This is a genomic window from Aurantiacibacter gilvus, assembly GCF_038289935.1.
GTDB lineage: Bacteria > Pseudomonadota > Alphaproteobacteria > Sphingomonadales > Sphingomonadaceae > Alteraurantiacibacter > Alteraurantiacibacter gilvus.
In genome coordinates this window covers 1-57078 of record NZ_JBBYHV010000002.1, presented here as the reverse complement: position 1 = coordinate 57078, position 57078 = coordinate 1, and the positions used below count along the sequence as shown (strand labels likewise).

The following is a 57078-nucleotide window of genomic DNA, read 5'->3' as shown; positions in this document are numbered from 1 at the left end:
ACCCAATTGTCATCGATGTAGTCGGTATCGGCGTGATACTCGGCCTCGCCCGCTTTCCCGGGAATGTCGCAATAATAGTATATCGCGCTGGTAGCACGGTGGCGCGAGATTCCGCCGGAGGAGTTCATGCTCTGGTTCACCCAGCCCCTGTCGGCCATGATGTTGGCGCCCAGCATCACCTCGTCGATGTCGTCGCAGCCGAAGGCTACGTGCATGAACTTGAAGTGGTCGGGTGCGATCGGCAGGTCGCAATTGACCCAGAAGATCGAGTGGTGCTCGTTCGTGCCGTCGGCGCGGGCAAAGATGCCGGTGCCTTTCGAGTGGTCGGTATAGCGGAACCCCAAGTGGCGTTCGTAGAACTCGAAGATGCTGACATAGTCGGGCGTGAAGAAGACCACGTGGTTGATCGTCTTGGGGATCGCCTTGTGGCGCCAGATGCGGTGCTGGTTGAAGCGCGGATAGCTGCTGAGCGAGTTGACCGGGCTGATTTCGCTGACGGCGCGCTTCTTGTTCCACAGGCGCAAGGCGATGGGCTGGCCGTCCGGGCAGGTGCAGCGCACGGTGCCGTCGTCGCTGGTGGTCACCTCGACTTCGGTGGCGAGGCTGGCGGCATAGCGGTCGAGCGCGGCCTGTTCGTCCACACCCCAGACGGTTTCCTTGATTCCGTCCCCGGGGAAGGGGTCGGGCGAAGGCAGGCGCGCATCGCCGTGCTTGCAGACCACCACACGGCTGCCGGTAGCGAGGCGGAACACCGCTTCGGTATCGTCGGCATGCTCGAGCGGCAGGCCGAAATCGGTCCAGAAGCGGGTGTGTTCGGCGAGGTCTGCAACCCCGAAAACAACGGATTCGATGCCCAGAATGCTCAATGTTCGCTCCCACGATCTCGCCGGACATATGCCGCGCGAGGCACCCTTGCGGAAATGGATAGTTCCGCAGGCTGGCTATCGAAGCGAACGAATTGCCGTCAGCCGCGTGCGAGCAGGAGCCTTTGCGGGCTGCGGAAATTCGAGGATGGGACCCAGGGAAAGGTGTCCTCTGCCAGGGCGAAATCGGGGACGGCAAGCAGCAGTTCCTCGACCGAGACCTTGCAGGCCAGCCGCGCCAGCGCCGAACCGAGGCAGGCGTGGACACCGCCGCCGAAGCCGAGGTGGCCCTTGGGCCTCCGGTTGATGTCGTAAACGTCCGGGTTCTCGAACTTTCGATGGTCCCGATTGGCGGAGCCGTAACACAGCATCACGAAGTCACCCGGCTTCATCACCTTTCCGTGCAGTTCGGTTTCCTGCTGCACGCAGCGGCGGAACCGCTGGGCCGAAGTGTTGAATCGCAGGCTTTCCTCGATGGCATCGGGGATCAGAGATGGATCAGCCACGAGCGAACGGCGGGCATCGGGGAATTGCGCCAGGTTGAGGCCCAGCATGGCGAGGAAGCCTGACAGGCTTTCGATCCCCGCCATGATCAGCGTGGTCACGGTCAGCCGCACTTCGTCGTCGCGCAATTTCTCGCCGTCGATCTCGGCAGTGATGAAGTTGGACAACAGGTCTTCGCCTGGCGCTTTCTTGCGTTCCCGCACCAAGCGTTCGGCATGGTCCGTCATCCAACGGTAGGCGGCCAGGTGCTCCTCGCCCTTGGCGCGCTTCTCGGGGTCGGTCTGGGTCATCAGCACGGCCTTTTCCCGCACCTCGTCGCGGCCTTCGGCGGGCAGGTCGAACAGGGCGAAGATCAGGTCGAGCGTCACTCGGCTGGAGAATTCGCTGACATAGTCGAAGCTGTCCTTGTCGCGCACCGCTGCAAGAAGTCCGCGTGCTGCCAGCCGGAGCGGTTCGATCGTGTGCTCGAGCGCAGACTTGAGCATGGCCTTCTGGATCAGCCCGCGCAGGCGATCGTGCCGGGGCGGGTCGGTCGAGCCGAGCGTGGCCCCGGCGCAGCCGGGCAGTTCGTCGACGAGGTTGCCCTTTGCCGAGGAATAAGTGCGCCAGTCCTGCAGGGCAGCCAGGATATCGTGGTAGCGTGACAGCACCCACATCCCCGCCTCCTCGCATCAGAACAGCGGATAGTCCTTGCGCAGCCTTTCGTAGGCAGGGAAGGGGTCCGCATCGTTCAGCGGCGAATAGGGGTCGAAGCGGAACTCTGCCGGGGCCAGTGTCCACATCAGACCGGCTCCGCCAGCGTGCGACGGATACGTTCGGTGACTTCGACCGGGTCGCCAGCCGTTCCCGGGTGCATTTCCCATTCGCCCAGCATAATCGAGCTGGTGCCGACCAGCTTGGCACGCTCGAACCGACGATCCATGAAAGCGCGCAATGCGGCGTCGATCGGCTGGTCTTCGCCCAGTTCCTCGGCAAGGACCACCGCGTCCTCCACCGCCATGGCCGCGCCTTGGCCGAGGTGGGGTGTGGCGCTGTGCGCGGCATCGCCGATCAGCACGACGCGGCCCTGGTACCACGGATCGGGCATGATGCAGGCTTCCAACGGGCGGTAGACCACCAGTGCAGGATCGATCACGGCCTTGGCTGCTTCACCCAGCATGCCGCCGTATCCGGCGAGGCGTTTGGACATCTCGTCGGCCAGCGTTGCGGGGTCGAAGCGGGGATTTCCCGGCTCCTCGGTGACGACGAAGATGTACATTTCCTCAGGCGTCAACGGGCAGTAGCCAGCCTTGCCTTTGTAGCCGTTCTGCACCCCGATGTAGAGATCGCTCCATTCGAGGTCCGCCGGGCGCGGAACGTTGTAGCGCCACACGCCCTGGCCCGTGAATGCAGGCTTGGCATCGGGCCAGAGCACCTTGCGCACCGCCGAGTAGTTGCCGTCCGCCGCTATCAGCAGGTCGTAGGTGCCGCTGCTGCCGTCGGTGAACTCGACGTCGACCGCATCGCCGCGATCCTCGAAGCTTTCGAAGGTGACGCCCAGCTTTACCGGGATGCCCAGTTCCTTCACCTTGCCTGTCAGGACTTCGTGCAGGGCAGGGCGCGTCAGGCCCAGGTCACCAGGCAGGCCGTCGACCTGGCTTTCGCCCGGCAATTCGGCAAGCACTTCGCCAGCCGGGGTCATGAAGCGTGCGCCCCTGTAGGGATATCCCGCATTGACCGCTGCCTTGCCAAGGCCCAGCTGCTCGAGCGCGCGGATGAAGTTCGCCTGCACGATGATGCCGACGTGGTAGACCTTCCAGTCCTTGTCGCGTTCGACCACTTCGACATCGATACCCTGCTGGTGCAGGCCGATTGCGACCGCGAGGCCAGCCACGCCGCCGCCAATGACACAGACTTTCTTGCTCATGTTCGTGGTCCTTCCTTACTCGGCCGCTTCGGCCAGCGGATCGCTGTCCGCGCGGTGGTAGTGGAGCTGGTCTTCGCGGGCGTAGGTGACGTCCCAGTTGGGCTCTTCCTTCATGAAATCGGGCAGGTTGGTCATGAAGATCGCCGTGCCGAAGGCGCCGTCCCAAATGCGCGGTTTCCAGCTGTCGTCCACGCAGTCGCAGTCGGAGCCGTATTCGGCATCGCCGCCAGCGGGGCAGGGGACATAGAGGAAGGCGGCGCTGGTCAGCCTGTGGCGGCCCATGCCCCAGTTCCAGTCGCCGAATTCGTAGCCGCGGCGGTCGAGGTGGTTCTTCGCCACCATCATCTCGTCGATGTCTTCGACTTCCCAGTTGGCGTGGTGGAACTTCAGCGTGCCGTTGAAGCCGGGCATCGGCGCATGGGCGTCAGCAAGGAAGATCGAGTGGTGCTCGTAAGCTCCGTCGGCCCGCATGTAGACGCCGAACCCCTTCTGCATGTCGGTAATGCGGAAGCCGAGGCGATCACGGTAGTATTCGACTGCCTGCTGCACATCGGGAAAGGTCCATACGCAGTGGTGCGTACGCTTGGGCAGCGCGCGGGCGATCCACTTGCGCGGCTGGTTCAGCCGCTCGATCCGGCCTACGGTGTTGAGCGGGGTCGGCGCGCCAAAGACGGGACGAGGCTGCCATGCCTCGAGGGCGATGGCCTGACCGAACGGGGTGACAAAGCGGACCGTGCCATCGGGGCGGTATTCGATCTCGTGATCAGGCTCGAGCGAGGTTACGAGGCGTTTCAGCGCAACGTCGCTGTCCACCGCCCAGCAGCATTCGAAAACGCCCTTGCCGGTCTGTGCCGTAACCTGCGGCAGGTCCGCATGGCCGCGCAGCAGCAGGCGGACTTCACTGCCATCGGGCAGGACGAAGCGGGCGGCATCGTCCGCTTGCTCGACCAGCGGCAGGCCGAAGTCGGAAAAGAAGCGCGTGCACTCGCCCACGTCCTCGACGAGGTAGGTCAGCCGCCGGATACCGGTAATTGCCATGATCGTGTCTCCGTAAAAACGTGACACGATCATCGCGCTCGCAAGCCTTTGCAGGTTTGATCATGCGCAAAAGCTCCATCGATTGATCCGGTGGACAGCTATCCGCCCCATCGATTTGTCGGGAGGGCAGTCCTTGCGGAACAGCAGCGAGACGATGAAGGCCATCGCCTTGCGGTCGAGCGGCTTCAGCGCCGGGCGAATGTCCCGGCTCGGCGCAACGGACTAGACACCCGAAGCTCCACCCCGTTCCTTGCGGAATTGGAAGGCGATGGTGTCGTCGACCGGGGCGCTGGTGAGCTTGCCAGGCACTTCGGTCTGGGCCACCTGCTTGAGCTGTCCGACCACCCACCGCAACGCGGAATCGTTGCTGTTGGCAATGTCCCACTGCGCCAGTTCGCGCACTGGCGGGATTTCGAAGGGCACCTCGGCAAAGGCGAGCGGGTAGCGTTCGAGAAGCTTCTCCGCGAGGCGGCGGTGCATGGTGCCGATGCGATTGGTGCCGATAATCAGGCTGGGCATGGTGACGAAGCTGGCGGTTACGACCTCGACCCGTCGCTGTTGCTTCTTGCGCCGCATGTACCAGTCGTCGAAGGCGGGGATGCGGTGTTTGCCGAAGCGTACCGTGACATGCGGCAGCGAGAGGTAAAGCTCGCTGGTCATTTCCTGGTCGAAAGCGGGATTGCCCTTGTCGCCCACCACCACGTAGTCGTCCTCGAACATCAGCTCGCTGGGATGGTCGGACGACGTGGCGAAATCGACGGTCACCAGCAGATCGACGAAACCTCGCTCGAGGGACTCTACCGGTGCGTTGCTCATATGCTGGATTTCGAAGCGCATCTCTGGCGCTAGGTCGACAATGCGTTCAAAGGCCGGGGCCAGCAGTACTTCGGTGATGTAGTCCGACGCCATGAAACGGACCATCCGGTCACTTGTCGCGGGATCGAACTCGGGTGAGACGGCGATCGTTAAGCGAATCTGTTCCAGCACGGCGCGTGTCGGCTCGATCAGCTCTTCGGCCCGGGTTGTCAGCACCATCTGCCGGCCTTTCAGCACCAGCAGGTCATCGTCGAAATATTCGCGCAGGCGGCCGAGCGCGCTGGAGGTTGCCGACTGCGACAGGCACAGCCGGTCAGCCGCTAGCGAGACGCTCTGCTCGGTGAGCAGCGCGTCCAGTGCGACAAGCAGGTTAAGATCGAGTCGCTGGAATCTCATGATGGTGCTCTGGGCTCTCCGGAGGAATTACTCGAGCGTCTCTAGCGCGCTCGTCACCAGACTAGCCAATGTTCCGTCATCTGCAAAACCCGCAGCTTCGGCAGCCGGGGTCGAAATCGGCGGATAGGCGCCGAAAGCGGCTTCCAGGGGCGGATCGGGCTGCCAGGTGACAAGGTCTGCGCTGGTGCCGCACTGGCGGGCGATTTCTGCCGCAAGTTCGCCCATGCCGATGTGCTGCGCAGGCAGGGTGACTGCGCGCGTCGGCGGCATCTTCGATGAATCGCAGTCGATGGCGTGAACAAAGTTGCGCGCGCACTGCGAAACGGACTGTGCCCAGATCATCGCCTGCGGACGCGTCGGGCAAGTGAAGGCGTTACCTGCCTTCAGGGCGTGGAACAGGTCGCTCATGAAGGCCGATTTCATGCCAGAGGCCCCCTTGGGCCGGGCGAGGATACCGGGCAGGCGGATTGTTACGCCGTCGATGGCCTTGCGGTTGGACAGCATGGCAACCACGACTTCCATCATGGCCTTGTGCCCGCCGTAGATCAGTTCGGGCGAGAGCGGCGTCTGGTCGTCCACGCCGCTTGCTGGCAGCGGATGGCCGAGCACTGCAATAGAGCTGGCGTAGACCACGCGCGGACATTCGCCCGCCTTGGCCGCGCCTTCCAGCAGGTCGTACATCCCGTCGATATTGACGCGGCGCGATGCAGCGGGATCGGCTTCCGCCGCTCCCCCCGGCACAGTGGCGAGGTGGACCAGCGCATCGCAGCCGCCCGCCAGGGCACTCTCTTGCAAGTCGCCTTCGGCGATGTCGCCTGCCAGAGCAGTCGCGCCCTCGGGGATGCCAGCCGCCACTGTGTCGATCCCGACGACTTCGTCTCCGCGTGCCAGCAACAGTTCGACCAGGTGCCGTCCGACAAAGCCGCCCGCGCCGGTAACAACAACTTTCATAGCTTGCTTCTTCCCCTTGCAGCGGCCATTCCTGCCGCATGGTAATCGAAATCGCCTACATCACCATCGACCCGGCCAAGGCCGAGGAATTCGAAGCTGCTGTCCGGCAGGCTGCTCCCCATTTTGCCGCGGCCGAGGGCTGCCATGGCATGCGGCTGGAGCGGGTTCACGAAGACCCCGCGCAGTATCGCCTCAGCGTTGATTGGGAGACCGTCGACCATCACATGGTCACTTTCCGCGAATCGGAAGGCTTCCAGCAATGGCGCGCGCTGGCCGGACCGTTCTTCGTCGAGCCGCCGCGTGTCGAACACTGGCACCGGGCCGGAGACCACTTCGCGGCTCCCCACTAGGTCGATCGCAATCACGCACATGCTATACGGTTAGCTGATACGGCTGGCCGGATCGCACGCATTTGGTGGATGGCTATCCATCAATGCTTCCGATTTGCCTCTTTTTTCCGGTCCGCTAATTCCGTTGCATGGCAGAGGATCATATTGATAGCATTGCGACCACACTGGTCGTTGGCGGGGGCATTGGCGGGATGGCGGCAGCCATCAGCCTGGCGAAGCGGGGCGTTGAGGTCGAACTCATCGACCTTGATCCCGACTGGCGCGTCTATGGCGCAGGCATCACCATCACCGGCGTCACGCTGCGTGCCTATCGCCATCTCGACATGTGGGAAGACATTGCCGAGCACGGCGCGATCACCAACGGCTCCAGCGTATTTCTGTTCAACGGGCAGCACCTGCGCGAACTCGACGAGCCTGCCGTCGATGGCGAGGAACCCGCTACCGGTGGCATCATGCGCCCTGTCCTGCACGAACTGATGCAGGATCGCGTTCGCGCGCTCGATATCCCTGTGCGTCTTGGTCTGACGGTCGCCAGCCTCACCAACCGTGATGGCGGAGTAGACGCAGTCTTTTCCGACGGTAGTGAAGGTCGCTATGATCTGGTAATCGGATCGGACAGTGTACACTCGGGCGTCCGCAAGCTCGCCTTCCCGCACATGTCGGAGCCGGAGCGTACCGGGCAGGGCTGCTGGCGTATCTCGATCGAGAAGCCGCCCATGTTGGAAAAGGGCGAGATGTACTTCGGCCACAAGTACACCGTCGGCATCACCCGTTGCGGCGAGAACATGGTCTACCTGTGGATGCTGACCCCGCATGAACGGCGCAAGAAGCACTTCGATGAAGAAGAGCTGTATAATCACATGAAGGGCAACCTCGAAGGGTTCGGCGGTTCGGCGGGGTGGATCCGTGACAACATGACGCGCGATCACTGGATCAACTATCGCCCGCTGGCGGCGAAGCTGCAGCCGGGACCTTGGTCAAACGGGCGGATCGTGCTGCTGGGTGATGCCGTCCACGCAACGACGCCGCACCTCGCGTCCGGCGCCGGCATGGCTGTTGAAAGCGCTATTGTATTGGCGGAGGAGCTGGCGAAGACTGGTGACGCCGAGGCCGCGTTGAAGGCTTATGAAGAGCGCCGCTTTGATCGATGCCGCGACATCGTCGAGAGCAGCATCGCCATCGGTTCCGCGCAGTTGGATGGTGCTCCGCCAGACCAGATTGGCGGCATGATCGGCGGCGCGCTTCACCGCCTCGCAGCACCTTTCTGAGCCCATGTGCCAGTCGTCTGAGACCTTTGTAGTAGGTCCCGCGTTACTTGGTGAAGGCGGAGACGAGTTAGCGTAAGACTGACAGCACCGCCACCTAGTCTGGAACTTTCCTGAGAACCAAGAATTGGCCTCGCAGAACCGCGCAGTTCTGCGGCATTTAGGCGGTCAAACCGTACCTCAGAGAACGGTGTGGGGAGAGAATTCGCTGCACATTGCCCGGTTTTCTCTGTGGGGCGCTGTCAGAGTAAATGCACCAGCTAGTGGAATATGCCTGATCAGCTAGGGTAGGGCCATGCCTCGCCCTAGAAGACCAGCCAGCCCGTTTCGCTATTTCAACTCGTCACCAGAGATCATCCGCCTGGTGGTGATGATGTATGTCCGGTTCCCACTGAGCCTGCGGAACGTGGAAGACCTGCTGTCCGAGCGCGGGATCGATATCTGCCACGAGACTGTGCGGCACTGGTGGAACAGGTTCGGCCCGATGTTCGCTGCTGATGTCAGGCGCCAGCGGGTCAGCCGGATGAGAGGCTTCCGCCAGTGGAAGTGGCACCTCGACGAGGTCTGCGTGAAGATCAACGGCGAGATGCATTATCTCTGGCGCGCGGTCGACCAGGAAGGCGAGATCCTCGAGAGCTACGTCACAAAGGCGCGTGACAAGAAGGCTGCGCTCAAATTCATGAAGAAGGCGCTGAAGCGGCACAGCTCGCCAGCGGAGATTACCACCGACGGCCTGCGCTCGTATAAGGCGGCAATGGCTGAACTGGGTAACCAGGAGAAACAGGAGGTGGGCCGTTGGGCCAACAACCGGGTGGAGAACAGCCACCTGCCATTCCGAAGACGAGAGCGGGACATGCTCAGGTTCCGACAGATGAAGAGCTTACAGAAGTTCGCCTCCGTACACGCCAACGTCCACAACCACTTTAGCCTCGACCGCCACCTCACAGACCGCAAGACTTACAAAGCGAACCGCTCGGCCGCACTGGCCGAGTGGCAGAACCTTATGGCCTGAGTTCAAGCTGGGTAGGGGATTGCTGCGTCGATCGGAGACAAGTTGCGATTAGACTGACAGCACCCTCCGTCGGGTTAGCGAGACAGGCCGGCTGGTCGGTAAAACGACGATAGCTCGTTGCTGCCTACGCCCCCTATTCTAGGGCTGCGATCCGCGAGCCTATGCCTCGAACTTGACCGGATAGGGTTTCAGTTCGCCCGAGGCATAGCGCTGCTCCAGCCCCGGCGTGCCGTTCTCCATCACCATCAGCATCGATCGCTTTGGGGCAAAACCCTGGTGCCGGATATCGGCCGGCATGGCGCAGACGTCACCTGCCTTCATCACCACCCGGCCGCGCGGAGCGCCCGAGTTCTTGTCGGCGATGTTCCAGTGGATCTCGTCGGTCAGCTGGATGAACCACTCGTTGCGGTCATTGCCGTGGATCACCGGCAACATGTGTTCCTCGGATGTGACGCAGCAGATGTTGGCGCGCGTGATCGCGCTGATCGACGGGTTCCATGTAATGTCGGAGCGGGCAATGTGGTCGAACAGGTTGATCGCATGCAGCTGCCCCTCGAAGCCTGGTTCGCACTCGATGTCGGGTTGGTCGAACTCCATGTCGGCGAAAGCGCGATTGATGCCGAAGCCGTCCTCCTCGGTCCGCACCGACTTGTCGCCCGGCAGGCCGAGCATGCGGTCTGCCGCGATGAAACTGCGCAGCAGCGGGTCGGTGCGTTCCTTGCCCTTGGGGCCTATGGGAGAGCCGGTTTCCAGCGGTGCGTTCAGCGGATCATAGCCTTCGCTGATCCAGTCCTTGGAAATCGTTTCGAAGGCTTCGGACACGGCCTCGGCGGAGTAGGTCTCGAGGAAGTCGATCCCGGCTTCCTTGCAGCCCCGGTCATAGGTGCCGGCGAACACGTCGACGGTGCCATAGTGGTTGGTGGTGCCGAAAATATCGTCGAAGAAGATCCACCCGTAGAAGAAGCCCCAGCCGATATCGCGCACCATTGCCCGCAGGAAGCGGTCGATCTCGATGATGTGGTTGCCCCTGGGCCAGGAGACATGGGCGAAGTACTCGTCGCGGCTGAAGGTGAAGCTGCCGAAGCGGTAGCTGGAATAGCCGGTGGCCTCGTCGGTGCCGATCTTCTCGACCCTCGCTTCGGTAACGCTCATTGCACCTTCTCCCCGCCCGTAACGCAGATCTCGGACCACCGCTTGACCGTTTCCGGCCCGTCCACCGTTTGCAGGATCGCCACCGACGGCTGGCCTGACACCAACTGGTAGGCTGCGCCCTTTGGCAGCAGCACCTGGTGGCCGCGCCGCGCGATCACGCGGCCCATGTTGGGGCCATTCGGCTTGGCGCCCAACCTGATTGCGCCGCCCTCGTGGCTGGGCACCTGGTCGTCTGCCAGCTGCACGAAATTGAAGGTGATCTCGCCGTCCATCACGATGGCGAACTCGTCATGCGGGGCGGCGTACCACCCGGACTCGCCTTCGCTGCGCACGACTTCGGCGGTGTATTCGAGGTTCTGAACCACGGCGACGCGCTCGAATGGCTGCGCTGTGCCGGCGACCTCGAAAATGTTGGAAAAGGCATATTTGCGCAGGTCGTCATCGAGTTCGATCACGCCCTTTTCGTAATTGTCGAGCGATCCCACGCGCGTCTTGTAAGCCATCTCCACCCTCTCCCCGTCGTGGCCTTTCCGGCCATCGATCAGGGAAGCTATCATCAGGGGTCGGCTCCTAGCAATGGGCGAGATCGGTCAGCCGGTGCGCTTGACGCTGTTGCTACGAGCAAGCACTGAGCAGCCAAGAGTTTCCAGGAGAGGATACCGCCTTGCAGATCGACACCCGCCACTACATCGACGGCCAATGGGCCGACCGGCCCGATGCGAAGCTGATCCCCGTCACCAACCCGGCGACCGAAGAGGTTTTTGGACAGATCGCGGCAGGCACGGCCGCGGATGTCGACTTGGCCATGGCTGCTGCCCGCCGTGCATTCGATAGCTTTTCGCAGACCAGCGTGGCCGAACGCATCGCCTTGCTGGAGCGCATCCGCGATTTGCTGGAAGAGCGGACCGAGGAATTCGCACTGGCCATTACGCAGGAAATGGGCGCGGCGATCACCTTCTCGCGTGCTGGACAGGTGCACTTCGGTATCGAGCACGTCCGCGCCGCGATCGAGGTCCTGCAAGAATTCACCTGGCAGGAAGAAGTCCACGGGATCACGGTGCGCAAGGAACCGATCGGCGTAGTATCGATGATCACGCCGTGGAACTGGCCGCTTTACCAGATCACTGCCAAGCTGGCTCCGGCCTTAGCTGCGGGTTGTACCATGGTGCTGAAGCCCAGCGAGCTCTCGCCCTTCACCGCGCAGCTTTGGGCGCAGGTGGTGCACGATGCGGGCGTTCCCGCGGGCGTGGTCAACGTGGTGCACGGCACCGGCGAGGTCGTGGGCGAGGCGCTGGCGTCGCATCCGGAAGCCGACATGGTCAGCTTCACCGGCTCCACCCGCGCGGGCGTGCTGGTGGCGCAGGCGGCCGCTCCGACGGTCAAGCGCGTGGTGCAGGAACTGGGCGGCAAGTCGCCCAATGTCTTCCTCGACGACGCCGATTTCGCCGATGCTGTCCCCAAGGGCGTGCTTGGAGCCATGCGCAACGTCGGCCAGTCCTGCGCAGCGCCAACGCGCATGGTCGTCCCCCGCGCGCGGCTGGCCGAGGTGGAAGAGCTGGCGGCGGCTGCGGCGGGAACCATCGTCGTCACCAACCCGCTGGACGAGAGCGCCTTCATCGGCCCGCTCGCCAACGCCGCGCAGTTCGACAAGGTGCAGGACCTGATCCAGGTCGGCATGGACGAAGGCGCGAAGCTTCTCTGTGGCGGTTTGGGTCGCCCACAGGGCCTCAATCGCGGCTACTTCGTGCGTCCGACGATCTTCTCGGAAGTCACGCCTGAAATGCGCATCGCAAAGGAGGAGATCTTCGGCCCGGTACTGGTGATCCAGGCCTATGACGACGAGGAAGATGCCATCCGCATCGCCAATGCCACCAGCTACGGACTCAGCAGCCACGTGCAGTCCGGCGATCTCGAACGGGCCCGCCGCGTGGCTGGCCGCATCCGCGCGGGGCAGGTGCACATCAATTACCCGGCATGGTCGCGCCACGCACCGTTCGGAGGCTACAAGATGAGCGGCAACGGAAGGGAGTACGGTTATTTCGCGGTCGAGGAATATTGCGAGGTGAAAGCCATCCTCGGCTATTGAACGCGGCGCTAGCGAAGCCGGGCTTGTGAATACCCTCCAGCCATGTCGGAATCGAGACGCCGACGATCATACGGCTGCTTTCGGGTCGTTTGCCGACAGTCCGCTTTTATCTCAAAAGCTCGGATAGCTGCCTGTCCGCTTTTCGGGAAATGCACAAACCGGCTGAATGTCCATTATTGGGTGGAAAGCGGACATCCGTAGCGTCGTTATCTGTGCATTGTAGTACCTGCCCAGTTGCGCTGGACGAACCTAGGGTCTTAGCCATTTGCTATGGTTTCAAAATTGCTTGAAGACTGGCCTCTGCTCTTAGTTGTGATCGCTTTTTCAATCGGGGCGGTCGCAATGCTTGTCTACACCACAAATGACTTCATTCAGGCTCGACGAGAGCTCGCGGTTTTTCGCTGGAGATCGGCGCGTCTAAAAACTTTGGAGTGGATTGATGGCCTATTAGGCAGACCTCAAAAGCTCACCTATCGACCGAGGCATGAAGATGAGGAACGCTCCTAACCTCCCGACTGGAATCGGATCGTTATCGGCTAGTCCGCTCCTGGCAAAACGCCAGCTCGGCAAATCAGTCTCCAATTGGGCATCAGCCGTAATTTCTTATGAAGAAGGAAGGCTGGCTGCGTATGCTCCGAATATTCCGATAGTTAGAATAACGTAGCCGATTGCCATGACCGAGGCTCGATGAGGTTTGCGCCGGACTCTGATATCGTAAGCCAATGGCAAGACAATGATGGCCAACAAGAAGGCGAGCATCGTTACCGGCAGGGGCAAATCCGCTACTTCAATCACTCTTCCGACCGCAGGGCCTGTCAATGCAATCGAGGCGACTAGCATTAACCGCTTGTGGTCTTCGAAACGGTGACGTTTGGCGGCGATGATTGCGGTCGCATAGAGGGGAACGAATTGCAGAAAGTTGATTGCGTTACCCACGAACACAATCATCCTGCCGGTCTCTTGGCCGAATTGCCAAGAAACGTGAATACCAAGCGGGACCATCACCAGAACCAGCAGCAATGAAGCCATGCCGAACGTCCGGTGGCGTTGCAGCTTACCCGTCATCGCGAAGCGTGCTTGGGACGCAAACAAGACCAACCACGCCAGCATCACGATGCCATGCACGATGACAATCGGTGTGTAGCGAACCAGTCGTTCGGGATTGAATGTGGCTTTCAAACTGAAAGCCAGAATGGAAAACACGAGCAAGCCGACAGCAATTGCGAACAGCGTCCCGTCGCCAGCACGAACCGATGGCTCGCGTGAGTTACTTGCAACTGTGGCTTTGGCCCCCATGCCTCATCCATAACTGGAGGGCCTCAATTTGGCAAAAGACGTGCTACGTCCGCTATCGGGTTGTTAGCAGACATTCCCGGTTTTCAGCGCCCGAATGTCCGAATGTGGGTGGTTAGCGGTCGTCAAGACTTCGCGGTTGAATGATCTATCTTCGGCTGATTGCATACCGGCGGGTTTGAGCACTTTAGCGGTTGCGGCGAAGATGACCTTTTCCATCATGTCTCCAAGCCGTCCCGCACCGGTGCGCTACTGTCGGTTGATCTTGCCTTTCCAAGAGGGTCGGCCATGCTGCGGGTATGGGGAACACCGGGCGAATTCTCGCACTTGACGCAATGCGCGGCATCGCTGCGCTGCTGGTGCTGGGCTTCCACCTTCACACCGTGTTCGGCGGATTCGGACTGTTCTCGCGCAGTTACCTCGCGGTCGATTTCTTCTTCATGCTTTCGGGCTTCGTGATGGCGCGGACCTACGAACCGAAATTTGCCGAAGGGCTCGGCCCGCTGCAGTTCTTCAAATTACGCTTCTTCCGGCTCTGGCCACCGATGGCCGCCGGTGCCGCCATCGGTGCCGTGCTGTTCCTCACGTCCTTCAGCCTTCCCGTGCCGTTGGTAGCAGGCGGGCTGCTGGCATCGCTGTTGTTTGTCCCCATCGCCGGGACAGACCCTTTCCCGCTGAACCGCCCGACATGGTCGATCACCTTCGAACTGCTGGCCAACCTGCTCCACGGCCTACTGCTCTGGCGCCTGCGCAGCCGGTGGCTGCTGCTAGTCGCCGTTATTTCGCTGGCCGCCCTGGTCGTCCTGTGCCTGCCGCTCGACCATATCTTGGTCGGCAACAAGGGTGACCGCCTGTTCGGCGGTGTGCCCCGCGTCCTGCTCGCCTATGCCATCGGCATTGTCCTGTGCCGCCGCGGGCGCGTGCTGCCGGGTCCAGCCTGGGCGGCGCTGCCGCTGCTGGCCGCCGCGCTGCTGTTCATTCCCGCTGGCCTGACGTTCGACCTTGTCTTCGTCGTGCTGGCCTGCCCGGCACTGATCCTGCTGGGAGTCCGCGCCAGCGGCGGCCGCCTCGCTGCCATTCTCGGCGGGTTGTCCTTCCCGCTCTACGCTGTGCACTACCCTGTGCTGCAGTTCGGGCGGATCTTTGGCTTCGATCCATTCGTGACCGCGGCCCTTGCCCTCGTCATTTCCCTGTTCGTCGCCTTTGCGGTCGACCGGCGGCTACTACGCAAACGTGTAGAAGGTGGTCGGGCTGTCGAGCACGTCGAACTCGGCAACACGCGTGGCAAATGTGTCACCGTTCGCCAAGGCAACATCAAGGAATAGCGTTCGCGTAGTGGTAGCATGCGTCGACAATTGGGTCGCTAACTGAACGTCGGCTTTTGCGCTTTGGCAACTACAACCAGACTTTCCGCAATCGGCCCAATTGCGGACATCGGCGATGCGGTGGCTGGCAAACCCGCCATCGCCGGTGAAGCCGGCGAATGGCGAACGGCGGATCGTTGCATTGGCTCTCGTGGCTCGAAGCGTAATCAGGGCAACTAGCCTACTCTGACAGGTTTCTGTATCTTTGGTATAATGGATAGATTCCATGTTCTCGTGCCGGTCGGCTTTCGATGATGCGGGGCAGTGACTTCCACAGCCGGCCCGCCGCCGACCTTTTGTTAGAATTTGCCGTCGACAGAGCCCGTGGACTCGACGAGGTCGAAGTCTCTCGACGCATGGCGCAATACGGTCCCAACCGGCTCGAGGCGCAAGGCAAGGTCTCCGCACTCAACATCCTGCTGCATCAGCTTGCCAGCCCGGTAACCTACCTACTTGCCGCCGCCGCTGGGATCGGACTGGCATTTGGCCAGCACCTCGAGGCGCTCGCCATTCTGGCCGTCCTGCTCACGAATACGCTCATCGGCTTTGTCGCGGAAACCAAGGCGACAAGGTCGATGCAAGCGCTCCGTTCGCTCGGTCATCGCTCTGCGCGGGTGCTGCGCGAAGGCGGCCAGCACATCATCCCGGCAGAGCAGTTGGTGCCCGGCGATATCGTTCTCGTCGAAGGCGGGGATGTGATTTCGGCCGACATGCGTATCCTCTCGGCGTCCAGGCTGGTAGTCGACGAATCGACGCTGACAGGAGAATCCGAACCGGTCGAAAAGTCGGCCGATACGGTTGCTGCCGATGCTCGCCTCGCTGACCGCGCCAGCATGCTATACAAAGGCACGGCAGTTAGCCGCGGCACTGCCACCTGCCTGATCGTCGGAACCGGGTTCGACACCGAATTGGGTCGGATTTCCCAGCTGGTCGCGGAAGCCCGATCTTCCCGCTCACCACTGGAAAAGAGGCTGGCAGAGGTTGCCGGGCATCTCGTCTGGCTGACTCTGGGACTTGCCACGCTCATCGTACTCGCCGGCCTGCTGCGAAATGCCGACCCTTTCCTGATAGTAACGACCGGCATCGCGCTGGCGATCGCCGCCATCCCGGAAGGCCTGCCGGTCGTCGCTACGCTGGCCCTAGCACAGGGGATGTGGCGCATGGCGCGGCAAGACGCCCTAGTCCGGCAGCTTTCAGCAGTCGAGACCTTCGGTTCGACCACCTTGATCCTGACGGACAAGACCGGGACATTGACCGAAAACCGGATGGAAGTGGTTACGCTGTGCCTGCCTGCAGCCGAGTTGACGCCGGGCCAGTTTGTTTCCGGCACGGTTGATGGGGCTGTGACTACGCAGCTCGAAGGACTGCTGCAAGTTGCCGCTCTTTGCAACTCGAGCAGTCTCGAAGGAAACGGGGACGCGGGGATCGGTGACCCGATGGAACTTGCCCTGTTGCGAGCGGCCGCCAGCAGCGGGTTCGACCGCTCCGAACTGAGCGAACGGCTTCCACCGCTGTACGAACATGCCTTCGACACCGCGACCCGGATGATGGCGTCCGTGCACGGAGCCGGGGACGGCTTCCTCTACGCCGTGAAGGGGGCCCCTGAAGCGGTTCTCTCGCATTGCACGAAGGTCCGTTTCCCCGATGGCGATGTGCCACTGGACGAGAATGGCGTAACGGAGTGGCGCGAACTCGTCTCTCGATTGGCCGGTGAGGGGTTGCGCGTCCTTGCCCTGGCAAGCAAGGCGGCGGCTTCGGACAGCGAGGAGCCATACGACAATCTCGTCCTGCTCGGCGTGGCAGGCCTGCGCGATCCAGCCCGCGCCGGCGTTGCTGAGGCGATTGCTGCCTGCCGTCAGGCAGGGATCAACGTGGCCATCGTGACAGGCGACCATGCGGTAACCGCGCTCGCGATCGGCCGGCAAGTCGGCCTACCCGTCGACCGAGCGAAGGCGCTTGAAGGCCACAACCTCGCGCGAATCGACTTTGACGGTGCCTCGCTGAAGGCCACCACGGTGTTCGCCCGCGTCAATCCCGACGAGAAGCTGGCGCTTGTTCGCGCCTTCCAGGAAGCTGGCGAAGTGGTCGCGATGACCGGTGACGGCGTCAATGACGCGCCAGCCTTACGGCAGGCCGATATCGGCGTGGCCATGGGCAAGCGTGGCACGGACGTCGCCCGCGAAGCGGCCGATATGGTCCTGCTCGACGACAGTTTTCAAACGATAGTTGTGGCGATCCGCGAAGGGCGGGTCATCTTCGAGAATATCCGTCGCTTCGTTTCTTACCTGCTGTCCTGCAACCTCAGCGAAGTGCTGGTGGTCGGATTGGCGGTGCTGCTCGCGCTCCCGCTGCCGATCCTGCCGCTGCAGATCCTGTTCCTCAACCTTGTCACTGATGTCTTTCCCGCCTTTGCCCTGGCAACAGCGCAGGGTGATGCTTCGGTCATGCGCCGTCCACCTCGCCCATCGGCTGAGCCATTGCTTGGCTTGCCGCAATGGCGGCGGATCGTGCTGCATGGCCTAGCGCTGACGGGTGCAACGTTTGCCGCGATGACGATTGCCGAAGGCCTGCTCGGCCTGCACGGAGCGGCAATGGTTACGGTGACCTTCCTCACGCTCGCCTTTTCGCAGTTGTGGCATGTCTTCAACATGCGGCATCCCGATGCAGGCATTCTGCGCAACGAGATTTCCCGCAATCCCTGGGTATGGTCCGCCATCGGCCTGTGCAGCTTGCTTATTCTGGCCGCGCTCTACCAGCCACAACTCTCCGCGCTACTCGGGCTTGTCCGTCCTGATGGGGCGATGTGGCTCACGGCGCTTTCGGCTAGCCTTGCTCCCCTGCTGGTGATCCAGTGCGCCAGCCTGCTGACTTGCCCTGGTGAGGAGGAGCGCGCACGATGAGCGAGTCCGTCGTCCCATGGCTGCAGTTTGCCGTCTGCGGACTGCTGATCGGTTTCGCCGGCCATGCGCTGACGCGATACGCAGCGGTAATCTCGGACCGGACCGGTCTGCCCAGTTCGTGGGTCGGGTTGGTTCTGCTATCGACCGCGACATCGTTGCCCGAACTGTTCACCGGCATCAGCGCGGTCACGCTGTTCGACACCCCGGACATCGCCCTAGGCGATGCACTGGGAAGCTGCGTTCTCAATCTTGGCCTGCTGGTTGCCCTCGACGCGTTGAGCAGGGATGAGTCGATCTATTGCCGGGTCGACCAGCGGCATGTGCTGACCGCGGGATTCGGCGTGATTCTGATCGGCTTGGCCGGGCTGACCATCCTCACATCGGGCACTGTCGTCGGCCGCGTCTTCTATCACTTCAGCATCTACACCCCGCTGATCATCCTGATGTACTTCGTCGCCGTGAGGGCGACCTTCATGCATGAGCGCAGACTCGCGATTACCTCCCCAACGGTCGGCGAAGCCGATCCGCTGAGCCTGCGCCAGGCTGTGCTGCGTTATCTCGCCGCGGCATTGGTCGTCGCCCTAGCCGGCGGCCTTCTGCCCTCGGTCGGCCTGCAAATCGTGGCTTCGACCGGCCTGCATGCAGGTTTCGTCGGCACGCTGCTGGTTGCCGGTGCAACCTCGCTGCCTGAATTTGTGGTCATCATCAGTGCGCTGCGGCGCAATTCGCCGGACATGGCGATCGCTGCGCTGCTGGGAAGCAACCTTTTCGACATTGTGGTGATCGCGCTGGATGATCTGGCCTATACTAAGGGAAGCATCTTTGCCGATGTTTCACCTGCCCATATTGCCTCGGCACTGGCGGGTGTGATCATGAACGGCATCTTCATCGTCGCACTGCTCTACCGCCCAAAGAGCCGCTTCTTTGGCAATCTGGGCTGGGCTAGCCTGTCGTTGCTCTCTGTGTATTTCCTGAGCGCCTACTTCATCTTCCTCTATCGTTACTGATCTCCGCGCTCACTATTGAACCGAAGACGGTCCTGTCAGAGCAAATGCACCGGTTCGCGGAACTAGCAAGATCAGCTAGGGTAGGCTCAGGCCAAGACCCCGCAAGCCAGCCAATCCGTTCTGCTCTTTCAACTCGTCACCAGAGATTATCCGCCTGGTGGTAGTGATGTATGTCCGGTTCCCACTGAGCCTGCGGAACGTGGAAGACCTGCTTTCGGGGCGCGGGATCGACATCTGCCACGAGACCGTGCGGCACTGGTGGAACAGGTCCGGCCCGATCTTCGCTGCTGATGTCAGCCGCCAGCGAGTCAGCCGGATGAGTTCAAGCCGGGTGGGGGACAGCTCTGCCAATCGGAGCCAAGTTGCGACTAGAGTGACAGCACCCTTGGGAAAGCTAGTTACCGAACCTTAGGTTTAGCCGGATCCCCGCAGTTCGGGGCGGTCGAACTGACAGCAGCGATACGTTGATGATGGGGCGGGTCAGACCGGCGGATATGACCGTGCTGTCCTCAATGTTGTCGACAAAGGCGCGGATGCTCCATGGCCCACCCCTTCGACGCAGTTCCAGTGATGCTCCAGTGACGGTGTAAGCTTCGCGGCGTTGATCATCCAGGTAGTCGAGATTGATGAAGCTGCCAGACTCCAGCCGACTTGTCGCCGACAGGACCAGGTCAAGGTCATTGCCCAGGTCGATACCATGACGAAAAGCGAGGTTAGCTGTCCATCGCGGCGCGTTGAGACCCGGCTTTCCTGAGCAATCGACCGTGAACAAGCGAGCGGGCGGCGACGCCTGGCGCGGGGCGTCCGCCACGTCGCATGTCGTCAGCAATGGCCCGCCGCCTGCCGAAATCGCGTCGTAGACCAAGCTCCGGTACTCGGCATCGAGATACTGGATATCGGCACTGAGTAGTGTTTGTGAAGAAGGTGACCACGCCAGTTCGACCTCCGCACCGCTGATACGGGCGTCCCCCGCGTTGACGGTGACGCCGGCTTGGCCGAAATTGCCCGGCGTGACTTCGACCGGGCCGATATAGCTGATCTGCTGGTCACGATAACGCCAGTGGAATGCCTCGATATTGAGCAGCAGCGAGCCATCGAGAAATTCGCTCTTGCTGCCCAAGGTGAACGCAGTCAGCGTTTCGGGAGCATACTGGTTGACGCCGGAAGAAGGAAAGAAACCGCCAGATTTGAAGCCGGTCGAGACTGAACCATATAGCAGGGTGGAGGGAGCCAGGTTCCATTCCGCGCCTGCATTCCAGGTCAGCCGGTTATCCTGCCGTTCCCCGGTGATCGGGACCAGCGGCGCATCGGGATTGAATGCCGTGCGGTTGCCGATCAGCCCATTCAGCGATTTCGTCTCTCGCGTAAGGCGCGCCCCGGCCAGTAGCTGGAGCGTAGGCGACAGGCGCCAGGTAAGCGTGGAGAACCCTGCAATGCTTCGCGTTTCAAGTTCCGGGCGGTACTCCGGGTTGGCAAGCGCACCCTGGTCGTAATTGTTGAAGCTGCTGGTATCCTCGCCATAGACATAGACGCCGGCAATGTAGCCAAGCTGATCGTTCGCGTCTCCGGCAAGCTGGATTTCGGCGGTAAACTGGTCGGAGTCCTCGACTATCCGGGACGGAAAGCCGGGATTGTAGGTCAGCAGGTCGGGGCTCGACTTGCGATAACCGACTATGGCGGACAGTTCCGCGAAGCCGAGATTGTCACGCAACCGCGCTGAAACTCCCCAGAACTCGCTTCGCTGGAAGCCGTCGTCCAGCGGAACGCTGACCAGATTGCGTATTTGTTCGTCCGAAAATCCCGCCAGCGCCGGGTTGATCCGAAACAGGCTGAACGAGCGGTCCTGCAAGATGTTCGTGATCCGGGGGTCGGATGCGCCGATCAGCTGGTCCGGCGACGGTGCATGGGGCGTCCTGTCAGAAGGGAACAGCACCGCGCCCCTGCCCCGTCCGCCGATCCGCGCGTAGTCGGCGGAAAAGGTCAATTCCATTCCATCGCGCGGCGCGAACAGCAGGTTGGCGCGGGCGGCGGCGATATCTTCGTCGTCATAACCATCGGAAAGATAGCCATCGTGCCGCGACCATTGTCCTGCAAGCCGGATTGCCGCGCGGTTTCCGAGAGGCAGGGTGGCCCCGGCTTGCAGCTTGCGCGTGCTGTAGGTGCCCAGTTCTGCCATCAGGTTGGCAGATGTTTCCCCCAAAGTGGGGGCGCGCGTGATGACATTAACCGCACCGGCGGTTGCATTGCGGCCGTAGAGCGTACCCTGCGGTCCCCTGAGTACCTCGACCCGCTCGATATCGAAAAGTGTTCCGGCCGGGGCTGACGGGCGGCCGAAATGAATGCCGTCGACATTGTAGGTGACGGCGTTTTCCTGGAACGCGTTGATCGCCAGCGCACCGACGCTGCGGATCGAAAAGCTGGTGGAGATATCCACCGGCTGGACGGTCAGCGATGGCACCAGCAGCGTGAGGTCACGCGGGTCGGTGACGCCCAATCCGGCAAGCAGATCGCCAGACAGGACCGTCGCTGGAATCCCGGCGTCCTGCACCGCTTCGACCTGTCGCCGCGCAGTCACGAGAATCTCGTGATCGCACTGCGCCTGGCCCAGACAGGCATGTTCGGCAACGGTGCCGGGGACCTGGCTTTGAGCGTGCACCTGTCCTGTGCCGGACATGGCCACCACCAGCGCTAGCGCTGCAAATTTTGAATTGACTGTATTCAAGCGATAGCTCGCCATTCCCGGCAGGATCACTTCGCCACGCCGCCCGCCGCTTGCAGGTCGCTCTGGCGGGTCCATGCCTGGCGGAATGCGGCCAGCGAGTCCCGCAAGGCTGTTTCACTGCCGAACCAGTAGACCATCCGCCTTGCCAATTTCTCGAAATCATCGGGGCTGTATTGCGGCGCGATCACGCGAATCCTTGCGATCGTGGCGCGGGCATCCGCAAGACGCCCCGCCAGGCTCTGCGCCATGGCCAAAGTCACCAGGTTCAGGCTGTAATTCGGATTGCGGTCGACACAGTCCTCGTAGGCGGCGATGGCTTGCCTGACCCGGCCAAGGCGAATTTCGCAGTGCCCGCGATAGTGCGCCCAGACGGCATAACGCGGATGGTGCGGTGCGCGTTCTTCGGCAAGTTCGATCATCTCGCGTCCTGCCGGGTCGCCGTTTAGCCAGCAGACTTGCCAGCCGAGTACGGCCAAGGTGTGCGGATTGTTGGGATCGCGCTCTATCGCCTTCCACAAGTGCCGGACAGCAAGCCTTGCATTGCCCATCATCGTGGCTGCAATCCCTGCCGCAAGCAGCACTTCCGGATCGTTGGGGGCGAGGCGCATGGCCGTATCGACGTGGCGACGGGCTATCTCGAATGCATCGGGCGGCGTCCCTTCGAAATTGCTGACAACGTTCTGCGTGTGCTGGATCGCCAGGCCCGCATGGACCGCCGCGTCTTGCGGGTCGATCTCCAGAGCCTGATTCAAGAGCGCGATGATCTGCTGCGCGGTCTTGGCGTTGTAATTCATCCGCAAGGCTTCTGCGCGCTGCACCAGTTCGTATGCATTCAGGCGGAAGCCGCGCTGGGATAGCGCGACCTCGGCATGGGATATCTGCAGCGCACTGGCCATCGCGCTGGACAGGTCAAGCACGAGCTTGTCCTGCACGTCGAACAACTGTTCCAGATCGGTCGAGAGCTTGTGCGACCAAACCTGGCTGTCGGTAGCGCCGTCCATCAGCGACACACGCAGGGAAACCTGGTTGCCATGTCGCGTTAGCGATCCCGATACGAGATAGCGCACCCGCAACTTTCTGGCGATTTCCCCTGCGGGGGCGGCACCCTCCTGCAGCAGCGCGGCGGAACTGTAGGCAGCAACCCTCAAGCGCGGCACGCGCGACAACATCCGCGTAAGGTCCCGCGTCAGCCCATCGGCCAGGAACGCGTCGGAGGCATCGGTCGACAGGTTGTTGAAAGAAAGGATCGCAACGGAATAGTCCGGATGGTCCGGTCGGACGATAAATTCGGGAACGCTGTCAAACTGCTCGGCCCCGTCCTCGACAACCGGAGCAAGCAGGCGGTAACCGGCCTTCCAGACTGTCTCGATATACTTGGGTGTCTTGCTGTCCACGCGGAATATCCGGCGCAGCAGCGATACTGCCCGTGTCAGGCTCTCATCCGCGCCCGGATTGAAATACCATACCTTGTTGATCAGGTCGTCGCGGGTGACGACCTTGCCTGCCTGTTGGGCAAGCAGGCAAAGGACATCCATGACGAGGGGTTCGACGGAGTAGGTGACGCCGCGGTGTTCGAGGCTGTTGCTGACAGGTTGGACATCGAAATGACCGACGCTGAACGACGCCTGCTCCAACCTTCCGCGCAACATTCCCGCTTCTTCAGGCGCCATCGCTTTTGAAACGTCCCATCTTATTGTTCTTCATCGGACTGGGTGACGTTACCAGCCAGGTCGCCGGGATTGCCTCCACCTGTTTCAAGCCTGTGCCAATTTGTGACGATCAACAGGCATTTGAGACTGCATTCCCGTTCCGGCTCGGCCCATCAGGTTTCCATCAGGTATTCGCCAAATCTTCGGCCTAATATGGAGCCTACACGGTTTCTTCCCGGAGTTGCAACATGGCCGACCACACCAGCACGGCACTACGCCCGTCGGCCGCCTTGGCGCGCAAGCGTCGGCATGCCTACGCGGGTGGTTTGGTGGTGGTGAGTGCCGGGGCGTTGTTTGTCGGCGGACTGGCTGGGACAGCGCAGGCGCAAACGGCCACGGAGATCATGCCGGATGGCCGGGCGGGAACGACCGTGACCCGGACGTCTCCAGCCGGAGCCGGCGATCCTTCGCGGTTTATGGATGAGGCCGATCTCGAAGGCGGCGTTCCCACTCTTGCCCATGGCACTGCAAATCCCGTTTTCACTTTCGATTCCGCACTCAGCGTGGATGCAAATTCCGAGATCGCTGTGCTGTTCCTGTCAGGCAGCTGGGCTGCCCTGGCGAACAGCAGTTCGGGGACCGGGTCTGGCGAGGGGGACGCTGGATCCGGTCTTGGCGGAGCGGGGGACGTCGTCGGCGGTATTGGCGGAGCTTCCGGGTCAGGGGGCGACAGCGCGAACTCCGGTTTAGCCGTCGGCGGCGTCTTCACGATGACCGATATCGACAACGCCAGCCTCGCGGGAGTGGCCAGCGGTGCCGTGCTGCAAAGCGTGGGATCGGTCGCCGTTTCGGCTGATGGAGACACAACGAATTACATCGTCGCGCCGGGGTCCGGCTCCGGGGGGAGCGTCGGAGTTACCGGCGTCGCGGCGATGTACCTGCTTGATGAGGCGGCTCACGCAAACGTCGCCCCGTCAGCCTCGGTCAGTGCACCGACAGTTACCCTCGACGCGACCCCGGGGGTAAATGTCAGGTCACTGACCGGGGCACTCGCAGGGGGCGACAGCGCCGGAATCGGCGTATCGGTGGCGGTCAACGACCTGAACACCGAAACGCAAGGCGATCATCGGCAACAATGAAGAGGATGCCACGCTGGTAGCAAGCGTGGATGCATCCGCCGTGAGCAGCCCCGCGACAAGCGGCCACGGCACCATTGCCGTCGACACGCCGAGCGTCGGAGCGTCCACGCAAGATCACGCTGGTGCGCTTTCCATCGGATTGGCGCAGGCGGGGCAGAGCCAGCAGGACAGCGGGAACAGTTCTTCGGGCGGAGGACTGCAGGAGGTCGGCCGCTGGGCCAACAACCGGTGGGAGAACAGCCATCCCTCGTTCCGAAGACGGGAAGGGGTCATGCTCCGGTTCCGATAGATGAAGGGCTTACAGAAGTTCGCCTCCGACCACGCCAAAGTCCACAACCACTTCAGCCTAGAGCGCCACCTTGTCCACACAGAGACCTACAAGACTCGCCGCTCGGTCGCCCTGGCCGAGTGGCAGAACCTCATGGCCCGAACTGCGGCGCGGGTTGGGCGAGTTCTGCCACTCGGAGAAAAGTTGCGATTAGACTGACAGCACCATTTTGAACCCTCGCCCGTCTTTGTGCGCCTTGGCTGGATTCCCGACACGATCACGCGAAATTGGTCTGGTTTACCACCATCGCAACTGCCGACATAATCGTGATCATCGAGCAAATGATTGCGGCTACACCCAGCTTCAACTTCTGCTCGATCGTTGTTTCGGTCTTAACAAACATATTCATTCTCCTCATCGGTTGATGTTGCCGTCATTCCGGCGACAACGAGGCTATGGAGCAAAAGTGTAACACCTTGATTTCGTGTTATTACCAGCAGTGTTTCTTTTGTTTCAGCCGCTCAGGCAGCGGCCAGTGAAACTGCTTGCCACGCAGCGATTATCTGATCGACCAGTGGGGCGATATCATCGGGACCGGTGTCGCCATTGGTGATCGAGAAACGCAGCAGTTTGCGGCCTCGCCACGACGCTGTGCGCACGAAGTATCGGCCACTCGCGTTGAGCGCCTCAGCTACCGCTTCGGCTCCGTCACCAGACTGGCACTCGAAAGCGACTGCCAACTGGTTGAGGCATTGCTGATTGACCACTTCGACACCGTCGAGTCGCTTGATTGCCTGGGCGAGCAGGTGCGCAGCATGGCAATGGCTTTCGACCATGTCTTCAATGCCCTTGCGTCCGAGGCAGTGCATAACGGCCCAGACCGCGAAACCGCGAGCGCGGCGAGACAGTTCGGGCACGTAGTCGGAATTGTTGCGGCGCCGCTCTCCGTCTGGGAGGTAACCGGCCTGCATCGTCATTGCGCGGCGGTGGTATTCCTCGTGCCTTATGACGGCAAAGCCGCAGTCATAGGGGATCTGCAGCCACTTATGGCCGTCGACCGACCAGGAATCCGCCAGTTCGGCGCCCTCGGCGATGTGCCGCAGACGGCGGCTCGCGCGCACCCAGAGGCCGAAGGCACCGTCGACATGGAGCCATGCATCATGGCGTTTGCAAAGCGCTGCGAGCCTTCCGAAATCGTCAAATGCGCCCGACATGATATGGCCGGCCTGTGCGAGCACGATACGCGCAGGCGCTGTGTCCTTTTCCATCGCGCGTTCCAGCGCGTCGCAATCATAGGTGCCATCTGTGCGCGTAGGTATGCGGCGCATCTGGTTGCTACCGAAGCCGAGATAACGCAGCACTGAATAGTTCGTCACGTGGGCATCATCGGCAATGTAGATCGCCACTTCGGGGCAGCCGCAAAGACCTTTGCGCTCGAAATCATGACCTGCCCGTTCGAGTACACAAAGCCGCGCTGCGGCGAGCGAAGTAAAGGCTGCCATCGTCGCACCGGTGGCGAAGCCGACCGAACTGTCACGCGGCAGGTCGAGCACGTCGAGAAGGTATTTCGCACCAGCGGCCTCGGCCTCGGCAGCGGCGGGAGAAGCATCGTAGACGCAGGCATTCTGGCCCCAAGCTGCGGCCATCCAGTCGGCAGCGACCCCGACGGGATGCGAACCGCCGATCACCCAGCTCATGAAACCGGGCTGTGTCATGCCAGAAAGGCCTGGACGCGCAGCGCGATCGAGAGCCTCGATAACCTCCCCCGGATCGCGGCCATTGCGGGGCAGCGGGACATCGAAACTGTCCTGTGATGCAGGCGGTACCGGATGCGGATCGAGCGCCTGTTCGCCGTAGCGTCCCTTCGTTGCCAGACGGGCCGCCTTTTCCAGGATGCCCTGAGCAACTTCTTGGCTGGGAAAGCAACTCATCTTTTCTGCAGCCACTTGGGCAGCAGGGCATAGGCATTCTCGAGTTCGGGCTCGGCGTAGGCAATCCCGGCGCGCTCGAGAGCCTCCGTCAGGCGTCCATCGTTAAAAGCATCGAACAGATCGGTCGCGCCGCCCAGATGTGCGCCGCCGACGAAGATTTGCGGGATGGTCGGAGCGCCGCCGCTACACTGGGCCAGTGCCACGCGAACGTCGCTCCCCCAATCCGGATCGGAATAGTCGGGGCCATCGAGGTACACGCCGCGGAAATTGACGCCCATGAGTTCCAGCAACTTCTGTGCCGACCAGCAGAATTCGCACCACTCAAGCGAGAAGAATACTATCGGCTGCGCCTTGTCGGCGATGATCGCATCGACATGTGACAAGGCATTCGGACTGGCGGTCGCCGGTTGGGCCGCCGGAGCGGCGGCGGGGGCAGCATCGAAGCGCGAACCCGGGGTGGAGCAGGAAATTTCCATCTCCACCTGGTCCATGTCTTCCTCGATGTCTCCAAATAGCGGCGTGGTCAGGTAGCGCTCGCCGGTGTCGGGGATCATCGCCAGAACACGCACGCCTTCGGGCATTTCGCTCGCGAGTTGGCGGGCAACGGCAAAGGTGGCCCCCGAGGTGATGCCGCAGAATACGCCCTCCTCGCGTGCAAGTCGCCGCGACCAGGCCAAGGCCTCGCTGCCGGAAACCGGGAGGACTTCGTCGATCACGCCGTCGGCAATCGCCCGCGCCGTAACGGCCGGGATGAAATCGGGCGCCCAACCTTGCATCGGATGCGGGCGGAAACGCGGGTGGCTGGCCGCCGGCGCTCCGTCATCAGCATATTGCTGCGGCAGGCCTGATGCGAGCACGGGCGAATTGTCGGGCTCGCAAGCGACGATGCGGGCCTGTGGCATATGCGCCTTCAGCGCGCGCCCGACTCCGGCGATCGTGCCTCCGGTGCCGAGGCCGCTGACAAAGGCATCAAGCGGTGCGTCTGCAAAGGCTCGCACGATTTCCATGCCGGTGGTGGCTTCATGGACCTGCTCGTTGTTCTCGTTCTCGAACTGACGGGGCAGGAACCAGCCGTGTTCGTCGGCAAGCTCGCGAGCCTTTTCGATCATGCCCGTGCCCTTGAGCGAGGCCGGAGTGAGTACAACCCTGGCGCCGAGGTAGCGCAGGATCTTGCGACGTTCGACGCTGAAACTTTCGGCCATGACGATAACCAGCGGATAGCCCTTGCGGGCGCATACCAGGGCAAGGCCGATGCCGGTATTCCCGCTGGTCGCCTCGACCACGGTCTGGCCGGGCTTGAGCGAACCGTCTTGCTCGGCGGCCTCGATCAGACCGAGTGCGAGCCGGTCCTTGACCGAACCCATCGGATTGGCGCTTTCGAGCTTGAGCCAGACCTCACGGCCGGGAGGTGAGAGTTTTTCGGCAAGCACTACGGGTGTGTTGCCGACAAGGTCGAGAACGGACCCGTGCCTGACAAGGCTTCGGGATTGGGAAATGCGGGGAGAAAAAGGGGCGTTCATGGGATCGGTCCTGGGCTGGGTTTCGATGCCCTGACCATGACCGTGCAATGTTTCAGCGAGAGATCGCCGATGCGCCAATCATGTTTCAAATGTTTCTGACCGAAGAAGCGGACCGTTATTCGGGATCGTAGATATAACCCAGGCCCCGCACCGTACGGATCACCGCCGGCTTCGACGGATTGTGCTCGATCTTCTTGCGGATGCGCGAGATTCGGATGTCGATGCTGCGATCAAACGGGTCCCATTCGCGGTCATGTGCACCTTCGAGGATCTGGTCGCGATTGAGTACGCGCCCGCGGCTCTTGGCGAACAGCTTGAGCAAGTTGAATTCCATCGCCGTCAGGGGAATTTGCTTGCCGTCTTCGTCAAACAGCTTGGCGGCTTCCAGGTCGAGCCAGGTCTTGCCGAACGGCAGGCGACCCTCCGCAGCATGGGGATTTTCGACCTCCTTCGTCGACGGACGGCGCAGCACAGCGCGGACCCTTGCGACGAGTTCGCGCAAATCGACAGGCTTTGAAAGATAGTCGTCGGCGCCCATCTCCAGGCCGACAATGCGGTCGACCGTCTCACCCGCTGCGGTCAGCATGATAACGCGCGGCGCATTCTCTTCGCCGTGCAGCGAGCGCAAGACCGAAAGCCCGTCCTCGCCCGGCATGTTGATATCGAGCAGAAGCAACTGGGGATCGCACTCGGCCATTACTTCGCGCAGGCTCGCGGCATCCTGCGCTTGCACTGTCGCGAAGCCATTCTTCTCGAGGTATTCAGCCAGCATTGCGCGCAGCGGTTCCTCGTCGTCACAGATGCAAATTAGCGTGGGTTCACCCATCTCAGCGGCTCCGTTTCACAATCTGGGAAGCCAGCGCGCGCAAGTCCTTGGGAGCAACAGGCTTCTCAAGGAACCGGCAGCCGCAGTTGTCGAGGAAGCCCCGCGTTTCCGGGCTCATCGTGCTGCCGGTGACGAAAGCAATTCGCTCTACCAGTTCGGGACGCTCTTCACGAGTGCGCTGGAGAAAGCCCTGTCCGCCGATACCCGGCATCTTGATGTCGACCAGAACGGCATCGAAGTCCTGCTCCGCGCATGCTGCGAGGCCGTCTTCCGCCGAATGGGCCATCTCCACCCGATAGCCGTCGCGGCGCAGGATTTCCGCGATCAGCGCAGCGACATCCTGCTCGTCATCGATCACCAGCACCTGACCGCGGCGATCTGTAGGGGCCAGGTCAGCGAGCGCCTCGTTCTTGGACTGGTCAACTTCCCCAAGCGGTAGGTGAATCCTGAAATGTGCGCCGACGTCTGAGGGAATAAGCTCGATCGACCCTCCGTGCGCGGTGAGCACACGGTGACAGAAGGCCAGTCCGATTCCGGTGCCTTGTCCCACTTCCTTGGTCGTGAAGAGTGGCTCGAATACGCGCTTTCCGACATGTGCCGGGATTCCCGGGCCGTCGTCAGCCACGTCGATCACCATCAGGTTGCGGCTGCGGTCCGGGCGGGCAGCAATCTCGATCCGGCCATCAGCACCCGCCTTTTCGATCGCCTGCTGCGCGTTGACCAGGAGGTTGGTGAAGACCTGTTCAAGCTGCGCCGGATCACCGGACAATGGTGGGAGATCGGCGGCGAAATTGCAGGAGACTTCAATGTTGAAATCCATCTCGCCTTCGCGCAGGCTGCGCACCGCACTGTCGAGCAGGCCCCGGAGGCCGAGTGTCTCTTTTGCGACCTGCTGTTCGCGCGCCATGGCTAGGAAGCTCTTCACGATCTTGGCACAGCGTTCGGCGGCCTTCTCGATTTGCTCGACGCGGCGCAAAATTTCCGGATCAACTGTTTCCTCACGCAGCATCAACGCATGGCCGACAACGACCGACAACGGATTGTTCAGCTCATGCGCTACGCCCGCCAGCAATTCCCCCAGGGCAGACAGTTTCTCGGTTTCAAAGATGCGCTCGCGTTGCGCGGCTAGCATCTTGCGCATTTCGACTTCCTTGGTGATGTCGACCAGCGCTGAAACTGCAACGTCCTCGCCGCGATATTCGATCAGCCGTGAGGAGAGCAGCGCCGGGAAGGTATTTCCGTCGGTATTCTTCAGCAGGATAGATACATCGTCGAGCCGGCCTTGCGGCAGGATCTCTGTCACGAAATCGGCAAGATCGGACCGCTTGGCGAAATGTTCGACCACCTTCTTGCCCGGCCCCAGAAGCTCGCGCGCAGCAGGAGAGCGATAGATGATCTGGCCGTCGTCCATGCGGGACATGACAAGATTGGCGGGGCAGGCTTCCATCACCTGACGCAGGAGAGCGTCAGCCTCGCGGTCGTATTCCTCGGCCATTTCGCGCCGCGTTACGTCGCGCTGGTCAAGTACGAAGCCGCCCGTGGAAATGGCCGTGAGCATGAATTCGTGCAGGCCCATGTCGCGCATTTCAATCACGGCGCGAACGCTCTTCCCGCCTGCTTCGTCAAGCTGTGCTTCCAGCCAGCGCAATCGCGACTGGGCCTCCAGGCTCATGACGCCGCGAGCAACCCATTCGACCAGCAAGTGGTCCCAGTCGAGCCCGACCTCGAGCAACTCGGCAAGCTGAGGATTGAGCCGGCCAAGTGCGGGGTTGGCATAGAGCATGCGCGCATCGGCATCGAACAGACCGACCCCCAGCGGGAAGGCGTCGATGAGCTCGCGAAACTGGCTGTCCAGTTCGTCCTTGTCGAGAGGAGGTGTCGCCGCCACTGGCCTGCCGCTACTCTATAGCGGGCTCGTGCCGCTATCGGGCAGGATCTGCACGACATCGGTCGATCCGCGATCGGGCAACTCGCAGGTGCCCGCAGCCTGGGTCTGGTGGTCGTCGCCGAACCTTGCGGCGAAGTCCGCCTCTGCCACTATCTCCATCGCGCCAGCTGCCTCGCGCAGGCGCATGGCATCGGCAACGGCGGGGCCGAAGACATCGTAAATGTACTTCTGCACCCCGACGACCGAGCCGATCACCGATCCGCTGGCGAGACCAATACGGCAGCTCCAGTCGATCGGGTGGCTGCGGTTGCGGTTTACGAGATAGCGCACGAAGCGCACTGCGGCATCGGTTACAGACTGTACGGAGCGCTCAGACGGGTCAGGCATTCCGGCCACGGTGATATAAAGGTCACCGACGGTCTTGATGCGCTCGCAGCCGAACTGGTCGCCGATGCGGTCGAAAGCCGTGTAGATGTCATTCAATTCGCTAACGATGACACCAGCATCCTGCTGCTCGACCGTGCGCGAGAAGTCGGCAAAGTCGAGACACAGGACCGCGACATTGTCGTAGGTACGCGGAGTCACCACTCCGAAGGTCTTGTATTCCTCGTAGACCGAGCGCGGCATCATATTGAGCAGCAGCTTTTCAACTTGCTCCTTTTCGCGCTTGATCTCGCGAGTGTTGCGTTCGACCATCATCGAGTAGGAATCGATCATCGATTCCAGTTCCTTGATGCGGCTGATGTTCTGGCACACGAGCACGGCGACCTTCTGGCTGCCTTCCAGGGCCGGATTGATGGTCATGGCAATGGTCATGGTGCGGCGGCGGACACGAAAACTTGCCTCACTGGTGAACTGGCCGGTATCTTCGAGCCGCTGCTTCACCTCGTCCACATCGATTTCGGGAAAGACGTCGCGCAACAGCTGGCCGGTTTCGATCTCGGCGAACCATTCCTTGAATGTGTCGTTGAAAAAGCGGAACTTGAACTCTGACGTGTCGAGCAGGGCAACGCCCACGCCGATGGCGCGCAGAAGTTGTTCGTTGATAGCTTCTATCGACATGGTCAGGTGTTGACCACGAGGCCGCGGCGAGCAGCAAAGGTGCCGACGATTTCTTGCGTATCATCGTCCTCCACGCCGTGGTCCCGCAGCACCTCGGTCAGGATCGTTGTCAGCTTGTCGAAATGCGCTTCGCTGATCGGCAAGTGGCTGTGCAGCTTTTGTATCTGGACATCGGTGTAGGAGGCAGGCCCGCCCATCATTGATGACACGAACTTGGTCTGGTGATCGACGATCTTGGCGAACTCCACATCATCGAAGAAGGGCCCGAGATCGTCGTCGTCGAGGATCCGCTCGTAGAGATCGAGGACGATCTTGCTGACGACCGAGAAGCCCCCGTACTTGTCAAACATCGAATTCTGTTGTGCCATGTATGTACCCCACCTTGCCCAAGCGCATGCTGCGCCCGCGCAGGTTTGAAATCAAGCTTGGACCATCAGGCTGCCGCGCGGCGGGCATAGAGATTCTCTGCAATCCAGAGCTGGTTCGCCTGCATTGCCGTGTTGAGCGACTTGTGCAGCGAGCCAAGGCCATCCAGCCCGCAGTCGTAACCGGCGATCTCGTCCGAGAGCCGAAAGATGTCGTAGGACAGGCCGTCGCGAATGGCCGGATATTCATCCAATTCTCCGCGCGCCCAGCTGTCGGCGAGCAGTTGTGCATCACGCAGCGCGTCAGTGATGCCGTGCGCAGTGATAGGATCCTTGAAGTAGCCGGCATCACCGACCAGCGCCCAGCCATCGCCGCAAGCTTCTCGCATGTGGCCCGGCTGGCCGGTGAAGGCGACGGTGCGGCCGACTAGCGCAGCGCCTGCGATTTCATGCGCCATCTGCGGCAGCATTTTGCGGACAGCATCAGAAAAGCCCTGCGCGCCGCGGGCCTGACGCAGATCGTAGTCTCCGTCGTGGGCTGCCGAGACGAAGACGCAAGCCTGGCCGTCATTGGTCGGGATCACCCCGCCGCCACAATCATCTCCCCAAAACCAGCGGTAGCCGCGTTGCTGAAGCCCGTTGAAATAGCCGTAGGCGACCTGCGACATATTGGTGCCGCGCTTTTTGAGGCTCGCACCGACATGGCGGGCGAGCGAAGAATTGCGGCCGTCAGCGCCGACAACAAGATCGGCCTTGATATCGTGCGGACCCTGGGTGCTGCGGATGGTCACGCCTATGACGCGGCCGCTCGGACTTCGCAGTACATCGGTCATTGCCACGCCGAACTGGGTATCGACCCCTGCTTCGCGCGCTGCGCGGACGAGCTGACGGTCGAGCACGGTACGGCGCGGGGCATAGAGCGCTTGCGTCCCGAAACTGTCTGAAAGGTCAATATCAATCGCGGGGCCATCACCGTAGATAAAGGACGTGCGGCGGATCGGCGGCGTGTTTTCGGCGATGATCGCGGGCAGCACGCCCCAGTTGTGCAACTGCATGACCGCTCCGCGCATGAGCGCATGGGTCGATAGCGTGTCGCTGCCTTCCGCCGCGCGGTCGAGCAGCAGCACCTTCGCCCCGTGGCGGGCCATGAGCATGGCTGTTGCGGCACCTGCGCAGCGCGCGCCGATCACGATGGCATCGTAGTGCTGGGCCTGGAGGATATTGGTCACGGTACTTCTCCCTATGCGACCCGCAGGCCTTCATGTGCATGCAGGTAGTTGGCGATAATCGGAGCGATTGCTTCTGCGTCGCGGCCAACACCATCGATAAAGCTCGAAGCGCGATGACGCATGAAGGGCAGGCCCAAGGCGAACAGGCCGGGCACGTCGCACAATCCGCCATGCTGCCGCAGCTCGCCCTGCGCATCGCAGGCATCGAAATGGATCCATGAATAATCGCGGCGATAGCCAGTCGCCCAAAGCACGGTGGAAATGCCATGCTCGCGTAGGTCAATGGCACCAGCCATAGGTATCAAGAGGCCGCCGAGCTTGTGTGCCTGCGGTTCCTCTGGCGCGTCGATCCCGGCACTTTCGATAAAGCTGTCGATGCCTGAAAGCATGCGCTGCCTGCGCTGCTCGGCGCGGGCCATGCCTTCAGGCAGGTCATCGGCAAATCCGATAACGCTGCCCGCCGCGCTAACGGCACGGCCAGCCACGATAACCCCGGAGCGGGCCAGGCTGAAAAGATCGACCTCGCGAGCATCGCCGCTGCCGATAAGTTGCAGCGACGGCTGCGCGATCAGCTGTGCCGGCGACCGGCCACCCGGTGTGCGATCGGCAAGGAAGCCGCTGGCGTCGAGCCACTCGAACAGGTCGCGGCCACGATAGCGTCGCGGCGAGCGGACATGGCTACCCGCAGCAAGCATGGTCTGGCGTCCACTGGCCGCGATTTCTCCGGCAAGCTGCACGCCGGTGGCTGAAGCGCCAACCACCAGCACCCCGCCTTCAGGCAAGTGATCCACACCGCGATATTGTGAGGACGAGATCTGCTGGATGGCAGCTGAGAGCTTGCGGCCCCAGCCAGGAATGCGCGGGCGGTCGCAGGCACCGGTCGCGACAACCACACTGCGCGCGATCCAGCTTCCGTGAGAGGTAACAGCGCGAAACCGGTCGCCCAGCTTCTCGAGTGCAAGCACATCGATATTCTCGATGACCGGCAGTCCTTGTGTTCTGGCATAGCCCTGGAGGCGTTCGGCAAGGTCCGCCGCGCCCAGGAAGCCATCGGCCTCTCCAGCCAGCTGCTGACCCGGAAGACGCGTCATCCAGCCGGGCGTCAGCAGGCGTAGCGAAGGCCAGCGCGCTTCGGTCCAGCGGTTGGCGAGGGAGCCGCGTTCGAGCACGACATTCTCGATGCCGGCTTCGACCAGGCAGCGGCTCATCGCGAGGCCAGCCTGACCCCCGCCGATAATCAGGCAATCGATAAACTGCGTCATGAAACGAACTCCAGTGAATTGGTCCGCCTCTTGTCGCTTCTGAACGTATCGCTCGTGTGCCGTCAGCCGGACTTTCGTGTTTCAATCGTTTCAGCCGCGACCGTGCAGGAAACGCAAAGGCCCGCCGCATTTTGAATGCGACGAGCCAGCCGGGGGCGTTCTGCATGGGTCCGCAAGTGGTTCTTGCCGTAGCGGCGTGGTTATGGAAGCCACCACATTTTTGCTCCTGCGGGTTGATAGCAATCGCCTGCATGATCGCGCGCGAACTGGCTGTAGTTCCTGTTCCCGCTTTGAAGATTGTTGTCATTTGCAGGGTGGCTTAGGGGGACGGAGGCGGGACGCTTGGTAGTTCCTCGGCCCGGGACAACGAGTGGTTCCGTTTGGCCATGTGTGGGTTTGTGCGCATTTCTCCAATCATCCTGCAGGGCAGGGCTTTTCTCGTTTGGCTTGGTCATTTTCTTTTCCTGTTTGTCCGTGAGAAGCTGTCTGTTCCTGCGAGGATTGTGTTGGGCTTCGCGATCAAGGCCATGATTCCCGCACTTCGGGGCGACGCGCCATAAGGTTGCCGGTCGCCCCGCGATGCGGAAAGAAGCGGCTGTCAGCCCACCTTGGCGGCGACAGCAACGGGAACGCCGTTGGTCATCACATCGAACACGGCCGAGCGAGCCACCGACTGGCGCACGATCTTTTCGAGCGTTTCATCATCGGCATCGCCCTTGATCGCGACGGTGACGCGGACGCCCTGGAAGCCGTTGCGGACCTGCGGATCGAGGCCAAGAATGCCGTTGAGATCGATATCGCCTTCGACGGTGCATTCGACCGATTCCAGCTGGACCTGGCGCATCGAGGCAATGTTGCCGATGCCGGCGGTCAGGCAGGCGCACAGCGCACCGAGCAGCAGTTCTGCCGGGGTCGGTGCGTTGCCGGTGCCGCACAGCACTTCGGGGTGGTCGCCTTCAACGGCATAGGACTGCTTGTGCTCGTTCTCGGCACAAGCGCCGTAGAAGTCCTTGAACTGCACGCGGCTGTGAGTGCCTGCCAACCACTCGCCATTGGCGCGGAAGGTGAAGCGGGCGATCTCGCGCTGGCTATCGACTGCGCCGAGTGTGGCGACGAAGGTCGGGACATCGACGCCGTTCATGGCAACGCGGGCGGGCTTGGTCAGGGTATCGGTCATTGCGGTAGTCTCCATCAATCATTCCCGTCACCGTGACGGGGGACGAATGGCTAACTGGGCCGCCAATGTTTCTGCCCGATGCCGCAAAGGCCTTATTTGGGTTTCAATCGTTTCAGAGCGCTCAGCGCCCGTATCCGTTCTGTATGGGAACCAAGCAGTCTGCTGACGGCCCAAATGCTGTCGAGCACAAAGCGATATCCGTGAATGTCCGCTTTGCACCCCGGCGCGGCCGTCTCCGTTGCATTCCGGGCCTCCCAGTAATTGACGGTCCGCTCTTTCTCGACTTGGCACCTAACTGGCGTGCCATGGTGGATGAAGCCCTGGGCGACAGGAACGCAAGGAACGCAAGCGAGGCATCTGTTCCTCTTGTTCCTACAGTTCCAAAGGATGCGCCGCTCCTGCACAAGCTGGTTGCCGAGGCGCTCAAGTAGGGCTGCAACGCCCGCTTCAGATATTCTCGCACAGCAATCCTGGTGGGAGCCGGAGCCACAGATGCTGCCGCCGTTTCCCCGCCGCTGTAGCGCGGTCCGAAGTTTGATTACTGTATCAATTTGAGATTTGGCATTGTAACTTCATTTACTTCGTAAGACGATTTCTGAAGAAGTTGCAGATCCACTTTTCCGGTCGGGGAAGGCGAGTGCATGCCAAGCTAGAACAATACGTGGTTATAGGAGCCTTCGTGCTGGCCGCGATTGTCCAGATCGCGCTTGCGAGTGTAGGCGTCCTTGGTTTCAGGCCGCTCTCCTACCTCAGCAATGCACAGCTGTACCTTGCAACCATAGTGGTGATCGTCGGCGGCCAAATCCTGATCGCGCTAGCCATTCTGAAGCCCAAGAGTCCCTTGCAACTGGTGAGGAGCAAGTTCGTTGAGGACTATCAAGCCAAGCTGAAGCGAGGATTGCTGCTGGTCATTGCGCTGGTGGTGTTCATGCCCGCCTTTTCCGCCATGAAAAGTGCCATTCCACTGTTCAACAGCTACGGGTGGGATGCGACCCTTATTGATCTGGACAGGTTGATACACGGGCGGGATGCCTGGCTGATCCTGCAACCCGTCTTCGGCTATCCATTCGTCACCTTCCTGCTCGCGATCGCCTACCATTCTTGGATACTGCTGATTTACGCGGGCGGCGTGTACTTCGCCGTCTACGAAGACAACCGTGCTTTGGCTTTGCGCTACTTCATTGCCTATTTTTCCATCTGGATCCTTGGAGGCGTTTGCATGGCCATCGGCTTCGCATCCGTCGGTCCGTGTTTCGCTTCTCCAATACTCGGAATCGACACTTTCGAAGGGCAAATGACTTATCTGCAGGCTGCGAATACGCAGTATCCGGTGCTTGTGTTGGATGTTCAGCAGCGGCTGCTCGACTGGCACTTCAGTGGCAGCCACGGTCTGGGCAGGGGCATTACCGCCATGCCATCCATGCATGTCGCGCTTGCATTCCTGTTCTTCCTGGCGATGCGCCACGTCAGCAAGTGGGCAGGAATTGCTTTTGGAGCGTTCTTCGTGGTTATCCTGATCGGCTCGGTCCATCTCGCTTACCATTATGCCGTCGATGGATATGTCTCGATCATCCTGACCGCGTTGATCTGGAAGGCTTCAGGATGGGTGCTTCGCCCGGCTGTCGCCTGACCGGGCAGTCAGCCTGCCAAGGAGGCGAATTGCCAGAAGGCCGATACTACGGTTACTATGGTTCAACGAAGGGGGGTAAGATGTCGCAGAGCAAGCTTGCGCTCGGACCGTTCCAGTTCCTGGCGACACTTGCCTGGAGCTTCTTGCTTGTCTTTGCAATCTCCGAGGCATCTCCCGCATGGAGCCAGGATGTTCCTGCTGTCGTTAACGTCAGCGATACTGTCCAGGATACTGTCGACACCGCCTTTGCCCCCGAAGGCGAACGAGAAACTTCCGTGCCTGCTGCAAGGACGGAGGAGCGTCGCGGCGTGGGCATCATTGTCGGCAGGGCGCTGGATCTTGTCGGCACTACGTCGTCAGCAAGCCGGGAAAACTTCGGCGACAGTTCGCGGGTAAGTTCCTTTTCCGACACGCCGGTAATTTTGATCAGTGCCTCCCGTGTTCCGCTGATAATGCCCATGGAAGCAATGCGCGTGACAAGCGGGTTTGGCGTCCGCCGTGCGCCGATGGTGGGCGCGTCGCGGCACCACGCGGGGATCGATATCGGTGCGCCCGCGGGGACGCCAATCATAGCAACGGGCGATGCAACGGTCACCAGCGCCGGGCGCTCCCGCGGCTATGGCCTGCTGGTGGTTCTGGATCACGGAGAAGGGCTGGAAACCAGATATGCCCATATGTCCCGCCTCGCCGTTGCCACGGGAGATCGTGTGAGTGCAGGCCAGATCATAGGTTTCGTCGGATCTACCGGCACCGCCACGGGTCCGCACTTGCATTATGAAACGCGCGAAAACGGCGAAGCCGTCGATCCGTTGAGCCGGTAAATTGGCCTTGGGGGCAGCTGGCCGCAGCTGGTTTTGATGGAGTTACTCGTGGGATCCAGCTGCCATCGCCGCTACATCGTGGCCTACGGACTGATCATTCTGCTGGCACTTTTGCCGGAGCTGGCGCTGACCATGATCTCGGATGACTATGATCTTCCACCGGTCGGCCAGGGGCGGTTTCCGTTTGTAGTATTTTCGATCGCCATCGCCGGAATGATTGCCTTGCTGCGACCACTTTACCTGGTCGTGCGCCTGCACCCGTCGCCAGCCAAGCAGTTGCTTGCCGATGTACGAACTCACTTGCCGACGCTTATTGCCATGACGATCATGATCCTGGCCTTGCCCGAGACACTCGATGCGGCCACGCGATTCAAGAAGATTATCCCGCAAATCCAACCGTTCTACCTCGATCCGGCAGTTGCCGAGCTTGAGCGGAGCCTTCTTGGAATGGATGCTTGGCGTTACACCCATGCATTCATTGGCCCGGTAGGAACGCGGATAATCGATACCGTCTATGGCTACTGGCACCTCGTCAATATCGGCTTGTTGTGCTGGATATGCCTTACTCCGGATCGACGGTTCCAGATCCTTGCCGGTTTAAGCTACCAACTTGCCTGGCTTGTGCTCGGCGCGGGCATGGCGACAGCACTCTCTTCCGTCGGCCCATGTTTCTATGAAACGTTCTTTGGAGCTGATGATTTTGCCCCTCTGATGGAGCGTTTGCACGCGATTGGCGACACGGACGGGCTCCATTCACTGACTGCTATGGATTACCTGCTCGCCTCCGCAGGAACGGATGCCATCGGGGGTGGTATTTCTGCCTTGCCGTCCCTGCACGTCGCAATCGCAACGCTCGCCGTGCTGGTGGCCAGGGAGAAGTTCCGCGGATCCGCTTGGCCGACGGCTCTTGCAGCCGTCTACGCCGGGACCATTTTCGTCGGCTCGGTGCACCTTGGCTGGCACTATGCGATCGACGGTCTGCTTGGCGCGGCGGGCATGCTGGCAATCTGGTTCCCGTTAAAACTGGCGTTAAATCGCCTGCTCCCCGATGTGACTGGCTCTCATGAAGGGCGCGCTCCTCGCACCTAAAGGACTGCGAACAAGGAACCAATCTCGCCGAATCGCAGCGAGTCCGATTCGGCGAGACTGGTCAAGGAGGTGTGCTCAAATATCAACAGATTTACCTTGATTTCCGAAGTGGGTTAACAACTAAACCATCGAAATTAAGGAAAAAATTCGCGTACGTGAAACTCCGTTGAGTATTTATACCGATATGTCACTATTAATGCAGGCAAACGGCGCCAGGAAGTTGCCACCGGCCCACAAGGGGAATGTGGGGGTGGTGGCAACGGCGCGGATTGACCGGGCCAACCGGAAATAGATGCCGGGGCCATTCTTAATCAATTGGGGTATTTGAAAATGCGTAATTTTATCCAACAGTTCGTCCGCGACGAATCCGGCGCTTCGGCTGCCGAATATGCCTTGATCCTCGTGATCGTGGGCGTCGGCATCGTGCTTGGTGCTCTCGCTCTGGGTGATGCAATCGGCACCGCCATGAGCGATGCTGCAACCTGCATCGACAACGGCACCAGCGGTTCGTGCTAACAGCGATGGAGCCCGCGCCAAGTGCGCGGGCTCTTTCCATTATGATTAACATGCATTACTAATGGAGAAACTTCGCGACTTGGGGGGAGCGAATGAACCAGCGTAACCTAATAATTGTCGGCGTCGCCGCTGCCTTGGGTCTCTTGGCGGTATATCTTGCCAACGTCTGGTTCTCTGGTGTCGAAGAGCAGCAGGATACTTTCGTTGCCGAACAGGAATTGGTGACCATCGCGGTCGCTTCACAAGAAATGGAGTTCGGCACTCCGCTCAATAACGACAATGTTCGCATGGCCAGTTGGCCTGCAGACTCGGTGCCTCAAGGCGCTATCTTGGACGATGCGGGACTGGCCCGGGGCAGGGTTGCCATTCGTCCTATCGCCATGGGCGAACCTATTCTCCAATCTAGAATTTCGGGACGCGCTTCGCTCTCGGCCAACCTCCCGTTGGACATGCGCGCCGTCTCCATTCCGGTCAACGAAGTCACCGGGGTAGCGGGCTTCGTCTTGCCCGGTGACGTGGTCGACGTTTTGCTGACGAGCGACGATATTACCACGACCTTGCTTGAGAACGTCCTGGTGCTGGCGATCGACCGGCGCTCGAACGAGCAAAACAACGAACCTGCGGTAGTCGAGACCGCCACCTTGCAGGTCGATCCCATCGCTGCCCAGCAGCTGACGCTGGCGCGCCAGATCGGCAATCTTACACTGGCGCTGCGCAATGTCGAAAACCAGCAAATGGGTCCGATGCCGCGCACAAGTCGCGCGGATCTGGGGCGCAGGCCGGTAGCGACTGGCCGCGATGCGCCCGTTCGCGTGGCGGCACCGCCGAGACAGGCCCTGCCGCAGAGCAATTCCTCCTCGTCCCCGAGCACCCGCAGGACCGGTCCTGAAATGGTAATCGTTCGAGGCACCACGCCCACTAGCTACGAGGTGCAACGCAATGGTTCTCGCTAAATCTCTCGCCGCGGCGACGTTGTCCGTCGCCGCCCTGTTGGCGACGGCGCCGTCGCAGCCGGCCATTGCGCAGGTTTCCGCCGGGGATGTGCACGCCGGCACGATCGAACTCCCACTCAACAAGAGCAGGGTGATCAATACCGACCAGCCGATTGCACGCGTTATGATCGGCAATTCCGAAATTGCCGATGTCCTGCCGCTGACGGACCAGTCCGTTTACGTGCTTGGTCGCTCGATGGGCACGACCAGCCTGACGCTTTACGGTGACGGCGGGCGGTTGCTTGCAGTGATGGATCTGGCCGTGGGACCGGATATCGAAGCCTATCAGCAACAGGTCGACAGGCTCATCTCGGGAAGCGATATCCAGGCTTCTATCTCGGGTTCATCCATGGTCCTGACCGGCGTGGTTTCGGATGCCGGAGCCGTCGACCGAGCGGTCCAGCTTGCGCAAACCTATGCTGGCGACAATGTGGTGAACCTTATTTCTGTAGGCAGCAGCCAGCAGGTGATGCTGGAGGTACGTTTTGCCGAAGTGAACCGCCGCGTCACCGAAGAGCTTGGCATACGCGGGATCGGTGTTTCCGAAGGGGGCAGTTTTCGCGGAGTCTTTGGTGGTGGCGCCAGCTATTCGCCTGGCAACGGGGTCACTCCGGGGTCAGCGGCATCCAGCCTGATTGTCGATTCCTTCGGCATATTCTCGAATGTTTTCAGTATCGGAAATGTCGATATCGAAGGAGTGCTGACCGCGCTTGAGCGACGCGGTTTTGCGAGGACGCTGGCCGAGCCGACGCTGGTGGCCCTTTCGGGCGAAACCGCGTCCTTTCTGGCCGGTGGCGAATACCCAATCCCCGTGACGCAGAGCAGCAGCAACAACGCATCCGCGATCACGGTGGAATTCAAGCCTTTCGGTGTCAGCTTGGCTTTCACACCGACGGTTCTCGCCGACAATACTATCAACCTGCGTGTCGAGCCGGAGGTTTCGTCGATCGATCCGACCGCTTCGATCAGCCTCAATGACATCACCATTCCCGGCCTTCAGACGCGTCGGGCGAGCACGGTGATTGAAATGCGCGATGGTGAGAGTTTCGCAATTGCGGGCCTGTTGCAGGACGACATCCAGTCCGTGGTTCGGCAACTCCCGCTCCTCGGATCAATCCCCATTATCGGTTCACTGTTCCGCTCGACTGAATTCCAGCAGGGCCAGACCGAACTGCTGATCGTTGTCACGCCGCGGCTTGTCCAACCGATCCGTCCTGGGCAGGTCTACCTGCCGACCGATCGGGTGGAAGATCCTGACCCGGTCGACACGTTCCTGCTTGGCGAGTCCTACGATCCACGCCCTGCTCGGACCGCAGAGGATGCTGGCGACGATGATCTTCCGGGAGGCGATTATGAATACTAAGATTTGCATGCCAGTCGTGTTCGCACTTGGCCTTTCGCTTTCGGCCTGCGGAATGAACAGCGTCATGGAGCGACCGGGCGATAGCCAGTTCGGCGAAGCAAACCGGCAGACAATGATGGCCCAGGTCGTCGATCCCGATCCCGTATACGACGGCCCCATGACGACGAGTGGCGAGCATGCCGCGGATGCCGTCGAGCGCTATCGCAACGATGCTGTCAAAGACCCGGTTCGGGTTCGCACCACAAACGCCGGTGTCGGCTCGGGCCGCGGAGGCGACTGACCAGGAGAGTATCATCGGGCAAACGCATGGTTGATTCTAGCCTATCTCGCTTTGTTGAAGACGAGGGTGGAGCTGTCGCCACGCTTTACGCCCTCGGGCTCTTTGCACTCATTGCCGTCGCAGGTGTCGGTTACGACTATGCCCGGATGGCGGGAATGCACACCGAATTGCAGAACGCCGCTGATCAGGCAGCGCTGGCAGGTGCCACGCAGCTGGACGAGGAATCCGGAGCCTGTTCGCGCGCGGCCACTGCGGCGGCGAACCTGCTGACCAATGAAACGCTGTTAGGCGAACTCGAAGGCGGAAGCCTCGCTGTAACCGTTGCCAACGAGACGACCTGTGATGCCACTGGGCTGATCCGCTTCTGGCAGGATGCTGACAAGACCACTCCGGCCACCAGTGATGCCAATGCCGATTTTATCGAGGTCATCGTCAACGGCCGGACAGCAGATTACGCGCTTACGCCGATCATCGGACTGTTCGATTCCGGCGCGCTGAACGCGGCTGCGACTGCCGGACTTTCGTCCGCCGTCTGCGAGGTTCCGCCGCTAATGGTTTGCATGCCATCAAGCGGCTTGGGGTCAATTGTCGAAGGCATGGGAATCCGGGCGACAAGCCACACTTCGGGCAATTCCTGGGGGCCGGGAGATTTCGGGTTCCTCGAGGTCGGGACGGGCTCGATCCAGGATCTGGCGAAGGCGATGGCCTACGATGAAGTGCCCTACGATTGCGCGAGAATTACCGGCAACTACCCGGAGACCGGTAATGCGCAAATGCTCTACGAAGCGGTCAATACGCGGTTGGATATCTATCCGCAGGGCAACGATGCACCCTTGAACACTTGCCGGTCTGGAGCTTGCCCGGCTTCGAACCACAATGTGAAGGATGTAGTGAACACGCACGCTAGTCCGAGCAATGACAACCAATGCCGGTTAGGCAGCCAGGGCTGGCAATTGCCCACCAACCGTTTCTATCCCGATGCGATCGATGCCGCTGATACGGTTTTCACGACCAAAGACAGCGATGGCCTGATCGACGCGATGGGCTACTCGCGCGACCTTTGCCATTACAACAGCTACAATGGCGGTGATTGCAATGGCGATGGCCTGGCTAGTGGCGCCGACCGGTTCGGTGATGGCGACTGGCCACGTGCCGACTATTTCGCCACCTACCATGGCGGCCTCGGCTCAGCTGGTGTGCCATCAGCTGCATCGGGCTGGTCGAGGTACGAAACCTATCTCTGGGAACAAGGCCAGCTTCTGGACAGCCTGGGCGCGGTCGTGACTCCGGCTGGGACAATACCGAGCGGCAACGGTCAACGAGCGGGCAGGGTCTGCTCGCAAGGTGCGCCTGGTCCGATCGACCGGCGACTTCTGACCGTCGCTGTAGTGACCAATTGCAACACCCTGAGCGGAGGTTCGACAGCTGTCGAAATCGGCGAGTGGTACGAGATGTTCCTTGTTGAGCCCGTCGTTGATGACAGCGTGGAACGTGCCAATGGACGCGGCAATGACGAGGTCTATCTCGAAGTTGTCGAAGTGGCCCAAGTCGGCAGCGATGGCAGCGGCGGCGGCTCGCAAGCGGTGCGGAGGGATGTGCCCTTCCTCGTGCGATGATGAGCTGGTGCCGTAATCTCTTTGCCGACCGGAATGGTGCAGCTGCCGCGGAAATGGCCCTTGTCATGCCCCTGCTGGTCGCGCTGATGTTCGGCGGGATGGAGGCGGGCTACTTCTTGTGGAGCGAACATAAAGTCATCAAGGGAGTGCGGGACGGCGCGCGGTTTGCAGGCAGGCAAGCCTTCTCCACCGTCGACTGCACAAGCGGAGGCTTCACCGATGCTGCCGTCGTAACCGCGATCAAGAACCTGACAAGGACTGGCACAGTCGATGGAACCGGGCAGCCTACGGTGCCCGGATGGGACGACAACGCAACAGAAGTCACCGTATCGATCAGTTGCGATTCCGGCACCACCACGGGTATCTATTCGAATGAGCCCGAAGGTGCGCCGCGGGTTACCGTATCGGCGAGTGTATCCTATCCATCGTTGTTCGGCCCGATCGCATTCGACCTGTCGAGCATCGACCTCAATGCCGAGGCCGAAGCAGCAGTAATGGGCTTGTGATGTCGGTGCGCCGCTTCATCCAGGATCGCAAGGGAGCGAGCGGGGCCGAGTTCGCGCTGTTGTTGCCGATCGTCTTGTTGTTCCTGTTCGGGATCATCGATGCCGGCAGATATGCCTGGGAGTTCAACAAGGCGGAAAAGGCAACGCAAGTTGGTGCGCGTCACGCGGTTGTCACCAACCTCGTCGCCAGCGATTTGGCTGCCTACAGCTTTGCGGTGCAGGGCGGCATTCCCCAGGGCACGGTTGTACCGATCACGGCGTTTGGTGGCATCAGTTGCAGCGATTCCGGCGGTGGAGCTTCCTGCGCTTGCACGGATTCTACGGCCTGTGCCTTCGGGACTACCGCCGATGATGCAGCTTTCGGAAGCCTTGTGGAGCGCATGCGGCGGATAATGCCTGCTGTGAGCAGAGAAAATGTCGTAATTACATATTCTTGGTCCGGCCTGGGGTACTCTGGAGATCCGAACGGTCCTGACGTTCATCCATTGGTCAATGTCCAACTTCAAGACATGGACTACTCACCGCTTACTTTATTCCTTTTTGACGTGGATGTTCCTTTGCCTTCAGCCAGCTACACTTTGACGCTGGAAGACGGTACAGGAACAGAGTCGGACGGATGATGACGAAAGAAGGCTTTAACTTGGATGTTACAAACAGCGAATTGGCCTCTTCCCGAGGCCGATTGACGATTGTCGCATCCGAAGCTGTCATCGGTTCGTTGCAGGCGCAGCTTGTACGCGGCACATCGCACGGCTTCGAATTTTGCGAACTCGATCCGGCGCAGCCGATACCGGCAGATGTAATCGACAAGGCAGACGCCATCGTCGTCGAAGTCGTTCCTCAGGATCCGCAGTCGACGAGACGCATCGCGCAAGTTCACGCTCGGCGCCCTGATCTGGCGCAGATTGTCGCCATGGCCGATGCGAGCGTTTCAACCGTGCGCCAGTTGCTTCGCGAAGGTGTGTCCGACGTCCTGTCACTTCCGTTGCAGCTCGAGGAGTTGCTCGATTCAGCAGCCAACATATTCTCGAGCAAGCGACCGACGCCGGCCGCAGAGATCGAACTGGCGCCACTGGTCGCAGTCTTGCGAGCACAGGGGGGTGAAGGCGCAACAACTCTTGTCACACATTTGGCGCAACAATTCGCTGAGCAAGACTCGCTTGGCAAAGGCGTCTGTATCATCGATCTCGATGTCCAGAGTGGTAGCATTGCGCCCTTCCTCGGGCTCACTCCACGGCGCAGTATCGAAGACCTTCTCATGTCAGGCGCCCGGCTCGATCGTGCCATACTGAAGTCTGTTGCCATCGATCGCGGCAATGGCGTCAACCTGATCGCCGCGCCATTCGAAATCGAGCCGTTCGAGCAGATCGACATATCACAGGTTCTGAAGATAATTCAGCTGGCTCGCAGGGAGTTTGATGTCGTCCTGCTCGACCTGCCCGCGAACTGGACCAATTGGAACTTGTCCGTTTTGCTCGAGGCATCACAAGTGCTGTTGGTCGTCTCATTGCAGGTTGCAAGCCTGCGCCAGGCCAAGCGTCGTATCGAGCTATTCAAGTCCGCGGGCATCGGACCCGACAAGATTGGCATCGTAGTCAACCGGGTGCAAAAACGGCTGTTCAGCAACATCGACCTGAAGGATGTCGCTGAGACACTCAGATCAGAGGTCCTGACGAGCTTGGCCGACGAAGGTTCCAGGATCACAGATGCGCAAGACCAGGGCCTTCTACTCCCGGAATTGCATAGCAAATCGAAGTATGGCGGAGGAATCGAGAAACTTGCGCTGAACCTGCTGCAGCGGTTCGGAAAGGTGCCTAAGTCATGATCTGGCAAGTCAAGCGAGGCAAGTCCGATGCAACTGTTGACGAGGGACAGGAGAACCCTGTGCCGGTTGAAAGAGATTTGCCGATTGCGCTGGTCGAAGAGAACTCCGAAGATGTTGATCGCTGGCTCAGCCTGAAGTCCGTGATCCATCGCAAGCTCCTCGACCGCATCAATCTGACGATGCTCGACAAGCTTTCGCGTGAACAGATCGATGCCGAGGCCGGAGGCATCATTCTGGACATTCTGGCGGAAGAGGACGCAGCGCTGAATGCGTCCGAGCGTACGGCTCTGGTCGATGAAGTGCTGGATGAATTGCTTGGCCTCGGTCCGCTGGAGCCGCTTCTGGCAGACGAAACTATCAATGACATCCTTGTCAACGGGTACGATCGGGTCTTCGTTGAACGCGCTGGTCTGCTTGAGAAGGTGTCGGTCCGCTTCCAGGACGAACGTCATCTGATGCGCATTATCCAGAAGATTGTCAGCGCCGTTGGACGCCGCATCGACGAATCTTCGCCCTACGTGGATGCTCGTCTGGCGGACGGGTCGCGCGTCAATGCGATTGTGGCTCCCCTGGCGATCGATGGTTCGTTGTTGTCGATCCGCAAGTTCTCCAAAAAGCCCTACAGCCTCGATCGGCTTGTCGACATAGGCAGCATCCCTTCGCAGGTAGCGGAGGTGATGAAAGGCGTCGTACGGGCGCGTCGCAACGTGTTGATTTCAGGGGGTACGGGCTCAGGCAAGACCACGCTGCTAAATTCGCTGTCGGCATTTATCGAAAATCGTGAGCGCATTGTGACGATTGAAGATTCTGCCGAACTGCAATTGCAGCAGGATCACGTTGCCCGGCTGGAAACTCGTCCGCCCAATATCGAGGGACGCGGCGAGGTCTCCCAACGGGATCTGGTCAAGAATGCGCTGCGAATGCGACCTGACCGGATCATCGTTGGCGAGGTGCGTGCCGGCGAGGCTTTCGATATGCTCCAGGCAATGAATACTGGTCACGATGGCTCCATGACCACCGTGCACGCGAATACTGCCCGGGATGCTTTGTCGCGCCTCGAGCAGATGATTGGCATGAGCGGGATCGACATGCCGACGAACTCGGCGAGAGCGCAGATTGCCTCCGCTATCAATGTGGTCATCCAGATTGCCCGATATTCCGACGGGCGACGACGTCTGGTGAGTTTGTCAGAAATCACCGGCATGGAAGGCCATGCGATTAGCATGCAGGAGATCTTCAAGTTCCATCAAACTGGCCGCGCGGAGGACGGAACGGTCCTTGGCCGGTTCGAAGCGACTGGCATCAGGCCCAAATTCCTCAATGCAACCCAAGAGCATGGGATTGAACTTGCGCCGGAGCTCTTCAGGCCTGGGTTGGGTCTCGAATGATAGAGTTCCTCGACAGCGCCATCGGTCGGTTCCTGTTCCTGCTGGTGATCTTCGCCTCGGTGTTTCTGATGTCGCAGGTCGTATTGCGCGTAGGTGTTCAGAACCGAGCACATTCCGCAGCCATCAACAAACGCCTGAAGATGTTTGCCCAGGGAGCTGATCGCGAGCGCGTCCATGCGGTAATTCTAAAGAATGACCCCAACCGTGGTCCGGAATCTGCTGGTATTTGGGGATCGTTGATCAGGAATCTGCGCCGCAACCTGATGATGGCAGCATTGCCGATCGGGCCGCTGCAGGTCCTCCTCTACATGGCCATCGCGTTCATCACCATGACGCTTGTGGTACTGGTTCTGGCCTTTCTATCCGATTTCGTTCTGACTGTGGGCGTTGTCCAGGTGATCGTGGCGTTTTCGGCTGCCGCATCGATCGGCATTCCCTTGCTCGTCATTAGCTTTCTAGCCAACCGTCGGCACCGGAAGATGGAACAGCAGTTTCCGGTCGCACTTGATATATTCGTGCGAGCCCTACGGTCCGGTCACCCGGTTGCTTCGGCAATCGAACTTCTGACCACGGAAATGGAAGACCCACTTGGCAGTGAGTTCGGTCTTGTTGCTGACGAAGTCTCTTACGGTGCGGAATTGACCGAGGCGCTTGATGCGCTGGCTGAAAGGTGGGATCTCGACGACATCCGGATGTTCGTTGTTTCGCTCTCGCTGCAGAACGAGACGGGGGGGAACCTGGCCGAGGTTCTTGAGAATTTGGCCGTCGTGATCCGCGAGCGCCAGACCCTTTATCTGAAGGTGCGGGCCCTGAGTTCCGAGGGCCGGATGACTGGCTGGCTGCTGACTGCCTTGCCGATCATCATGTTCGTGATGCTGTTCATGCTCAATCCGCCCTTCTATCTGGAAGTGGCAACTGACCCGATCTTTTACATCAGCTTCCCGGTGCTGATCGCCTGGTACTTCGTGGGCGTATTTGCGATCCGCAAAATGATAGACTTGGAGGTCTGATATGCTTGAATTTATCGCTTCCAACGATGTCGCGCGGATAGCCGCACTCTTGCTCATTTTCTTCATCGTACTCGCTGCCGGTCTTGTCGGGGGACAATATGTCCAGCGGCGCGCCAATGTTCGCCGGGAGCTGAACATGATTGCCGAAAAGGCGATGCGGCCCGAGAACCATCAGCGTCTCGGACAACAGCGGGATGGTGCCTGGTTCCGCTTGCTTGAGAAGATCGAGAAGTCCGGATTGAGCCTGGCTGACTCGCGCGGAGACGAACTGCGCCAACGCCTGATGGCTGCCGGTTATTCATCACCAAGTGCGCCGCGCGTTTTTACCTTAATCAGGGTCGTCCTGGTTGTCCTGCTGCCAAGCTTCCTGTTTCTCGCGATTGGCCTTAGCGGGCAGGAACTCAGCTTGGTGAACACCTACCTGCTCGGCGTCTTGTTCGCCGTCATCGGTCTTTATCTGCCGAATCTCGTCGTGTCGGCCAAGAAGAGCCGCAGGGAAGAAGAGATCAGGCGCGGCTTTCCCGACTGCCTCGATCTCATGTTGGTTTGCGTGGAAGCCGGACTGGGGCTGGAATCCGCAATGGACCGTGTCGGTCGCGAGATGCTTCGCGCGCATCCCCTCGTGGCGCAACTGTTGTCGGTCGCGACCTTGCAGATACGGGCAGGCTCCACTCGCGAAGCCGCCCTGCGCAAGCTTGGCGAGCTGAGCCAAGTCGATGAAATTCGTAGTTTCGGAACTCTCTTGATACAGTCCGACAAGATGGGGACCAGCGTGGCCGATACCCTGAGGGTATATGCTGCCGAAATGCGCGAAAAGCGGAGATTGCGTGCAGAAGAGCGGGCGTACCGCCTGCCAGTGCTCATTTCGATACCACTGGTGGTCTGCATGTTGCCGACAATGATTGGCGTTCTCATGATTCCTGGGGTCGTGAGAGCCGTGCGAACGTTGTTCCCAGCGCTAACAGGGGGATGAATTATGAAAAAGGCTATCAAGCTTGGAGTGGTCGGTGCCGTCGGACTAACGCTGTCAGGGTGCGGAGTTTTCGGTGGCGGTCACACCGTTCGCGCTGATGTTCAGCAGCAAATGGAACTGGCTACGCAAGAAGCCGTTGCCGAGATCAATCTGGATGTCGGTCGCGAGAACCTGCGCAATGGAAACCTTGCAGCAGCAGCGCGCTACCTGACTGAGGCTCGCGAGCACCCTTTGACGCGCGCCGAAGCAACAAATGCCCTAGGCGTGGTCTACGCGCGGCTGCAACGGCTTGACGTTGCGCGGAGGTATTTCGCCGAAGCACTGGAAGCTGACCCGCAGAATGCGCTCTACAGCACGAACCTTGCCCGGTTGGAACGGGACGTGAGCTTTGCCATGCAACGAAGGGCGGATAATGCAGCGCGTGAACCGGTAGTGGCCGCAGTCGAAGTCGAACCCGAACCCGTTCCTGCCCCGCGGCCGCAATCTCCTGTCTGGGTTGAGCAACAGGCATCTGCTCGTCTGGAAATAGCGACCCCTGGCGTGATTCAGGTCCGTACGTCTGAAGGCACGCGGCAGCGCCCGGAGATCCAGGTCTTCGCGGCTGGCGGAATAGTGCAGGAAATTGCTCGCGCCGATGTGGATGATGACGAGCAAGAGCAACCGTCCGCTGTCACGGGACCTCGCGTAATCGAGTATCCGATCAGACGTGAACTGTGAGCTTTCCGGCTGAAGTGAGCCTCTGGGCTTGCTTGGGGCTGGCACTCTTGGCCGCGATCTGGGACGCGCGTAGTCGCAAGATACCCAATTGGCTGAACTTGCTTATCGCAATCGCGGCCCTGACTTTCGCGGTCCTTTCAGGAGGCTGGGCAACCGCCGGTTCTGCAGCCATCCACGCAGTTATCGCACTCGTCTTGGGAGCGGGCTTGTTTGCCATCGGCTTCATTGGGGCTGGTGATGCCAAGATGTACTCGGCAACTGCGTTTGCCTTGCCTCTCCCATCTGCATTGCCGATGTTGGGCTGGACCTCGCTGGCCGGCTTCATCCTGCTCGTCGGAATGCTTGCAACCCGTTGGATGGCCGGCAAGCCCTTGCGACAGGATGGCAAGAGCTTCACGGTTCCTTATGGTGTGGCGATCGCTGGGGGACTTTGGCTGACTCAGCTGAGCTGAGGGGATTGGAGGATGGCGGCAAGTTTTGCCGAGCGGATTTCGCTTCAGCTATTGCCGTATCGCAAGACGAGCTTCTTGAGTTTGCCTGCCGCGAACAGTGGCACGACGACAGACAGTACGATGCCGCCCAGCGAACAGATCGCGATCCAGATTGCCATGGGCGTACCGCCAGCCTGGTAGAGACCATAGAAGACGGGGGCGGTCAGTATGAGCCCACGGATTTCGTTCGCCACGAGCAGCACTGCAAGTGCCTTTCCCGCGAGTTCGAGGAAGATGGAAATGTTACCGCTCATGCCTAAAGGCTAGCGGCTAGTGGTTAAGTATCGATTGACGGCAAGCTCTTCGGGGTAGCGCGTTGACCGTTGATGGATCTTCAGGCGCTTGGGAGCGAGCCACCGTTCAGCAGCAGGACTTGCGTGATAATATCTCGATCCTGCTTGCAGATGCGCGTGTCGATAGAAACGACGGCCCCGCCGGTCCTGATCTGTCGCTCATAGAAGTTCCTGGCGACGGAATCGACATCGAAGTCCGAAAGTACCTTGGTGAGGGCACCGCCTGCGGCACCGATCACGCCGCTCAATGTGGCAACCGAAAAGAACGCAGATGCGGCCAGGGTTCCTGCAGCGACCAAGGGACCAACTCCGGGTATCGCAACGATACTGAGTCCCAACATGGCACCGGCGATACCACCACCGGCTGTCGCTGTGACAATTTCGAGCCTGCTGTTCCCTTCCGGGTGCAGCAAATTTTCGTCGAAAAACTGGCTTGCCTGTGAAAGTATGCAAAATGCATTCTCTGAGATGCCGAGCTCCACCATGCTGGAGATTGCGGATTGCGCTTTGTCACGCGACGCAAAAATGGCTGTAGCTACATGTTCCTTGCATTCGCTCTCTGACTTCAACGCATCGTTGAACTGACCTGCGAAGGTGTTTCTCTCAGCCTCAGAGCTAAAGATGGCACGCAACCCCGCATCCTGGCGCAATCTCAACGCGCTCGGCGAAAGTTTGTCTTTGTGCAATGTCCTGAGTAGTTGGCTGACCGTTGAGGGATGAAGGTACTGGTCGGTGGCTCGGTTGATCCAACGAGCATAGTCCGGACGCGCATAGTCCTGCCGCAGGAAATTAAGGGCATTGAATTGCGTCGCCTTCACGACGTAGCATTGGCAAGGTTTTATTACGTCTGCCATGTCTGACATTTACAATGCATCCATCGTCCTAGCCAGATATTACCGTCGGCTGTCTCTTGTCGGCACGGATTCGCTTGTCTTGTAGGGTTGCAGTCGTTGTTCGGATCGACGCCCATTCGCGAGGGCAGGCCGGTGGCGCATTGGGAAGAAGGGGGCCTGTCAGACCAAGTACACCAGCTGGAGGAATTGACCTGACCAGCTGAAGCAGGGGGCTATGCCTCGCCCCAGAAAGCCGGCCAGGCTCAGGTTCATGAGGAAGGCGCTGAAGCGGCACGGCTCGCCCGAGCCTATCACCACCGATGGACTGCGCTCCTGCAAGGCTGCCTGCAGACTCCCTCAGGATATGGCGTGTGCCAATTCCTCGCCCGAAGTCGCGAACCGGTAAGGCGTTCTCTCTCATGCAAGACTCCGACTTTGCGGACGACTAAGTCTCCTCGCCAATGATGTCGTATGATTCATCATGTGGGGAAGAAGGTGCTGGCGAATTGCGGTGCGACCGGCGGGCCGTACTCGCGGTATCGTGCTGCGGCGCGCTGCTGCTTGCTGCGCCTGCCGCGGCCGCGCGTGCGCACCGTGACCCGGTCCGTGCCGGGCACCTCTCGTTTTTTGACGATCGGCCGATGCTGGACAAGTCCGGCAAGCTACCAGCCTACCGTCCGCCTGCCGGCTTTCGCGGGGGGAGCGGTCTGTCCAGCGTGGATGAAGAGCGGCTCAGGTACATCATGCCCTTCATGACATAGCCAGCGACACAAGCGAGGGAGAGGGAACATCGTCGACGCATTCAACCAGCCGGGAGCGCAGGGCTTCTTCGCGCCGCAGCGCTTCGATGCGCAACTGGCCGACTGCGAAGTCGTGGGGACCATCCCGTCTGACATGGACGGTGTTTTCGTGCGCGTTGGCGGGGAATGGTATTATCCGCCCAAGTTCGCCGACGATGCCCCGCTGCACTCCGACGGCTACATCACCGCCTTCCGCATCAAGGACGGCAAGTGCGCGTTCAGCGGTCGCTATGTCGAGACGCCGCGCTTCCGCGCGAACCTTGCCGAAGGGCGGCAGCAGTTCGGCTATTATCGCAATCCCTTCACCCATGACGAGAAAGTGCGCGGGCTGGATGCCACGGTGGCCAATACCGCGCCTATTGCCCACGCCGGCATGCTCTTCGCGCTGAAGGAAGACTCGCTTCCCTACCGCATCGACCCGGCTACCCTGGGCACCATGGGGCCGCACGATTTCGGCGGCGGCTACAATAGCCAGACCTTTTCCGCGCATCCCAAGATCGACCCCATTTCCGGGGAAATGCTCACCTTCGGCTACGAAGCGACAGGCCTCGCCAGTGACGACCTGTTCTACTACGTGATCGACCGCCACGGCAGCGTGACGCGCGAAGTGCGGCTGAAGGTGCCATATGTCTCTGTCGTCCACGACTGGGCGGTGACGCAGGACCACGTGCTGTTCACTTTCGGCGGCTACACCACCAGCATGGAGCGGCTGCGCGACGGCCAGATCCACTGGGGCTGGGACCGCACCCTGCCGAGCATGGTCGGCATCATGCGCCGCGATGGCGACGGCAGTGACCTGCGCTGGTTCCGCGGGCCCGAACGCTGCATGATGCACACGCTCAACGCGGTGAGCGAGGGCGACAAGGTCACGCTCTACGCGCCCTTCTACGATTCCAACTTCTTCCCCTTCTTCCCCAATGTCGATGGCAGCCCCTGGGATCCGTCGAAGGCGCATGCTTTCATCCGCAAGCTGACCTTCGACCTGTCATCCTCCAGCGATACCTGGGAGGAGGAAATCCTCTTCCCCACGCAGGTGAGCGACCTCGGCAAGATCGACCACCGTTACCTCACGCTGCCGGCCCGCTATGCCTTCACCAATTTTGCCGATCCCACGCGCCCCTTCGACGAGGCGCGGGCAGGCAACGTGCGCGGCCGCGTGTCGAACAGCTATGGCCGGTTCGACATGGAGACGGGCCAGATGGACAGCTATTTCGTCGGCGACACGCACAGCCTGCAGGAATGCAGCTTCGTGCCGCGCCGGGGCAGCGAGGCGGAAGGTGACGGCTACCTGATCGGCACCGCTTCCAACCTTGCCGAACTGCGCACCGAGCTTGTCATCGTCGATGCCCAGCGCCTGTCCGAAGGCGATATCGCCCGCGTCATCCTGCCGTTCCGCGGCGGGCCGCAGGTCCACGGGGCCTGGTACGACGCCGAGGAACTGCCGGGGCTGATGCCGATGTCGGCCGGGGCCGGAGCAGGGCAAGCCGACCACGCAGGGGCAGCGAACTACGATGCCAGCCTGTTCACAAACCCCGGAGGAGGGCAGTCATGATCGACCGCAGAAACCTGCTTGGCGGAGCTGCGGCAGCCGCCGGTGCAACCGCGTTCGCCGTCCGCAGCAAGAGCGTGGCTGCACAGGACACGCCCACCGACGAGCTGATCCGCGACAAAAACGGCCTGCAGTACCGCTGGGCCTTCTCCGTCAGCGTCTTCTTCCGCGAGCGCATTACCATCGACTCCCCTTACCGGCGCGCCTTCGTACCGGCCATTGGCGGGGATATCTGGGGTCCGCGCCTGACGGGCAGGGTGGTGCCCTATGGTGGTGCCGACTTCGGTGGTGGCGGCGGTCCGCTGGATGCGCACTACATGTTCCAGGCCGAGGACGGGCACTACATCTACATCAACAATCGCGGCTACATGCGCCGTATCGGGGCAGACCCGGCAGACCAGGTCCGGCGCGAGGTTGGCCCGGTGAACGCCGATGGCAGCTTCAGCCAGGAGTTCATCTCCGGCTCGAACGACCAGGTGCCGCTGCGCATGCGTACCTCGCCGTTCTTTGATGCCCCGGTGAACAGTCCGCACGCCTGGATGAACAGCACCCTGTTCATCGGTCACGGCCTGCGGATGGTCGATCCCGACCGCACCATCTTTACTTACTACGAGGTGTTGTGATGGAGCGGATGTCCGTAGCTGCCGACCGCGGCGAAGAATTTGTCGCTGACCTGGGCTTCGAGCCTGCCTTCACCGTCACGCTGGAATATGCGCCGGCGGAGCGGTTTCATTCCCCGCGCGGGGACCGCATCTTCAAGCGGATCGACGGCGGCACCATTTCCGGCCGGATAAACGGCACGGTCTACCCTGACGGTGCCGGCGAATACTCGCTGGGCCGCGAGGACGGCGTGATCGACGTCGACGGCCACGTGTTGCTGCGCGACGACAGCGAGCAGGGCGAATGGCTTTACTTGCGCAATATCGGTTACCGGCGGCCCGACGGCTATTACCGGGTCACCAGCTGGGTCGACGCCGACGTGCGCGGCCAGCACGACTGGGTACAGGGCCTGTTCTTCATCGGCGTGGGCCGCCCCGCTGCTGACGGGCGCAGCATCACCATCACCTACTACGAAGTGACCTGAGCGAGCCCGGGGGAGAGGAATGACAATGAAGACCTTCACAACGGCCCCGCGGTGGCTGAACCGGCTGGCCCCGGCAGCTGTCCTGCTGGCAGCAGCGGGCCTTGCCGGCTGCGCGGGTGAGGCCGGACAGGAAGACACGGCCGATGCCGAGCAAGCACAGGCCTGCGACGCCCAATGCCTTGAAGCGATTGCCGACCAGTACCGGGCGGCATACCTGGCGCACGATCCATCGCGGGCTCCCTTCGCGGGGATCGTGCGCTACACGGAAAACAATATCGCCATGCCCTTTCCCGACGGGACCTGGGACACGGTGACCGAAGAGGTTGGCCCGGCGCTGACCCTGTCCGATCCTGAACTGGGCACCGTTGCCGTCTTCACCGCGATCCGTCAGCGCGAGATCCCCGGCTTCCTGGCCATTCGCCTGAAGGTGGAAAGCGGCGAGATTACCGAAGCCGAACATATCATCTCGACAAGTCGCAACCTCAGCAGCCCGCCGACACCAATCGGCGAGGTGGACGAATATGTGCACGAGCCGAATATCGACCAGGTCGTGCCCGAAGGAGAGCGCCTGTCGCGCCAGGAGCTGGCGGCCCATGCCAACGGCTACTTCGATACCCTGCAGCAGAACGACGGCGAGATCCGCGGCACCTGCTTCCATCCCGAAGCGACACGGCGCGAAAACGGCCTGCTGTTCACTGACATCCTGGGTGGCTTCGAATCCGGTCGCTACCTGTTCAACAACCGCGTTCGCCGCGACGTCATACTGATCGACGAAGTTCGCCAAGTCGCTCTTGCGAGGGGGTTTATCGATCACAAGGGTGTGCTCGACGGCTACACGTTGACCGATGGCACCCCTGCCACTTCCATCTTCCAAGAGCCGCAAAGCTGGGGTCTTCTGGAGATGTTCAAGGTTGAAGACGGCTGCATCTCGGCCGTCGTCGCAACGTTCTACCAGGCGCCGTACTACTCGTCCTCGCCTTGGGGAGAGCCGGTCGTCGATTGGTCAGACAATGAAGAATGAAAAATCACAAATAGAGGGAGCGTTTAACATGAGCACAGTTTCTACAAGACTGTTCAGGGGGTCGGCACTGGCGCTAAGTGCGTCCGTCCTTGCCCTGGCAAGCAACCCTGCCATGGCGCAGGATGAGTCGGCCGACGAGGAACAGCCGCGCAACGTCATCATCGTGACGGCGCAGTTCCGCGAGCAGGCCCTGCAGGATACGCCGCTGGCGATCACCGCGGTGACTGCAGAGGAACTGCAGGCCCGCAGCCAGACCGACCTTGCCACCATCGCCGACAGCGCGCCGAACGTGCAGATCCGTCCGCAGACGGCCGCCTTCGGTCCCTCGGTGACGGCCTCG

General features: G+C 60.9%; 52 protein-coding genes and 3 pseudogenes (1 of these 55 only partly in view). 32 read left to right on the top strand and 23 right to left on the bottom strand.

All coding sequences use genetic code 11. The annotated features are described in order from the left end of the window. From AAEO60_RS10245 to AAEO60_RS10220, 6 genes are all read right to left on the bottom strand, one after another. Positions 1-866, bottom strand: partial view of a VOC family protein gene (locus AAEO60_RS10245; RefSeq protein ID WP_341673620.1) — the 5' portion only. Its footprint begins 205 nt before the window's first position; only the first 866 of its 1071 coding nucleotides appear in the window; its start codon is at positions 864-866; its stop codon lies off the left edge, out of view. 98 nt (positions 867-964) lie between these two features. Beyond that, a complete protein-coding gene (locus AAEO60_RS10240) occupies positions 965-2023 on the bottom strand; it encodes a cytochrome P450 (protein WP_341673619.1) in 1059 nt (352 codons plus the stop codon). A 125-nt stretch (positions 2024-2148) separates the two neighbouring features. Further along, a complete protein-coding gene (locus tag AAEO60_RS10235; RefSeq protein ID WP_341673618.1) occupies positions 2149-3273 on the bottom strand; it encodes an FAD-dependent oxidoreductase in 1125 nt (374 codons plus the stop codon). Between the two features lie 15 nt (positions 3274-3288). Further along, the gene (locus tag AAEO60_RS10230; RefSeq protein ID WP_341673617.1) at positions 3289-4344 is read right to left on the bottom strand and encodes a VOC family protein; all 1056 of its coding nucleotides are present in this window, start codon (positions 4342-4344) and stop codon (positions 3289-3291) included. A gap of 189 nt (positions 4345-4533) precedes the next feature. Beyond that, entirely contained in the window at positions 4534-5523 is a 990-nt protein-coding gene (locus AAEO60_RS10225; RefSeq protein WP_341673616.1) for a LysR family transcriptional regulator, read from the bottom strand. Between the two features lie 27 nt (positions 5524-5550). Beyond that, positions 5551-6474: an NAD-dependent epimerase/dehydratase family protein gene (locus AAEO60_RS10220; protein ID WP_341673615.1), complete on the bottom strand. Its 924-nt coding sequence runs from the start codon at positions 6472-6474 to the stop codon at positions 5551-5553. 38 nt (positions 6475-6512) lie between these two features. On the opposite strand from AAEO60_RS10220, the gene AAEO60_RS10215 reads away from it, so the two are divergent. The 3 genes from AAEO60_RS10215 to AAEO60_RS10205 all read left to right on the top strand — a co-directional run bounded on the left by AAEO60_RS10215 (position 6513) and on the right by AAEO60_RS10205 (position 9101). Then, positions 6513-6824, top strand: a complete 312-nt coding sequence (locus AAEO60_RS10215; protein WP_341673614.1) for an antibiotic biosynthesis monooxygenase family protein — start codon at positions 6513-6515, stop codon at positions 6822-6824. Between the two features lie 128 nt (positions 6825-6952). Next, positions 6953-8092: an FAD-dependent monooxygenase gene (locus AAEO60_RS10210; protein ID WP_341673613.1), complete on the top strand. Its 1140-nt coding sequence runs from the start codon at positions 6953-6955 to the stop codon at positions 8090-8092. A 292-nt stretch (positions 8093-8384) separates the two neighbouring features. Continuing rightward, on the top strand, positions 8385-9101 hold the full coding sequence (locus tag AAEO60_RS10205) for an IS6 family transposase (RefSeq protein ID WP_341673612.1): 717 nt from the start codon (positions 8385-8387) through the stop codon (positions 9099-9101). A gap of 159 nt (positions 9102-9260) precedes the next feature. On the opposite strand, the gene AAEO60_RS10200 is transcribed toward AAEO60_RS10205, so the two are convergent. Both AAEO60_RS10200 and AAEO60_RS10195 read right to left on the bottom strand, forming a co-directional pair. Beyond that, positions 9261-10253: a hydroxyquinol 1,2-dioxygenase gene (locus AAEO60_RS10200; protein WP_341673611.1), complete on the bottom strand. Its 993-nt coding sequence runs from the start codon at positions 10251-10253 to the stop codon at positions 9261-9263. Beyond that, complete coding sequence (locus tag AAEO60_RS10195) at positions 10250-10810, bottom strand: cupin domain-containing protein (protein ID WP_341673610.1); 561 nt, start codon at positions 10808-10810, stop codon at positions 10250-10252. The genes AAEO60_RS10200 and AAEO60_RS10195 overlap by 4 nt, the downstream gene beginning before the upstream one ends. Before the next feature lie 107 nt (positions 10811-10917). Between AAEO60_RS10195 and AAEO60_RS10190 the strand changes: the two genes are divergently transcribed. After that, on the top strand, positions 10918-12339 hold the full coding sequence (locus AAEO60_RS10190) for an aldehyde dehydrogenase family protein (RefSeq protein WP_341673609.1): 1422 nt from the start codon (positions 10918-10920) through the stop codon (positions 12337-12339). Positions 12340-12942: 603 nt separating this feature from the next. Here the strand turns inward: AAEO60_RS10190 and AAEO60_RS10185 are convergent. Then, positions 12943-13635 carry a hypothetical protein gene (locus AAEO60_RS10185; protein WP_341673608.1) on the bottom strand — a complete coding sequence of 231 codons (693 nt, stop codon included), beginning with the start codon at positions 13633-13635 and terminating at the stop codon, positions 12943-12945. A gap of 296 nt (positions 13636-13931) precedes the next feature. Here AAEO60_RS10185 and AAEO60_RS10180 point away from each other — a divergent pair, with 296 nt between their 5' ends. The 4 genes and pseudogenes from AAEO60_RS10180 to AAEO60_RS15820 form a co-directional block, all read left to right on the top strand. After that, positions 13932-14957 (top strand): acyltransferase family protein, encoded by a 1026-nt coding sequence (locus AAEO60_RS10180; protein ID WP_341673607.1) that lies wholly within the window; start codon positions 13932-13934, stop codon positions 14955-14957. A 293-nt stretch (positions 14958-15250) separates the two neighbouring features. Beyond that, positions 15251-17896: a cation-translocating P-type ATPase gene (locus tag AAEO60_RS10175; RefSeq protein WP_341673606.1), complete on the top strand. Its 2646-nt coding sequence runs from the start codon at positions 15251-15253 to the stop codon at positions 17894-17896. Continuing rightward, positions 17893-18903, top strand: a complete 1011-nt coding sequence (locus tag AAEO60_RS10170) for a sodium:calcium antiporter (RefSeq protein WP_341673605.1) — start codon at positions 17893-17895, stop codon at positions 18901-18903. The genes AAEO60_RS10175 and AAEO60_RS10170 overlap by 4 nt, the downstream gene beginning before the upstream one ends. A 145-nt stretch (positions 18904-19048) precedes the next feature. Next, a pseudogene (locus tag AAEO60_RS15820) lies at positions 19049-19234 on the top strand (IS6 family transposase); the annotation flags it as partial. A 63-nt stretch (positions 19235-19297) separates the two neighbouring features. On the opposite strand, the gene AAEO60_RS10165 reads toward AAEO60_RS15820, so the two are convergent. Next, on the bottom strand, positions 19298-21655 hold the full coding sequence (locus tag AAEO60_RS10165) for a TonB-dependent receptor (RefSeq protein WP_341673604.1): 2358 nt from the start codon (positions 21653-21655) through the stop codon (positions 19298-19300). Beyond that, positions 21652-23274, bottom strand: coding sequence for a winged helix-turn-helix domain-containing protein (locus AAEO60_RS10160; protein ID WP_341673603.1), 1623 nt, complete (start codon positions 23272-23274; stop codon positions 21652-21654). The genes AAEO60_RS10165 and AAEO60_RS10160 overlap by 4 nt, the downstream gene beginning before the upstream one ends. 248 nt (positions 23275-23522) lie before the next feature. Here AAEO60_RS10160 and AAEO60_RS10155 point away from each other — a divergent pair, with 248 nt between their 5' ends. Both AAEO60_RS10155 and AAEO60_RS15815 read left to right on the top strand, forming a co-directional pair. Next, positions 23523-24413, top strand: a complete 891-nt coding sequence (locus AAEO60_RS10155) for a hypothetical protein (RefSeq protein WP_341673602.1) — start codon at positions 23523-23525, stop codon at positions 24411-24413. A gap of 199 nt (positions 24414-24612) precedes the next feature. Then, positions 24613-24840: pseudogene (locus AAEO60_RS15815) on the top strand (IS6 family transposase); the annotation flags it as partial. A 118-nt stretch (positions 24841-24958) separates the two neighbouring features. On the opposite strand, the gene AAEO60_RS10150 reads toward AAEO60_RS15815, so the two are convergent. From AAEO60_RS10150 to AAEO60_RS10105, 10 genes are all read right to left on the bottom strand, one after another. Continuing rightward, positions 24959-25084: a hypothetical protein gene (locus AAEO60_RS10150; RefSeq protein WP_341673601.1), complete on the bottom strand. Its 126-nt coding sequence runs from the start codon at positions 25082-25084 to the stop codon at positions 24959-24961. Between the two features lie 118 nt (positions 25085-25202). Continuing rightward, complete coding sequence (locus AAEO60_RS10145; RefSeq protein ID WP_341673600.1) at positions 25203-26612, bottom strand: pyridoxal phosphate-dependent decarboxylase family protein; 1410 nt, start codon at positions 26610-26612, stop codon at positions 25203-25205. Continuing rightward, the gene (gene cysK, locus AAEO60_RS10140) at positions 26609-28132 is read right to left on the bottom strand and encodes a cysteine synthase A (RefSeq protein WP_341673599.1); all 1524 of its coding nucleotides are present in this window, start codon (positions 28130-28132) and stop codon (positions 26609-26611) included. Before cysK ends, AAEO60_RS10145 begins: the two co-directional genes overlap by 4 nt. Before the next feature lie 115 nt (positions 28133-28247). Then, complete coding sequence (locus tag AAEO60_RS10135; protein ID WP_341673598.1) at positions 28248-28958, bottom strand: response regulator; 711 nt, start codon at positions 28956-28958, stop codon at positions 28248-28250. Between the two features lies 1 nt (position 28959). Next, positions 28960-30846, bottom strand: a complete 1887-nt coding sequence (locus tag AAEO60_RS10130; RefSeq protein WP_341673597.1) for a hybrid sensor histidine kinase/response regulator — start codon at positions 30844-30846, stop codon at positions 28960-28962. Between the two features lie 15 nt (positions 30847-30861). Then, entirely contained in the window at positions 30862-31908 is a 1047-nt protein-coding gene (locus AAEO60_RS10125) for an adenylate/guanylate cyclase domain-containing protein (protein WP_341673596.1), read from the bottom strand. A gap of 2 nt (positions 31909-31910) precedes the next feature. Continuing rightward, positions 31911-32276, bottom strand: coding sequence for a group I truncated hemoglobin (locus tag AAEO60_RS10120; RefSeq protein WP_341673595.1), 366 nt, complete (start codon positions 32274-32276; stop codon positions 31911-31913). Positions 32277-32341: 65 nt separating this feature from the next. Further along, positions 32342-33502, bottom strand: a complete 1161-nt coding sequence (locus tag AAEO60_RS10115) for an NAD(P)/FAD-dependent oxidoreductase (RefSeq protein ID WP_341673594.1) — start codon at positions 33500-33502, stop codon at positions 32342-32344. 11 nt (positions 33503-33513) lie between these two features. Then, positions 33514-34764, bottom strand: a complete 1251-nt coding sequence (locus AAEO60_RS10110; protein WP_341673593.1) for a flavin-containing monooxygenase — start codon at positions 34762-34764, stop codon at positions 33514-33516. Between the two features lie 598 nt (positions 34765-35362). Beyond that, a complete protein-coding gene (locus AAEO60_RS10105) occupies positions 35363-35941 on the bottom strand; it encodes an OsmC family protein (protein ID WP_341673592.1) in 579 nt (192 codons plus the stop codon). A gap of 679 nt (positions 35942-36620) precedes the next feature. On the opposite strand from AAEO60_RS10105, the gene AAEO60_RS10100 reads away from it, so the two are divergent. From AAEO60_RS10100 to AAEO60_RS10025, 16 genes are all read left to right on the top strand, one after another. Next, positions 36621-37571, top strand: a complete 951-nt coding sequence (locus tag AAEO60_RS10100) for a phosphatase PAP2 family protein (protein WP_341673591.1) — start codon at positions 36621-36623, stop codon at positions 37569-37571. An 80-nt stretch (positions 37572-37651) separates the two neighbouring features. Next, the gene (locus tag AAEO60_RS10095) at positions 37652-38392 is read left to right on the top strand and encodes a M23 family metallopeptidase (protein WP_341673590.1); all 741 of its coding nucleotides are present in this window, start codon (positions 37652-37654) and stop codon (positions 38390-38392) included. A 36-nt stretch (positions 38393-38428) separates the two neighbouring features. Continuing rightward, positions 38429-39481 (top strand): phosphatase PAP2 family protein, encoded by a 1053-nt coding sequence (locus AAEO60_RS10090; protein WP_341673589.1) that lies wholly within the window; start codon positions 38429-38431, stop codon positions 39479-39481. 330 nt (positions 39482-39811) lie between these two features. Then, positions 39812-39997, top strand: coding sequence for a Flp family type IVb pilin (locus AAEO60_RS10085; RefSeq protein ID WP_341673588.1), 186 nt, complete (start codon positions 39812-39814; stop codon positions 39995-39997). Between the two features lie 92 nt (positions 39998-40089). After that, positions 40090-40950: a Flp pilus assembly protein CpaB gene (gene cpaB / locus AAEO60_RS10080; RefSeq protein ID WP_341673587.1), complete on the top strand. Its 861-nt coding sequence runs from the start codon at positions 40090-40092 to the stop codon at positions 40948-40950. Then, positions 40937-42352, top strand: coding sequence for a type II and III secretion system protein family protein (locus AAEO60_RS10075; RefSeq protein ID WP_341673586.1), 1416 nt, complete (start codon positions 40937-40939; stop codon positions 42350-42352). The genes cpaB and AAEO60_RS10075 overlap by 14 nt, the downstream gene beginning before the upstream one ends. Beyond that, positions 42342-42632, top strand: a complete 291-nt coding sequence (locus AAEO60_RS10070) for a hypothetical protein (RefSeq protein WP_341673585.1) — start codon at positions 42342-42344, stop codon at positions 42630-42632. The genes AAEO60_RS10075 and AAEO60_RS10070 overlap by 11 nt, the downstream gene beginning before the upstream one ends. 26 nt (positions 42633-42658) lie before the next feature. Further along, positions 42659-44248, top strand: a complete 1590-nt coding sequence (locus tag AAEO60_RS10065; RefSeq protein WP_341673584.1) for a TadE/TadG family type IV pilus assembly protein — start codon at positions 42659-42661, stop codon at positions 44246-44248. Next, positions 44245-44754 (top strand): TadE/TadG family type IV pilus assembly protein, encoded by a 510-nt coding sequence (locus tag AAEO60_RS10060; RefSeq protein WP_341673583.1) that lies wholly within the window; start codon positions 44245-44247, stop codon positions 44752-44754. Before AAEO60_RS10065 ends, AAEO60_RS10060 begins: the two co-directional genes overlap by 4 nt. Beyond that, positions 44754-45374 carry a TadE/TadG family type IV pilus assembly protein gene (locus tag AAEO60_RS10055; protein WP_341673582.1) on the top strand — a complete coding sequence of 207 codons (621 nt, stop codon included), beginning with the start codon at positions 44754-44756 and terminating at the stop codon, positions 45372-45374. The genes AAEO60_RS10060 and AAEO60_RS10055 overlap by 1 nt, the downstream gene beginning before the upstream one ends. Continuing rightward, on the top strand, positions 45371-46579 hold the full coding sequence (locus tag AAEO60_RS10050; RefSeq protein WP_341673581.1) for a CpaE/TadZ family protein: 1209 nt from the start codon (positions 45371-45373) through the stop codon (positions 46577-46579). Before AAEO60_RS10055 ends, AAEO60_RS10050 begins: the two co-directional genes overlap by 4 nt. Next, positions 46579-47967: a TadA family conjugal transfer-associated ATPase gene (locus tag AAEO60_RS10045; protein ID WP_423970224.1), complete on the top strand. Its 1389-nt coding sequence runs from the start codon at positions 46579-46581 to the stop codon at positions 47965-47967. The genes AAEO60_RS10050 and AAEO60_RS10045 overlap by 1 nt, the downstream gene beginning before the upstream one ends. After that, entirely contained in the window at positions 47964-48977 is a 1014-nt protein-coding gene (locus AAEO60_RS10040; RefSeq protein ID WP_341673580.1) for a type II secretion system F family protein, read from the top strand. Before AAEO60_RS10045 ends, AAEO60_RS10040 begins: the two co-directional genes overlap by 4 nt. Position 48978: 1 nt before the next feature. Further along, a complete protein-coding gene (locus AAEO60_RS10035; protein WP_341673579.1) occupies positions 48979-49950 on the top strand; it encodes a type II secretion system F family protein in 972 nt (323 codons plus the stop codon). A 3-nt stretch (positions 49951-49953) separates the two neighbouring features. After that, positions 49954-50667: a tetratricopeptide repeat protein gene (locus AAEO60_RS10030; protein ID WP_341673578.1), complete on the top strand. Its 714-nt coding sequence runs from the start codon at positions 49954-49956 to the stop codon at positions 50665-50667. Then, positions 50664-51119 carry an A24 family peptidase gene (locus AAEO60_RS10025; protein ID WP_341673577.1) on the top strand — a complete coding sequence of 152 codons (456 nt, stop codon included), beginning with the start codon at positions 50664-50666 and terminating at the stop codon, positions 51117-51119. Before AAEO60_RS10030 ends, AAEO60_RS10025 begins: the two co-directional genes overlap by 4 nt. Positions 51120-51163: 44 nt before the next feature. On the opposite strand, the gene AAEO60_RS10020 is transcribed toward AAEO60_RS10025, so the two are convergent. Then, positions 51164-51412: a hypothetical protein gene (locus AAEO60_RS10020; protein WP_341673576.1), complete on the bottom strand. Its 249-nt coding sequence runs from the start codon at positions 51410-51412 to the stop codon at positions 51164-51166. Positions 51413-51492: 80 nt separating this feature from the next. Then, a complete protein-coding gene (locus tag AAEO60_RS10015; protein WP_341673575.1) occupies positions 51493-52305 on the bottom strand; it encodes a hypothetical protein in 813 nt (270 codons plus the stop codon). Between the two features lie 229 nt (positions 52306-52534). Between AAEO60_RS10015 and AAEO60_RS15810 the strand changes: the two are divergent. From AAEO60_RS15810 to AAEO60_RS09990, 6 genes and pseudogenes are all read left to right on the top strand, one after another. After that, positions 52535-52636, top strand: a pseudogene (locus AAEO60_RS15810) (IS6 family transposase); the annotation flags it as partial. Positions 52637-53073: 437 nt separating this feature from the next. Further along, positions 53074-54636 (top strand): carotenoid oxygenase family protein, encoded by a 1563-nt coding sequence (locus AAEO60_RS10010; RefSeq protein WP_341674672.1) that lies wholly within the window; start codon positions 53074-53076, stop codon positions 54634-54636. Then, entirely contained in the window at positions 54633-55256 is a 624-nt protein-coding gene (locus AAEO60_RS10005; protein WP_341673574.1) for a DUF3237 domain-containing protein, read from the top strand. The genes AAEO60_RS10010 and AAEO60_RS10005 overlap by 4 nt, the downstream gene beginning before the upstream one ends. Beyond that, positions 55256-55717, top strand: coding sequence for a DUF3237 family protein (locus AAEO60_RS10000; protein WP_341673573.1), 462 nt, complete (start codon positions 55256-55258; stop codon positions 55715-55717). The genes AAEO60_RS10005 and AAEO60_RS10000 overlap by 1 nt, the downstream gene beginning before the upstream one ends. A 25-nt stretch (positions 55718-55742) precedes the next feature. Continuing rightward, the gene (locus tag AAEO60_RS09995) at positions 55743-56738 is read left to right on the top strand and encodes a DUF8021 domain-containing protein (protein ID WP_341673572.1); all 996 of its coding nucleotides are present in this window, start codon (positions 55743-55745) and stop codon (positions 56736-56738) included. Between the two features lie 112 nt (positions 56739-56850). Beyond that, positions 56851-57078: hypothetical protein (locus AAEO60_RS09990; RefSeq protein ID WP_341673571.1), on the top strand; the 228-nt coding region annotated here is incomplete at its 3' end.

What these genes read in the sequence shown, in the direction of transcription:
- AAEO60_RS10240 (WP_341673619.1), bottom strand. Translation starts at nt 2,023, where the DNA reads ATGTGGGTGCTGTCACGCTACCACGATATCCTGGCTGCCCTGCAGGAC.
- AAEO60_RS10235 (WP_341673618.1), bottom strand. Translation starts at nt 3,273, where the DNA reads ATGAGCAAGAAAGTCTGTGTCATTGGCGGCGGCGTGGCTGGCCTCGCG.
- AAEO60_RS10230 (WP_341673617.1), bottom strand. Translation starts at nt 4,344, where the DNA reads ATGATCGTGTCACGTTTTTACGGAGACACGATCATGGCAATTACCGGT.
- AAEO60_RS10225 (WP_341673616.1), bottom strand. Translation starts at nt 5,523, where the DNA reads ATGAGATTCCAGCGACTCGATCTTAACCTGCTTGTCGCACTGGACGCG.
- AAEO60_RS10220 (WP_341673615.1), bottom strand. Translation starts at nt 6,474, where the DNA reads ATGAAAGTTGTTGTTACCGGCGCGGGCGGCTTTGTCGGACGGCACCTG.
- AAEO60_RS10215 (WP_341673614.1), top strand. Translation starts at nt 6,513, where the DNA reads ATGGTAATCGAAATCGCCTACATCACCATCGACCCGGCCAAGGCCGAG.
- AAEO60_RS10210 (WP_341673613.1), top strand. Translation starts at nt 6,953, where the DNA reads ATGGCAGAGGATCATATTGATAGCATTGCGACCACACTGGTCGTTGGC.
- AAEO60_RS10205 (WP_341673612.1), top strand. Translation starts at nt 8,385, where the DNA reads ATGCCTCGCCCTAGAAGACCAGCCAGCCCGTTTCGCTATTTCAACTCG.
- AAEO60_RS10200 (WP_341673611.1), bottom strand. Translation starts at nt 10,253, where the DNA reads ATGAGCGTTACCGAAGCGAGGGTCGAGAAGATCGGCACCGACGAGGCC.
- AAEO60_RS10195 (WP_341673610.1), bottom strand. Translation starts at nt 10,810, where the DNA reads ATGATAGCTTCCCTGATCGATGGCCGGAAAGGCCACGACGGGGAGAGG.
- AAEO60_RS10185 (WP_341673608.1), bottom strand. Translation starts at nt 13,635, where the DNA reads ATGGGGGCCAAAGCCACAGTTGCAAGTAACTCACGCGAGCCATCGGTT.
- AAEO60_RS10180 (WP_341673607.1), top strand. Translation starts at nt 13,932, where the DNA reads ATGGGGAACACCGGGCGAATTCTCGCACTTGACGCAATGCGCGGCATC.
- AAEO60_RS10175 (WP_341673606.1), top strand. Translation starts at nt 15,251, where the DNA reads ATGCGGGGCAGTGACTTCCACAGCCGGCCCGCCGCCGACCTTTTGTTA.
- AAEO60_RS10170 (WP_341673605.1), top strand. Translation starts at nt 17,893, where the DNA reads ATGAGCGAGTCCGTCGTCCCATGGCTGCAGTTTGCCGTCTGCGGACTG.
- AAEO60_RS10160 (WP_341673603.1), bottom strand. Translation starts at nt 23,274, where the DNA reads ATGTTGCGCGGAAGGTTGGAGCAGGCGTCGTTCAGCGTCGGTCATTTC.
- AAEO60_RS10155 (WP_341673602.1), top strand. Translation starts at nt 23,523, where the DNA reads ATGGCCGACCACACCAGCACGGCACTACGCCCGTCGGCCGCCTTGGCG.
- AAEO60_RS10150 (WP_341673601.1), bottom strand. Translation starts at nt 25,084, where the DNA reads ATGTTTGTTAAGACCGAAACAACGATCGAGCAGAAGTTGAAGCTGGGT.
- AAEO60_RS10145 (WP_341673600.1), bottom strand. Translation starts at nt 26,612, where the DNA reads ATGAGTTGCTTTCCCAGCCAAGAAGTTGCTCAGGGCATCCTGGAAAAG.
- cysK (WP_341673599.1), bottom strand. Translation starts at nt 28,132, where the DNA reads ATGAACGCCCCTTTTTCTCCCCGCATTTCCCAATCCCGAAGCCTTGTC.
- AAEO60_RS10135 (WP_341673598.1), bottom strand. Translation starts at nt 28,958, where the DNA reads ATGGGTGAACCCACGCTAATTTGCATCTGTGACGACGAGGAACCGCTG.
- AAEO60_RS10125 (WP_341673596.1), bottom strand. Translation starts at nt 31,908, where the DNA reads ATGTCGATAGAAGCTATCAACGAACAACTTCTGCGCGCCATCGGCGTG.
- AAEO60_RS10120 (WP_341673595.1), bottom strand. Translation starts at nt 32,276, where the DNA reads ATGGCACAACAGAATTCGATGTTTGACAAGTACGGGGGCTTCTCGGTC.
- AAEO60_RS10110 (WP_341673593.1), bottom strand. Translation starts at nt 34,764, where the DNA reads ATGACGCAGTTTATCGATTGCCTGATTATCGGCGGGGGTCAGGCTGGC.
- AAEO60_RS10105 (WP_341673592.1), bottom strand. Translation starts at nt 35,941, where the DNA reads ATGACCGATACCCTGACCAAGCCCGCCCGCGTTGCCATGAACGGCGTC.
- AAEO60_RS10095 (WP_341673590.1), top strand. Translation starts at nt 37,652, where the DNA reads ATGTCGCAGAGCAAGCTTGCGCTCGGACCGTTCCAGTTCCTGGCGACA.
- AAEO60_RS10090 (WP_341673589.1), top strand. Translation starts at nt 38,429, where the DNA reads ATGGAGTTACTCGTGGGATCCAGCTGCCATCGCCGCTACATCGTGGCC.
- AAEO60_RS10085 (WP_341673588.1), top strand. Translation starts at nt 39,812, where the DNA reads ATGCGTAATTTTATCCAACAGTTCGTCCGCGACGAATCCGGCGCTTCG.
- cpaB (WP_341673587.1), top strand. Translation starts at nt 40,090, where the DNA reads ATGAACCAGCGTAACCTAATAATTGTCGGCGTCGCCGCTGCCTTGGGT.
- AAEO60_RS10075 (WP_341673586.1), top strand. Translation starts at nt 40,937, where the DNA reads ATGGTTCTCGCTAAATCTCTCGCCGCGGCGACGTTGTCCGTCGCCGCC.
- AAEO60_RS10070 (WP_341673585.1), top strand. Translation starts at nt 42,342, where the DNA reads ATGAATACTAAGATTTGCATGCCAGTCGTGTTCGCACTTGGCCTTTCG.
- AAEO60_RS10065 (WP_341673584.1), top strand. Translation starts at nt 42,659, where the DNA reads ATGGTTGATTCTAGCCTATCTCGCTTTGTTGAAGACGAGGGTGGAGCT.
- AAEO60_RS10060 (WP_341673583.1), top strand. Translation starts at nt 44,245, where the DNA reads ATGATGAGCTGGTGCCGTAATCTCTTTGCCGACCGGAATGGTGCAGCT.
- AAEO60_RS10055 (WP_341673582.1), top strand. Translation starts at nt 44,754, where the DNA reads ATGTCGGTGCGCCGCTTCATCCAGGATCGCAAGGGAGCGAGCGGGGCC.
- AAEO60_RS10050 (WP_341673581.1), top strand. Translation starts at nt 45,371, where the DNA reads ATGATGACGAAAGAAGGCTTTAACTTGGATGTTACAAACAGCGAATTG.
- AAEO60_RS10040 (WP_341673580.1), top strand. Translation starts at nt 47,964, where the DNA reads ATGATAGAGTTCCTCGACAGCGCCATCGGTCGGTTCCTGTTCCTGCTG.
- AAEO60_RS10035 (WP_341673579.1), top strand. Translation starts at nt 48,979, where the DNA reads ATGCTTGAATTTATCGCTTCCAACGATGTCGCGCGGATAGCCGCACTC.
- AAEO60_RS10030 (WP_341673578.1), top strand. Translation starts at nt 49,954, where the DNA reads ATGAAAAAGGCTATCAAGCTTGGAGTGGTCGGTGCCGTCGGACTAACG.
- AAEO60_RS10020 (WP_341673576.1), bottom strand. Translation starts at nt 51,412, where the DNA reads ATGAGCGGTAACATTTCCATCTTCCTCGAACTCGCGGGAAAGGCACTT.
- AAEO60_RS10015 (WP_341673575.1), bottom strand. Translation starts at nt 52,305, where the DNA reads ATGGCAGACGTAATAAAACCTTGCCAATGCTACGTCGTGAAGGCGACG.
- AAEO60_RS10005 (WP_341673574.1), top strand. Translation starts at nt 54,633, where the DNA reads ATGATCGACCGCAGAAACCTGCTTGGCGGAGCTGCGGCAGCCGCCGGT.
- AAEO60_RS10000 (WP_341673573.1), top strand. Translation starts at nt 55,256, where the DNA reads ATGGAGCGGATGTCCGTAGCTGCCGACCGCGGCGAAGAATTTGTCGCT.
- AAEO60_RS09995 (WP_341673572.1), top strand. Translation starts at nt 55,743, where the DNA reads ATGAAGACCTTCACAACGGCCCCGCGGTGGCTGAACCGGCTGGCCCCG.